The 57027-nt window shown below is 59.0% G+C and carries 56 protein-coding genes and 1 tRNA gene (2 of these 57 cut by a window edge); 14 read left to right on the plus strand and 43 right to left on the minus strand.

Annotated features, from left to right (window positions below; all coding sequences use genetic code 11):
• On the plus strand, positions 1-310 hold the final stretch of the coding sequence (locus tag NA645_RS01385; protein WP_256047156.1) for a M20/M25/M40 family metallo-hydrolase. 758 nt of this gene lie to the left of the window's left edge; the window shows 310 of its 1068 coding nt (coding positions 759-1068); its start codon lies beyond the left edge, outside the window; the stop codon is at positions 308-310.
• Positions 311-474: 164 nt separating this feature from the next.
• Here the strand turns inward: NA645_RS01385 and NA645_RS01390 are convergent, their stop codons facing one another.
• Positions 475-1095: a TetR/AcrR family transcriptional regulator gene (locus NA645_RS01390; protein WP_256047157.1), complete on the minus strand. Its 621-nt coding sequence runs from the start codon at positions 1093-1095 to the stop codon at positions 475-477.
• A 70-nt stretch (positions 1096-1165) separates the two neighbouring features.
• On the opposite strand from NA645_RS01390, the gene NA645_RS01395 reads away from it, so the two are divergent.
• Positions 1166-2299 carry an aminotransferase class V-fold PLP-dependent enzyme gene (locus tag NA645_RS01395; RefSeq protein ID WP_256047158.1) on the plus strand — a complete coding sequence of 378 codons (1134 nt, stop codon included), beginning with the start codon at positions 1166-1168 and terminating at the stop codon, positions 2297-2299.
• A gap of 223 nt (positions 2300-2522) precedes the next feature.
• Here the strand turns inward: NA645_RS01395 and NA645_RS01400 are convergent, their stop codons facing one another.
• From NA645_RS01400 to NA645_RS01465, 14 genes are all read right to left on the minus strand, one after another.
• Positions 2523-3920 carry an amino acid permease gene (locus NA645_RS01400; RefSeq protein WP_256047159.1) on the minus strand — a complete coding sequence of 466 codons (1398 nt, stop codon included), beginning with the start codon at positions 3918-3920 and terminating at the stop codon, positions 2523-2525.
• Between the two features lie 186 nt (positions 3921-4106).
• Positions 4107-4892, minus strand: a complete 786-nt coding sequence (locus NA645_RS01405; protein ID WP_256047160.1) for a TatD family hydrolase — start codon at positions 4890-4892, stop codon at positions 4107-4109.
• Positions 4893-4981: 89 nt separating this feature from the next.
• Positions 4982-5338, minus strand: coding sequence for a PilZ domain-containing protein (locus tag NA645_RS01410; protein ID WP_131650066.1), 357 nt, complete (start codon positions 5336-5338; stop codon positions 4982-4984).
• Between the two features lie 31 nt (positions 5339-5369).
• Positions 5370-6359, minus strand: a complete 990-nt coding sequence (locus NA645_RS01415; protein WP_256047161.1) for a DNA polymerase III subunit delta' — start codon at positions 6357-6359, stop codon at positions 5370-5372.
• Positions 6352-6984 (minus strand): dTMP kinase, encoded by a 633-nt coding sequence (gene tmk / locus NA645_RS01420; RefSeq protein ID WP_256047162.1) that lies wholly within the window; start codon positions 6982-6984, stop codon positions 6352-6354. Before tmk ends, NA645_RS01415 begins: the two co-directional genes overlap by 8 nt.
• Complete coding sequence (mltG, locus tag NA645_RS01425) at positions 6981-8048, minus strand: endolytic transglycosylase MltG (protein ID WP_256047163.1); 1068 nt, start codon at positions 8046-8048, stop codon at positions 6981-6983. The genes tmk and mltG overlap by 4 nt, the downstream gene beginning before the upstream one ends.
• Positions 8045-8860 carry an aminodeoxychorismate lyase gene (gene pabC, locus NA645_RS01430; protein ID WP_256047164.1) on the minus strand — a complete coding sequence of 272 codons (816 nt, stop codon included), beginning with the start codon at positions 8858-8860 and terminating at the stop codon, positions 8045-8047. The genes mltG and pabC overlap by 4 nt, the downstream gene beginning before the upstream one ends.
• Before the next feature lie 2 nt (positions 8861-8862).
• Positions 8863-10107: a beta-ketoacyl-ACP synthase II gene (fabF, locus tag NA645_RS01435; RefSeq protein WP_256047165.1), complete on the minus strand. Its 1245-nt coding sequence runs from the start codon at positions 10105-10107 to the stop codon at positions 8863-8865.
• Between the two features lie 180 nt (positions 10108-10287).
• Entirely contained in the window at positions 10288-10524 is a 237-nt protein-coding gene (acpP, locus tag NA645_RS01440; RefSeq protein WP_003283670.1) for an acyl carrier protein, read from the minus strand.
• 191 nt (positions 10525-10715) lie between these two features.
• On the minus strand, positions 10716-11459 hold the full coding sequence (fabG, locus tag NA645_RS01445) for a 3-oxoacyl-ACP reductase FabG (RefSeq protein ID WP_256047166.1): 744 nt from the start codon (positions 11457-11459) through the stop codon (positions 10716-10718).
• 14 nt (positions 11460-11473) lie between these two features.
• Positions 11474-12412, minus strand: coding sequence for an ACP S-malonyltransferase (gene fabD / locus NA645_RS01450; protein ID WP_256047167.1), 939 nt, complete (start codon positions 12410-12412; stop codon positions 11474-11476).
• A gap of 61 nt (positions 12413-12473) precedes the next feature.
• The gene (plsX, locus tag NA645_RS01455; protein WP_256047168.1) at positions 12474-13544 is read right to left on the minus strand and encodes a phosphate acyltransferase PlsX; all 1071 of its coding nucleotides are present in this window, start codon (positions 13542-13544) and stop codon (positions 12474-12476) included.
• Between the two features lie 3 nt (positions 13545-13547).
• On the minus strand, positions 13548-13730 hold the full coding sequence (rpmF, locus tag NA645_RS01460) for a 50S ribosomal protein L32 (protein ID WP_037021568.1): 183 nt from the start codon (positions 13728-13730) through the stop codon (positions 13548-13550).
• An 11-nt stretch (positions 13731-13741) separates the two neighbouring features.
• Positions 13742-14269 (minus strand): YceD family protein, encoded by a 528-nt coding sequence (locus NA645_RS01465; RefSeq protein ID WP_256047169.1) that lies wholly within the window; start codon positions 14267-14269, stop codon positions 13742-13744.
• 102 nt (positions 14270-14371) lie between these two features.
• Here NA645_RS01465 and NA645_RS01470 point away from each other — a divergent pair, with 102 nt between their 5' ends.
• Complete coding sequence (locus tag NA645_RS01470) at positions 14372-14950, plus strand: Maf family protein (RefSeq protein ID WP_256047170.1); 579 nt, start codon at positions 14372-14374, stop codon at positions 14948-14950.
• Positions 14951-14953: 3 nt separating this feature from the next.
• Here NA645_RS01470 and NA645_RS01475 read toward each other — a convergent pair whose 3' ends face one another.
• From NA645_RS01475 to rluC, 3 genes are read right to left on the minus strand one after another with little or no spacing between them, the layout of a single operon-like run.
• Positions 14954-15943: a S49 family peptidase gene (locus NA645_RS01475; protein ID WP_256047171.1), complete on the minus strand. Its 990-nt coding sequence runs from the start codon at positions 15941-15943 to the stop codon at positions 14954-14956.
• On the minus strand, positions 15933-16622 hold the full coding sequence (locus NA645_RS01480) for an HAD-IA family hydrolase (protein WP_256047172.1): 690 nt from the start codon (positions 16620-16622) through the stop codon (positions 15933-15935). The genes NA645_RS01475 and NA645_RS01480 overlap by 11 nt, the downstream gene beginning before the upstream one ends.
• Positions 16615-17568: a 23S rRNA pseudouridine(955/2504/2580) synthase RluC gene (rluC, locus tag NA645_RS01485; RefSeq protein WP_256047173.1), complete on the minus strand. Its 954-nt coding sequence runs from the start codon at positions 17566-17568 to the stop codon at positions 16615-16617. The genes NA645_RS01480 and rluC overlap by 8 nt, the downstream gene beginning before the upstream one ends.
• Positions 17569-18117: 549 nt before the next feature.
• On the opposite strand from rluC, the gene rne reads away from it, so the two are divergent.
• On the plus strand, positions 18118-21276 hold the full coding sequence (rne, locus tag NA645_RS01490) for a ribonuclease E (RefSeq protein WP_256047174.1): 3159 nt from the start codon (positions 18118-18120) through the stop codon (positions 21274-21276).
• Positions 21277-21475: 199 nt separating this feature from the next.
• Here rne and NA645_RS01495 read toward each other — a convergent pair whose 3' ends face one another.
• The 5 genes from NA645_RS01495 to NA645_RS01515 all read right to left on the minus strand — a co-directional run bounded on the left by NA645_RS01495 (position 21476) and on the right by NA645_RS01515 (position 25685).
• Positions 21476-21667: a CsbD family protein gene (locus NA645_RS01495; protein WP_256047175.1), complete on the minus strand. Its 192-nt coding sequence runs from the start codon at positions 21665-21667 to the stop codon at positions 21476-21478.
• Between the two features lie 106 nt (positions 21668-21773).
• Entirely contained in the window at positions 21774-22769 is a 996-nt protein-coding gene (locus tag NA645_RS01500; RefSeq protein WP_256047176.1) for a lysylphosphatidylglycerol synthase transmembrane domain-containing protein, read from the minus strand.
• Entirely contained in the window at positions 22766-23530 is a 765-nt protein-coding gene (locus tag NA645_RS01505; RefSeq protein WP_256047177.1) for a DUF2334 domain-containing protein, read from the minus strand. The genes NA645_RS01500 and NA645_RS01505 overlap by 4 nt, the downstream gene beginning before the upstream one ends.
• Positions 23523-24638, minus strand: a complete 1116-nt coding sequence (locus tag NA645_RS01510; RefSeq protein ID WP_256047178.1) for a glycosyltransferase family 4 protein — start codon at positions 24636-24638, stop codon at positions 23523-23525. The genes NA645_RS01505 and NA645_RS01510 overlap by 8 nt, the downstream gene beginning before the upstream one ends.
• 171 nt (positions 24639-24809) lie before the next feature.
• Positions 24810-25685: a YihY/virulence factor BrkB family protein gene (locus NA645_RS01515; RefSeq protein WP_256047179.1), complete on the minus strand. Its 876-nt coding sequence runs from the start codon at positions 25683-25685 to the stop codon at positions 24810-24812.
• A 393-nt stretch (positions 25686-26078) separates the two neighbouring features.
• Between NA645_RS01515 and NA645_RS01520 the strand changes: the two genes are divergently transcribed.
• Both NA645_RS01520 and NA645_RS01525 read left to right on the plus strand, forming a co-directional pair.
• Positions 26079-27350 (plus strand): polysaccharide biosynthesis C-terminal domain-containing protein, encoded by a 1272-nt coding sequence (locus NA645_RS01520; RefSeq protein ID WP_256047180.1) that lies wholly within the window; start codon positions 26079-26081, stop codon positions 27348-27350.
• Entirely contained in the window at positions 27347-28588 is a 1242-nt protein-coding gene (locus tag NA645_RS01525) for a polysaccharide pyruvyl transferase family protein (RefSeq protein ID WP_256047181.1), read from the plus strand. Before NA645_RS01520 ends, NA645_RS01525 begins: the two co-directional genes overlap by 4 nt.
• A 121-nt stretch (positions 28589-28709) precedes the next feature.
• Here NA645_RS01525 and NA645_RS01530 read toward each other — a convergent pair.
• The 5 genes from NA645_RS01530 to NA645_RS01550 all read right to left on the minus strand — a co-directional run bounded on the left by NA645_RS01530 (position 28710) and on the right by NA645_RS01550 (position 33228).
• Positions 28710-28785, minus strand: a tRNA-Thr gene (locus tag NA645_RS01530).
• A gap of 95 nt (positions 28786-28880) precedes the next feature.
• Complete coding sequence (locus NA645_RS01535; RefSeq protein ID WP_256047182.1) at positions 28881-29693, minus strand: DUF3618 domain-containing protein; 813 nt, start codon at positions 29691-29693, stop codon at positions 28881-28883.
• Positions 29690-30130 carry a phage holin family protein gene (locus NA645_RS01540; protein ID WP_256047183.1) on the minus strand — a complete coding sequence of 147 codons (441 nt, stop codon included), beginning with the start codon at positions 30128-30130 and terminating at the stop codon, positions 29690-29692. Before NA645_RS01540 ends, NA645_RS01535 begins: the two co-directional genes overlap by 4 nt.
• The gene (locus tag NA645_RS01545) at positions 30127-30978 is read right to left on the minus strand and encodes a hypothetical protein (RefSeq protein ID WP_256047184.1); all 852 of its coding nucleotides are present in this window, start codon (positions 30976-30978) and stop codon (positions 30127-30129) included. The genes NA645_RS01540 and NA645_RS01545 overlap by 4 nt, the downstream gene beginning before the upstream one ends.
• 444 nt (positions 30979-31422) lie before the next feature.
• Positions 31423-33228 (minus strand): glycoside hydrolase family 5 protein, encoded by a 1806-nt coding sequence (locus NA645_RS01550; protein ID WP_256047185.1) that lies wholly within the window; start codon positions 33226-33228, stop codon positions 31423-31425.
• Between the two features lie 517 nt (positions 33229-33745).
• Here NA645_RS01550 and NA645_RS01555 point away from each other — a divergent pair.
• The 3 genes from NA645_RS01555 (at position 33746) to NA645_RS01565 (ending at position 36059) form a co-directional block, all read left to right on the plus strand.
• Positions 33746-33961: a DUF2945 domain-containing protein gene (locus NA645_RS01555; RefSeq protein WP_131650545.1), complete on the plus strand. Its 216-nt coding sequence runs from the start codon at positions 33746-33748 to the stop codon at positions 33959-33961.
• A complete protein-coding gene (locus tag NA645_RS01560) occupies positions 33958-34524 on the plus strand; it encodes a DUF488 family protein (RefSeq protein ID WP_256047186.1) in 567 nt (188 codons plus the stop codon). The genes NA645_RS01555 and NA645_RS01560 overlap by 4 nt, the downstream gene beginning before the upstream one ends.
• Before the next feature lie 158 nt (positions 34525-34682).
• A complete protein-coding gene (locus NA645_RS01565) occupies positions 34683-36059 on the plus strand; it encodes a lipopolysaccharide biosynthesis protein (RefSeq protein ID WP_256047187.1) in 1377 nt (458 codons plus the stop codon).
• A gap of 82 nt (positions 36060-36141) precedes the next feature.
• Here the strand turns inward: NA645_RS01565 and NA645_RS01570 are convergent, their stop codons facing one another.
• Positions 36142-36903 (minus strand): WecB/TagA/CpsF family glycosyltransferase, encoded by a 762-nt coding sequence (locus NA645_RS01570; protein WP_256047188.1) that lies wholly within the window; start codon positions 36901-36903, stop codon positions 36142-36144.
• A 216-nt stretch (positions 36904-37119) separates the two neighbouring features.
• On the opposite strand from NA645_RS01570, the gene NA645_RS01575 reads away from it, so the two are divergent.
• Positions 37120-38163: a glycoside hydrolase family 5 protein gene (locus tag NA645_RS01575; protein ID WP_256047189.1), complete on the plus strand. Its 1044-nt coding sequence runs from the start codon at positions 37120-37122 to the stop codon at positions 38161-38163.
• Positions 38164-38215: 52 nt separating this feature from the next.
• Here NA645_RS01575 and NA645_RS01580 read toward each other — a convergent pair whose 3' ends face one another.
• The 14 genes from NA645_RS01580 to NA645_RS01645 form a co-directional block, all read right to left on the minus strand.
• A complete protein-coding gene (locus tag NA645_RS01580; RefSeq protein WP_256047190.1) occupies positions 38216-39196 on the minus strand; it encodes a phosphoribosyltransferase family protein in 981 nt (326 codons plus the stop codon).
• A 62-nt stretch (positions 39197-39258) separates the two neighbouring features.
• Positions 39259-40023 carry a glycosyltransferase gene (locus tag NA645_RS01585; protein WP_256047191.1) on the minus strand — a complete coding sequence of 255 codons (765 nt, stop codon included), beginning with the start codon at positions 40021-40023 and terminating at the stop codon, positions 39259-39261.
• Positions 39986-41413 carry a hypothetical protein gene (locus NA645_RS01590; RefSeq protein WP_256047192.1) on the minus strand — a complete coding sequence of 476 codons (1428 nt, stop codon included), beginning with the start codon at positions 41411-41413 and terminating at the stop codon, positions 39986-39988. Before NA645_RS01590 ends, NA645_RS01585 begins: the two co-directional genes overlap by 38 nt.
• A gap of 158 nt (positions 41414-41571) precedes the next feature.
• Positions 41572-42540, minus strand: a complete 969-nt coding sequence (gene fcl, locus NA645_RS01595) for a GDP-L-fucose synthase (protein ID WP_256047193.1) — start codon at positions 42538-42540, stop codon at positions 41572-41574.
• 1 nt (position 42541) lies between these two features.
• Positions 42542-43666, minus strand: a complete 1125-nt coding sequence (gene gmd / locus NA645_RS01600; protein ID WP_256047194.1) for a GDP-mannose 4,6-dehydratase — start codon at positions 43664-43666, stop codon at positions 42542-42544.
• Between the two features lie 168 nt (positions 43667-43834).
• Positions 43835-45064, minus strand: coding sequence for a glycosyltransferase family 4 protein (locus NA645_RS01605; RefSeq protein WP_256047195.1), 1230 nt, complete (start codon positions 45062-45064; stop codon positions 43835-43837).
• Positions 45061-46440 (minus strand): lipopolysaccharide biosynthesis protein, encoded by a 1380-nt coding sequence (locus NA645_RS01610; RefSeq protein WP_256047196.1) that lies wholly within the window; start codon positions 46438-46440, stop codon positions 45061-45063. The genes NA645_RS01605 and NA645_RS01610 overlap by 4 nt, the downstream gene beginning before the upstream one ends.
• A 14-nt stretch (positions 46441-46454) precedes the next feature.
• Complete coding sequence (locus NA645_RS01615; RefSeq protein WP_256047197.1) at positions 46455-47801, minus strand: UDP-glucose dehydrogenase family protein; 1347 nt, start codon at positions 47799-47801, stop codon at positions 46455-46457.
• 141 nt (positions 47802-47942) lie between these two features.
• Positions 47943-50141 carry a GumC family protein gene (locus NA645_RS01620; protein WP_256047198.1) on the minus strand — a complete coding sequence of 733 codons (2199 nt, stop codon included), beginning with the start codon at positions 50139-50141 and terminating at the stop codon, positions 47943-47945.
• On the minus strand, positions 50141-50674 hold the full coding sequence (locus NA645_RS01625; protein WP_256047199.1) for a polysaccharide biosynthesis/export family protein: 534 nt from the start codon (positions 50672-50674) through the stop codon (positions 50141-50143). Before NA645_RS01625 ends, NA645_RS01620 begins: the two co-directional genes overlap by 1 nt.
• 42 nt (positions 50675-50716) lie before the next feature.
• The gene (locus tag NA645_RS01630) at positions 50717-51874 is read right to left on the minus strand and encodes an outer membrane beta-barrel protein (RefSeq protein ID WP_256047200.1); all 1158 of its coding nucleotides are present in this window, start codon (positions 51872-51874) and stop codon (positions 50717-50719) included.
• Positions 51875-52302: 428 nt separating this feature from the next.
• The gene (locus NA645_RS01635) at positions 52303-53139 is read right to left on the minus strand and encodes a CvfB family protein (protein ID WP_256047201.1); all 837 of its coding nucleotides are present in this window, start codon (positions 53137-53139) and stop codon (positions 52303-52305) included.
• A gap of 123 nt (positions 53140-53262) precedes the next feature.
• The gene (locus tag NA645_RS01640) at positions 53263-53415 is read right to left on the minus strand and encodes a hypothetical protein (RefSeq protein WP_256047202.1); all 153 of its coding nucleotides are present in this window, start codon (positions 53413-53415) and stop codon (positions 53263-53265) included.
• Positions 53412-54569, minus strand: a complete 1158-nt coding sequence (locus tag NA645_RS01645) for a PQQ-dependent sugar dehydrogenase (RefSeq protein ID WP_256047203.1) — start codon at positions 54567-54569, stop codon at positions 53412-53414. The genes NA645_RS01640 and NA645_RS01645 overlap by 4 nt, the downstream gene beginning before the upstream one ends.
• A gap of 152 nt (positions 54570-54721) precedes the next feature.
• Here NA645_RS01645 and NA645_RS01650 point away from each other — a divergent pair, with 152 nt between their 5' ends.
• The 4 genes from NA645_RS01650 to NA645_RS01665 form a co-directional block, all read left to right on the plus strand.
• Complete coding sequence (locus NA645_RS01650) at positions 54722-54901, plus strand: hypothetical protein (protein WP_197445654.1); 180 nt, start codon at positions 54722-54724, stop codon at positions 54899-54901.
• 115 nt (positions 54902-55016) lie between these two features.
• Entirely contained in the window at positions 55017-55739 is a 723-nt protein-coding gene (locus NA645_RS01655; RefSeq protein WP_256047204.1) for an RNA pseudouridine synthase, read from the plus strand.
• Between the two features lie 160 nt (positions 55740-55899).
• A complete protein-coding gene (locus tag NA645_RS01660; RefSeq protein ID WP_256047205.1) occupies positions 55900-56661 on the plus strand; it encodes a substrate-binding periplasmic protein in 762 nt (253 codons plus the stop codon).
• Positions 56662-56739: 78 nt separating this feature from the next.
• On the plus strand, positions 56740-57027 hold the 5' portion of the coding sequence (locus tag NA645_RS01665) for a hypothetical protein (protein ID WP_256047206.1). 246 nt of this gene lie beyond the right edge of the window; only the first 288 of its 534 coding nucleotides appear in the window; it begins with the start codon at positions 56740-56742; its stop codon lies beyond the right edge, outside the window.

Here is a 57027-nt window from a genome sequence, read left to right on the forward strand (position 1 = left end):
AGCCGCCGAGTACGATACGCGCCTGGCGCTCGACCCCATCGTGCTGACCGGTGATGAGAAGGGCTACTACTCCAAGCAGGTATCGGATGGCCTGCTTAAAGCGGCTGAACGCTGCGGTTACTGTCCACAGCCTGCCTTAATGCCCGGGTTCGCGTCGGATGCCAGTGCCGTGCTCGGTTCGGGATCCTCACCCCGCGCCGCTTGCCTGGCGATTCCAACCGAGAACACGCACGGCTACGAGGTCATCTTGCAAGAGAGCATGGAAGCGTGCGCTAGAACGCTGGTCGAATATCTGGTTTCACTCGAATAGCGCGCCGCGTTTAGATTGCGGTCGTTGGGATAGAGGCTTGTTGCAAGCCTGCCATTCGGAGAGCGCACCTCAACCGGAACGACCGACTTGATATCGCGGATGGGGATGCGCTCAACGGGTTACAGCTCTGTTTGCCCGGCCGCCTTTTCACCTGACGCGGTGGGCTAATCGCGCTTGCGCTTATTACCCATACGCACACCAATATCCATCAGGAACTGGAAGAAACCTTCCTGATCTTCCAGCACATTGCTCCAGAACGGAGAGTGATAAAGCGCTACCGCACCATGCACCAGTGCCCAGGCGGCGCAATAGTGAAAATAAGGAGGCACATCTTCCAGCTTGCCTTCGGAGATGCGCCCTTTGATCAGCTGGGTCAGATGCTCGAAGTTGGAGGCGCGAATGCGATGGAGCTCCTCGACCAAATCCGGAACCTGATTACCCTTGACGACTTTCTCCTCGAGGCGGTCGAACAAGCGATAACGCTGCGGATCACCCATACGGAACTCGAAATAGGCACGCGATAGTGCTTCTTTGTCCTGGTCCAGATTGGGCGCATGTAGAAGCTCATTCAGATCCCGCTCGTAATCGAGCATAAGCCGCAGGTAAATCTCGGCCTTGGATTTGAAATGCTTGTAGATGGTGCCTTTGCCGATGCCAACCATGTCGGCGATCATCTCGACGGTAACGCTGTCCTCTCCCTGCTCCAAGAACAGCTGGAGCGCAGTATCGAGAATCTCTTGCTCGCGACGGCGGAATTCGCGGACCTTCCGGGGTTCAGTTTGCATAAGAAGCTGCCGCTCAGAGTAGAAGCAGACGATTATGCCTATCCAGTCAGAAAATGCACGGAACATTCCCATGAGCACATTGAATGACGAATTTCCTCAGATCGAAGGCTTGCGGTACCTGAACCACGCAGCGGTCGCACCCTGGCCACGCCGAGCCGCCGATGCGGTAACCGCCTTCGCCCAACAAAACATAACGCTGGGCGCGCGCGACTATCCGCAATGGCTTGCGGTCGAAACCAGCCTGCGCGGTCGTCTGGCCAGGTTGCTCAACGCTCCGTCATCGACTGATATCGCGTTGGTCAAGAACACTTCCGAGGCGCTTTCGTTCGTCGCATTCGGTCTGGACTGGAAAGCAGGTGACCAGATCGTTATCAGTGACGAAGAGTTCCCGTCTAACCGCGTGGTCTGGGAGGCATTGAGACCTCTGGGCGTCGAGGTGCTACAGGTCAACCTGAAGGGCGACGATCCTGAGGCTGACCTGTTGGCCGCCTGCGGTCCGAAGGTACGCCTGATGGCGATCAGCGCCGTGCAGTACGCCAGCGGATTGCGGCTTGACTTGCCGCGCCTTGGCGAAGGCTGCGAACAACGCGGGGTCCTGTTCTGTATCGATGCGATCCAACAGCTGGGAGCCCTACCGTTCGACGTTCAGCGATACCGCTGCGCCTTCGCTATGGCCGATGGACACAAATGGCTTCTGGGCCCCGAAGGGCTCGGCGTCTTTTACTGCCGCAGCGATCTGCGCGCCAATCTGAAACTTCATGAATACGGCTGGCACATGCTCGAACACGCTGGCGACTACGAGCGCAGCGATTGGCAGCCAGCCCGCAGCGCACGTCGCTTCGAATGCGGCAGTCCGAACCTGCTGGGGGCCATGGCGCTGGACGCCAGTCTGTCTCTGCTCGAAGAAGTCGGTATGAATGAAGTGGGCTTGGCGTTAGCAGAACGCATCGACCATTTGCAGCACGAGCTCTCAGCCATGCTTGGCGTCGAGCTGCTGAGTCCTGCCGATCCGGCAAGGCGCGCCGGCATCATGACGTTCAGAATCGATGGTTGGGGCAATCAAGCGTTGTTCGAACGCCTAAAGACGGAGCAGATCGTCTGTGCGCTTCGTGGCGGAGGGATACGGCTTTCGCCACACTTCTACACGCGCCCGGAGGTCATCGAGCAGTCGCTGGCAGTGATTCGTGGCCTGCTCGCAAAGTGAGCGCAATCAAGGTACAGGCAGCTATTCCAAATCCGTTTAAGAACGGTATCAATCGCGCCTGCAAAGTTGCCGATCAGGGCCAATACTTCAAGCACTGGCCGCGCAATCCCCCAATGCTCGGCCAGCTGAGGGAGCGAGGAACGTGACCTCATACTCCTAATGGTCTTGACCCGGCTCCTTTTGAGGCCGGGTTTTTTTTGACTAGTCAGTTGAACGGCTTTCTTCAGCCATGCCTGGCGCGGCGACTGGCAAGCCGAAGCTGAAAGCAGACCCAGATGAACAGCGCCCAGAATGGAATGGCGATAATCGACGTACGGAGCCCCGGCATCGAGAGCATGATGGCTGCGATCAGAGCCACGAACGCCAGACAAAGGTAATTGCTGAACGGGTACCAGAACGCCCTGAACGAAGGTTGGACGCCCTGCTCCGTCATCGCCTTGCGGAATTTTAGATGGGCAAGACTGATCATCGCCCAGTTGATCAGCAGCGCCGCAACCACAAGCGACATCAACAGTTCGAGCGCATTCTGAGGGAGCAAGTAGTTCACCAATACGCAGAGCATGGTCACTGCCGCCGAGAAGGCGATCGCCAGCACCGGCACCCCACGACGATTCACAGTCATTAATACTTTTGGCGCATCCCCCTGCTCGGCCAGACCATAGAGCATCCGGCTGTTGCAGTAGACACCGCTGTTGTAGACCGACAGCGCCGCTGTCAACACGACGAAATTGAGGATATGCGCAGCGGTATCGCTACCTATCAGCGAGAAAATCTGCACGAAGGGGCTACTGCTGTAAGGATCGCCAGCTGCCCCCAACGTTTCCAGCAGACTGTCCCAGGGATACAGCGCCAGTAGCACACTTAGCGCTCCGATGTAGAAAATCAAGATTCGGTAGACAACCTGGTTGATGGCCCTGGGAATGACGGTCTTCGGGTCCGATGCTTCTGCAGCGGTGATCCCGACCAGCTCGAGCCCGCCGAAGGAAAACATGATGATCGCCAGCGCCATGACCATCCCGCTGATGCCATTGGGAAAGAACCCTCCATGGCTCCACAGGTTGCTGAAGCTGGCCTGCTCACCACCCGTACCGCTCAGCAATAGGTAGAGTCCCAGCGCAATCATGCCGATGATGGCGCCGACCTTGATGATCGCGAACCAGAACTCGGTTTCACCGAAGGCCTTTACGTTTACCAAGTTGATGAGGTTGATCAGCACAAAGAATGCCGCCGCGGTGGCCCAGGTCGGCACTTCCGGCCACCAAAACTGCACGTATTTGCCGACCGCGGTTAGCTCAGCCATCCCCACCAAGACATAGAGCACCCAGTAATTCCAGCCCGAGAGAAAGCCAGCGTAGGGTGCCCAGTACTTATGCGCAAAGTGGCTGAAGGACCCGGCAACCGGCTCCTCGACGATCATCTCGCCCAGCTGCCGCATGATCAGAAAGGCGATCAATCCAGCGATGGCGTAGCCGAGAATCATCGACGGACCGGCACTGCGAAGCACGCCTGCCGAACCCAGAAAAAGCCCCGTGCCGATAGCGCCGCCAAGCGCGATGAGCTGGATGTGCCGGTTTTTTAGGCCGCGCTGAAGCGGCCCGGTATGCAGCGAATCGCTGGACATGGCGTCACCTTGTTGGTCTGTGACGAGAAACGGCGCGGCCCGTGATGAGTGGAGCTACGGAGCCAAGCGGAACCATCGTGCCCGCATGCCGACTATGGGCATGCGCACCGAAGCGGCGCGAATTGTACACGGCATCAGAGATAGAGAGATTCAAACAAGCGCATCGCTTCGACTGATAGGCGTCAGTCAGCCCCGAACTCGAGCCAAGGGAAACAACCGCTTGAAGTTGCTCGTGGTCTGCTCGGCCAGGACATCGAAATCGACGCCACGCAACTGCGCGAGAAACTCTGCAACCTCGCGAACGTACTGCGGAAGGTTCGGTTTACCACGGTAGGGAATCGGAGCCAGATAAGGCGAGTCCGTCTCAACCAGCAAGCGATCCGCGGGAACGCGGCGAGCGACGTCGCGAAGTGCATCGGCATTTCGGAAGGTGACGATCCCGGACAGCGAGATATAGAACCCAAGGTCCAGCGCGGCCTTCGCCATCTCCCAGTCCTCCGTGAAGCAGTGCAGTACACCAGCCTGCGGCAACGCCGCTTCGCCAAGCAGATCCAGTGTGTCGGCGCGGGCAGCACGGGTGTGAACGATCACCGGCTTACCGCTCGCCTTCGCCGCGTCCAGGTGAAGACGAAAGGATTGTCGCTGGAGAGCAGCGGCTTCCGGCTCGTAGTGATAATCCAGTCCGGTCTCGCCGATGGCCACGACATGAGGGTGCTCCAGTTCGTGCAGCAGCCATTCAAGCGCGGGCTCCGCACCCGGCTCGAGGTCCAGCGGATGTACACCGACCGAGCAGTCGACATCGTCGTAATGCTCTGCCAAAGCCTTTACAGTCGCCGTATTGTCGGCACTGACGCCAATGCAGAGGAAGTGGCCAACGCCACGCTCACGCGCAGCGACTAGGGCCGCATCAAGAGAGCCTTGATGCGCAGTGAGATCGAGACGATCGAGATGACAGTGGGAATCTACCAGCATTGAACACGCTACTCATCGAGCCATGACCGGCGTGCATTGTAGAAGAAAAGAAGCTGCAAGCGATCAGAGAGGGCTGCGCTGGAGCTCGCTTACATCGTATGTGTCGGTCGGTCGGACTTCATCGCGCCGGCCAGATAGGTTTCGATCTTGTTACGGGCGGTTGAATCACCCTCGTTGAATTGCACGCCGATACCGGCTGCCCGGTTGCCCTGCGCACCCTTGGGTGTAATCCACACGACCTTACCGGCGACGGGAATCTTTTCCGGCTCGTCCATCAAACTCAGCAGCATGAATACTTCGTCGCCGAGCTTGTAAGATTTGTTGGTGGGGATGAACAGCCCGCCATGCTTGATGAATGGCATGAACGCGGCATAGAGCACCGACTTGTCCTTGATCGTCAGAGACAGAATGCCGTTACGCGGACCAAGGTTTGCAGGCAGACTCATGCGGTATTCCCTAACGACTATTCCAAGGATTCTAGCTTGGCCCGGACAAGCTTGCCCACTGCACTAAGAGCGCTTCGAGAAGCAAGACACGGTTGAGGTTGGCTTTACCTAGCACTTTCTGTCGATGGGCCAATAGCCAGTCCTGCAATGCTAGCAGCTTGTTGGGTGCGGTTTTCTGCGCCAGGTACTGAATGACCTTCTGCATATCGGCGGCGCCAAGCTCTTCCTCATCGCCGGTCATCTGAAAACGCAGAATCAGGTGGGCCCATTCACAGAACCAGTCGAACAACAGGATCAGCGATAGCGGGTTCCAGGCTTCGGCCAACTGACTGGGCGATTGTTGCCGTTTGAGCAGCTTCTTCACCCCATCTACCACCTGCACACGCATCTCAAGGACGCCTACAGCGTGCAGTTTGAGCGCCGCTAGGGGCGAATCCGCCGCAAGCGTCAACAGCTCCTCGCGCTGCGCCGCCGACAGCTCCGGAAGCTTGCCTGCAAGCCAATCCAGGCTTTGCTGACGGACCGGCAAGGGGCAGCTCTGCTGTACGCAGCGACTTTTGATCGTCGGCAGCAATCGACTGGGCTGATGACTGATCAACAGCAACACGGTATTGCCTGCTGGTTCTTCGAGACTCTTGAGGAGCGCATTGGCAGCGTTGAGATTCATCGCCTCGGCCGGTTCGAGCAGCACCACCTTACGTCCGCCGAGCTGCGCGGTCTGGCTAACGAATCCGACCAGTTGGCGGACCTGATCGACACGAATCGCCTTGTCAGCTTCCTCCGGTTCCAGAATGTAATGATCGGGATGGGTTTGAGCGGCAAGCAGCATGCAGCTCTTGCACTGCCCACAGGCGCCGCTCGGCGCCGGCTGTTGACACAGCAAGAGTGCCATCAGGCGTTCGGCCAGTGCGCGCTTGCCGATGCCGGCCGGGCCGTGCAATAGGTAAGCGTGGGCATGTTGCTGGCGGCCTGCGAGCAAGCGCCACAGATCGGCCTGCCACGGAAGGATGCCGTCAGCCACGGGCACGCTCGAACAGCTCAGGCAACAGCGCGTCCAGATCCTGCTGCACTGCGGATAATGGCTGCCCCGCATCGATCACGCGATAGCGTTGCGGAGCCTGGCGGGCGCGGTCGAGATAAGCGCTACGCACGGCCTCGAAGAACTCCAGCCCTTCCTGCTCGAACCGATCGAGACGCCCACGCGCTGCGGCGCGGCTCAACCCAACCTCCACAGGCAGATCGAAGATCAGCGTCAGGTCCGGACGCATATCGCCCTGCACGAAATACTCGAGCTGCTCGATGCGCTGAACCGACTGACCACGCCCTCCGCCTTGATAGGCATAGGTGGCATCGGTGAACCGATCACATAGCACGATGGCGCCCCGCGCCAGCGCAGGTCGAATGACTTGAGCCAGATGCTGCGCTCGCGCCGCGAACATCAGCAGCAACTCCGTGTCGCTGGACATGCGCTCATCCGCAGGCGTCAAAAGGAGGTCCCGGATTCGCTCGGCCAGCGGCGTCCCGCCGGGTTCTCGGGTCAGCACGACATCGAGGCCACGCTCGCGAAGACACTGAGCGAGATAGTCACGGTTGGTGCTCTTGCCCGCACCTTCCGGCCCTTCCAGGGTAATAAAGAGTCCTGTCACTGGTTAGTCTCGGTCGGTGCCGGAGCTTGCTGCGGCGGTGGACTGGAGCGATAGTCGGCGCGGCGCTTGAGCTGATATTCACGCACCGCACGGTTGTGCTCGCTCAACGACTCGCTGAAAACATGGCTGCCGTCGCCACGCGCGACAAAATATAGACTTTTGCCGTCTACCGGATGCAACGCAGCATGAATGGCCTCGCGCCCGACCATCGCAATCGGCGTAGGCGGCAGCCCGCTGTTGGTATAGGTGTTATAAGGCGTCGGCCTACGTAGATCGTTACGGGTAATCCGACCTTTGTATCGCTCGCCCATACCGTAGATGACGGTAGGATCGGTCTGCAGCAACATACCCCGTTCCAGCCTGCGCACGAAGACACCGGCAATCTCGCCGCGCTCCGATGGCACACCGGTTTCCTTTTCGATGATCGAAGCCATGATCAATGCTTCGTACGGATCCTGATAAGGTAAACCTTCGCTGCGCTGCTGCCACTCTTGCGCCAGAACGGTTTCCAGGCGCGTAAAGGCCCGCTTAAGCAAATCGAGGTCGGTTACGCCACGGGTGAAACTGTAGGTATCGGGGAAGAAGCGCCCTTCAGGATGCAGACCGGGATGGCCGAGCCGCTCCATGACTTCGTCATCGGACAGACCTGTGATCGTTTGTTGGATCGTAGGCATCGTCTCCAGCGCCACGCGAACCTGGCGGAAGCTCCAACCCTCGACGATCGTCATGGCGTATTGAACAACCTCGCCGCGCTGCCACAGTCCGATCATGTCGCGCGCGGTCATCGCTGGTTGCAATCGATACTCCCCGCTGTGCAATGTTTGCCCAGAGAGATTCAGCCGCCAGTACAGCCTCAGCCAGAACGAGTCGCTCAGCGTTCCCTCTCGCTCCAACCTCTGGAACAAGCCACTGGGCGTATCACCGGATCGGACCTCCAGCGTGTGCGCCTCGCTGAGCTGCAACGGCTGCTCCAACGCGGCGTGGAGTTTCCAGGCAGCCAGGCCGAGCGCCAGCGCGGCGACCAGCACAGCGCCCAGAAATGCGAAAGTCAGTTTTCGAATCACGTATTACTCGACAGATCATCAACCAGGCGTTGAAGTTTACGTGTGAGCGGACCTACCGGCCAGACGCTCGCTTCCAACTGCCGCACCGGCCAGATGCTATACAGGCTGTTGCACACGAAGACTTCGTCGGCACCGAGCAGTCGCTCGAGCGAGAGATCGCAGATTTGGTAGGGCATTCCGGCCTGTCGCGCTCGATCGAGAATCTCTTCACGCATCACGCCAGCCACGCCACACCGCTCGAGCGATGGCGTCAGCAGTACGCCGGTTTCAACGATGAACAGGTTACTGAAGACAGCCTCGACGATACGTCCAGAGGTATCGCGCATCAATCCTTCGGCGAAAGCTGGGTCATGCCATTCGGCGCGCGCCAGTACCTGCTCCAGGCGATTCAGATGTTTCAGCCCAGCGAGAGCAGGCTGCTCGGCAAGACGCGTTTTACAAGGATACAGGCGCACGCCCACCGTAGAGTGTTCAGGCGCGTAGGCTGGCAGCGGCGCGCCCGTCAGCACTGTCCGGGGCCGACAGGCTAACGGCGGACCATAGCCCCGCTGACCATCGCCGCGCGTCAGAATCAGCTTGACTACACCCGTCTCCAGCACGGCGCTGAACGCCATGATCTGCGAACGCAGAGCATCTACATCAAAAGGGATAGCGAAACGCTGGCAACCGAGACCGAGGCGATTCAGATGACGATCGAGCATCTCCGGTCGCCCGTTCACTACCTTTATGGTTTCGAACAGGCCGTCACCGTATGCGAATCCGCGATCATGAACGGGCAGCCCATTGGCAGGCTGTCCGTCTACCCAGCTCAATGTCACTCGGCGAACCGGCGGAAAACCAGAGAACCGTTGGTGCCACCGAACCCAAAGGAGTTGGAAACAGCGATATCGATCGCTCTCTGCTTCGCTTCGTGAGGTACGAAATCCAGGTCGCAGCCGTCATCGGGCTCGTCGAGGTTGATGGTTGGCGGCGCAACCTGGTCGCGAAGGGCGAGCACGCTGAAAATCGCCTCGACAGCACCCGCGGCACCCAGCAAATGACCGACCATCGATTTCGTCGAGCTGACCGAAAGTCCATAAGCATGGCCGCCGAACACGGTTTTGATCGCAGCGGCTTCGGCCTTGTCGCCGGCCGGCGTGGAAGTGCCGTGAGCGTTGATGTAATCCACCTGAGCCGCATCGATCCGGGCATCCTGAATAGCGTTGCGGATGCAGCGAGCAGCACCAGCGCCATCATCCGGCGGCGAGGTCATGTGGAAGGCATCGGCGCTCATACCGAAACCGATCAGCTCGGCGTAGATCTTCGCGCCGCGTGCCTTGGCATGTTCGAGTTCTTCCAGCACCAGTGCGCCGGCGCCGTCGGACAATACGAAGCCATCACGGTCCTTGTCCCATGGTCGACTGGCTGCGGCCGGATCATCGTTGCGAGTGGACAGCGCGCGCGCTGCGGCGAATCCGCCGATGCCGAGACCGCTGGTGGCCATTTCCGAGCCGCCGGCAACCATGACATCGGCTTCGCCGTAAGCGATATTGCGTGCAGCCATGCCAATGCAATGCGAACCGGTAGTGCAAGCCGTGGCGATCGCATAATTGGGCCCCTGCAGACCCAAATGGATCGACAGGAAACCCGAAACCATATTGATGATCGAGCCAGGCACGAAAAACGGGGAAATTCGTCGCGGACCTTGTTCGAACAAGGCCTTGCAGCTGTTTTCGATATTGGTCAGGCCGCCGATTCCCGAGCCCATGGCAACGCCGATGCGCTCACGGTTGGCATCGGTAACTTCCAGTCCGGAATCACGTACAGCTTGAAAGCTGGCTGCCAAACCGTACTGGATGAACAGGTCGAGCTTGCGCGCTTCTTTTGCAGGCAGATACTGTTCGACATCGAAGTTCTTGACCGATCCACCAAAACGCGTGGAATAGGCAGAAAGGTCCATATGTTCTATTGGGCCGATGCCACTGCGGCCGGCGAGAATCCCCTGCCAGCTGCTTGGCACATCGTTACCCAGCGGTGATAGCATCCCCATCCCGGTGATTACGACGCGTCTACGCGACACAGCAATTCTCCTTACGTCTATATTTGGCTCGCTCCGCTCTTCAACGTTCGCAACGGACGGAAAACGAACCATCAGGCATCGCACAGGTGCACGACCAGCCGATTTTAACTATCTCAAACAAAAGCCGCACTGCCCCGTTCAGAGGCAGTGCGGCTTACTGGTTCGAAGCAGGATTACAACTTACTGCGCGTGGGCGTTGATGTAGTCGATAGCTTCTTGAACAGTGGTGATCTTCTCGGCTTGCTCGTCCGGGATTTCGGTCTCGAATTCCTCTTCCAGAGCCATGACCAGCTCAACGGTATCAAGGGAGTCGGCACCCAGGTCTTCGACGAAGGAAGCGCTGTTGGTGACTTCCTCTTCCTTGACGCCAAGCTGCTCGGCAACGATTTTCTTGACGCGTTCTTCGATGGTGCTCATACCTTGTTTTCACTCCTATGGAAAAATCAGGCAGCTGATCTGCGCGGTAGTGTATAGAAAGCGTTTTCCGCATTTCAAGCTGAAAGCGGGCAAGCATGAACCTGCTTTCAACCTTCTGTCTATAAGCCAACCGCAGTTTTATAACGAAACGAATCAGCCGTTATGACTGCATGCATGCGTTGGACGTCACATTAGCTCATGTACATGCCGCCATTCACCGGAACCGTGGCCCCGGTAACGTAGGCAGCACCGTCAGAAGCAAGGAAGGCGACGACCTTGGCAATCTCTTCCGCCTGCCCAAGGCGACCCAACGGGATCTGCCCCAGCAAAGCGTCACGCTGAGCCTCTGGCAGCTCACGCGTCATGTCTGTATCGATGAAACCTGGCGCCACGGCATTGACCGTGATACCACGCGAGCCAACCTCACGAGCCAGCGCGCGACTGAAACCCTCGAGCCCGGCCTTGGCCGCGGCGTAGTTTACCTGTCCGGCGTTACCCATCGCACCTACTACGGAACCAATACTGATGATCCGTCCCCAGCGCGCCTTGGTCATACCGCGCAAAACCCCCTTGGTCAGGCGATAGAGACTGCTGAGATTCGTATCGATGACATCGTGCCATTCATCGTCTTTCATTCGCAGCATCAGATTGTCACGAGTAATGCCGGCGTTGTTAACCAGGATGGCCGGCTGACCAAGATGCTGCTGGATGTGCTCCAGCGTGGCCGCTACCGACTCGTCACGGGAAACATCCAGCACCAGACCGGCACCTTCGATACCGTTCTCCTTGAGCGTCTCGGCGATGCGCTCAGCTCCGGCAGAAGAAGTCGCCGTGCCGATCACGATGGCGCCCTGACGACCAAGCTCCAACGCGATGGCCTGACCAATACCACGACTGGCGCCCGTTACCAGAGCAACCTTGCCTTGCAGATTCATAGATGTCTCCTTGTTCAGACCAGAGCGCCACGAGCGGCGGCAAAGGCCTCCGGGGTGTCCAGATTATAAGTGTTGATGCCTTTTACGCACCGCTTGTTGAGACCGGAGAGCACCTTGCCCGGGCCGCATTCGACCAACTCGGTCACGCCCTGCGCATTCAACGCAACAACGGTCTCGACCCAGCGAACGGGACTGTAGAGCTGGGCCAGTAGATCACGCTTGAGCGTATCGAGATCCGAAACGACCGCCGCGCTGACATTCTGGACCAATGGAATCTCCGGAGCCCGCCAGGCCGCCCCAGTGACGGAATCGGCAAAACGCTCTGCTGCCGGACGCATCAAGTCGCAATGCGACGGCACGCTGACCGGCAATGGCATCGCTCGCTTGGCGCCTTTGGTCTTGCAGGCGTCAATCGCACGCTCGACAGCCGCGGCGCTGCCGGCGATCACGACCTGGCCCGGCGCATTGAAATTGACCGCACTAACGACCTCGCCCTGCGCAGCTTCGCTGCAAGCCGCCAGGACATCCGCGTCTTCCAGTCCAAGTATCGCCGCCATACCACCGGTGCCGGCCGGAACAGCTTGCTGCATGAGCTGACCACGCAGCTCGACGAGTTTCACCGCATCAGAGAAGGGTAAACTACCTGCCGCGACCAACGCTGAATATTCGCCAAGGCTGTGCCCGGCGACGAATGCCGGCTTCGCGCCGCCTTCAGCCAACCACAAGCGCCACAGGGCAATCGAGGCAGTGAGAATGGCTGGCTGAGTCTTGTCGGTCTGATTCAGATGCTCTTCCGGGCCCTGCTGAGAAAGCGCCCAGAGGTCGTAACCAAGCACCGAAGAGGCCTCGGCAAAGGTATCGATGATCAGGGACTGCTGTGCGCCGTGCTCGGCGAGCATGCCGAGGGCCTGGGATCCCTGGCCTGGAAAGACGAATGCAAGTGATGCGGACATGAAAACGGCTCTCTTGTGGGTGTTCGTCAGAATGAATACGCCGCGGGGACGCACCGAATTTTCAGTTGGATGGCGAGCTGCCGGCAGCGGTCACATCACCAGTGCCGCTTATTGACCGATTGGTCACGAGCAGGTGCTCGAGCCGACTATGCAATTGCTCCGGCAGATTATGCTGAACGTCCCGAGCCGCGCGCAGGATCGCCGACCGGAATCCCTCCGCACCCGCACTACCGTGGCTCTTGACCACGATACCCTGAAGCCCGAGAAAGCTTGCACCGTTGTACTGCGCCGGCCGTAGATCGGCGCGCAACTGCCGCAACAATGGCAACACCAACGCACCCACCGCACGTGAAACCAACGAGCGGCGGAAAAGCGCTTCGACACGCAAGGCAACCATATGGGCCAATCCTTCGCTGGACTTGAGCAGGATATTTCCAACAAAGCCATCGCACACCGCCACGTCGGTTTCTCCACGAAACAGCCCGTCGCCCTCGATGAAGCCTCGATAGTTGATATCGCCAGCTTGCTGCAAAAGCCCAGCGGCCGCTTTGACCTGCTGGTTGCCCTTGATGTCTTCGGTGCCGACATTGAGTAACGAAACCCGCGGACGCTCAATACCGAGACTCTCTGCCGCAACCGACCCCATCACCGCGAACTGGTAAAGCTGCTCGGCAGAGCAATCCACATTCGCGCCAAGATCAAGCAACAAGCAGACACCCTCGATCGTAGGTATTGCGGCCATCATGGCCGGACGATCGACACCAGGCAGCGTTTTCAATACGTGACGAGCAAGCGCCATCAGGGCACCCGTATTGCCGGCGCTGACACAGGCCTGAGCATGACCGTCACGCACCAACTCCAGCGCAACACGCATGGAAGAGCGCGGCTTGGCACGCAACGCCTGTGTCGGGCGTTCATCCATGCCAACCACCTCTTCAGCGCTGACAATCGTCAGACGAGCGCGATCCACAGCCGGATGCCTAGCGATGATTTCTTCAAGAACGGGAGATTGGCCAACCAGGGCCAGGTGCAGCGAGGGGATTTCAGCCAAGCACTGGAGGCTAGCCGGAACAATGCAGTGGGGACCGAAGTCCCCACCCATTGCATCGATCGCTATGATCGGAGCAGACAAGATTTACTCGTCAGCGCCCTTGTCGATCACTTTACGACCACGGTAGAAACCTTCCGGGGAAACGTGGTGACGCAGGTGAACTTCACCGGTGCTCTTTTCCACGGACAGGGCGTTCGGCACGAGCGCGTCGTGCGAGCGACGCATGTCACGGGCGGAACGAGATTTTTTGTTCTGCTGAACAGCCATTGGATCAACTCCTAAACGTTTGGGTCACGCTTTAACTGAGCCAGTACGCTGAACGGGTTGGACCGCGATACCTCGTCCTCATTCGGCTCGGGCTCATCAGGCCCAACCGGCGGCTGGCAAACTTCTTGGTCATGGAGTGGAACAATCGGAAGAGCAAGCAGAAGCTCCTCTTCAACCAGCGCCAGCAGATCCAACGGATCTTCTCCCACTTCCAGCACGTCATAGCCCTTAGGCAGGTGCTGACTGCTCGCGCCTTCATTCACCACGGCGTAGACGCATTCGCTGTGAATAGGCAGAACAACCGGCTCCAGACAACGCTGGCAAATCATCGTGACCTCAACATCCAGCGCACTGCGAATCACCACTGTGTGCTGCTCGTCGCGCCCGAAATCTAAACTGGCGCGCACCACACCCTTGTCATCCTCGAGAGGATCGACGAGACGCTTCAGCTCCGACAATTGCAGCTCACCCTTTAAAGTGGCCGCTCGGTCAGCGAGCTTGCGCGGTTCAACGTGCGGTGGTATTGGTCCTTTCAACATAAGCGCGGCATTCTAGGGATGCACCCCTCGACTGTCAAAGGAATTCAATCCCACAATCGAGCGTAGCCGACCGGCAACCAGACACCATATAAAGGAAGAAAAATGCGCCGCTTGCTTCTCGCCTCCAGCTCGCCCTATCGACGCGAACTGCTTTCACGATTGCGGCTGACTTTCGACTGCAGCGCCCCGCAAGTAGATGAAACCGCACACCCAGGCGAGCTACCCGAACATCTGGTATGCCGATTGGCCAGTGAAAAGGCTCGAGCCTTGGCAGCCACCCACCCGGATCATTTGATCATCGGCTCCGACCAAGTCGCCGTCTTGGGACAACGAATCCTAGGCAAACCTCACACATTCGAACGAGCAAAGCAGCAACTGCGAGCCTGCAGCGGCAAAAGCGTAAGCTTTTTGACAGGACTGGCACTACTGGACAGCCGAAGCGGAGCCATCCAGGTCGACTGCACGCCGTTTACGGTGCACTTTAGAGAGCTCAACGATCAGCAGATCGAGCGCTACCTGCAAGCCGAACAGCCCTTTGACTGCGCGGGCAGCTTCAAGGCTGAAGGACTGGGGGTTAGCCTGTTCCAAGCCATGGAAGGCCTCGATGCCACGAGCCTGATCGGGCTCCCGCTGATTCGATTGGTCGACATGCTCAATAACGCTGGAATAGAGGTGCCCTAACAGCTAGCGCAGCTGCGGCCCCTGAAACCCCATCCACATGGCCAGCTGTGAACCGACGCTAGCACCCAGCTTCTTCGTGAAACGGTCCAGAGCGGAATCTTTGACGGTGAAGTCCATCAGCTCTTCCTCTCCGATCACCTCGCGCGCAACGTAGCTGGTGCTTCCAAGCCCGTCGATCAGGCCAAGCTCCAGCGCCTGCTCACCAGACCAGATAAGTCCGGAAAACAGCTCGGGATGCTCAGCAACCTGTAAACGATCTCCGCGACCCCGCTTGACGCTTTCGATGAACTGGCGATGAGTAGTTCCCAGCACACCCCGCCAGAATTCGGTTTCCTCCGGCTTTTCAGGCTGGAACGGATCAAGAAACGCCTTGTGCTCACCCGAGGTGTAGACCCGGCGCTCCACCCCAAGCTTATCCATCGTTTCGACGAATCCGAAGGTAGCCGCCGTGACTCCTATGGAGCCGACCAGGCTCGACTTGTCCGCATAGATTTCATCCGCGGCGCTAGCGATGTAGTAGGCGCCCGATGCACCCAGATCGGTAATCACCGCATAGACCTTGACGGCAGGATATTCGCCACGCAACCGGCGAATCTCGTCGTAAATGTAGCCAGACTGCACTGGGCTACCGCCCGGGCTATTGATCCGCAACACCACGCCCCTAGTGCTGGAATCTTCGAAGGCCGCTCTCAGCGCCCCAACAATATTGTCCGCACTCGCCGACTCCTCATCGGCAATCATTCCACGGACATTGATCACCGCAGTATGGCTACCGCTCGCACCTTTGCCGTCACCGACCTGCAACAACGGGGAGAACAGCAAAAGCGCGCCAAAGAGATAGATGAAAGTCAACAGCTTGAAGAATATTCCCCAGCGCCGTGCTCGCCGCTGCTCCTGCACACCAGCAAGCAAGGTCTTTTCCAGTACCTTCCAGCTGTTGCGCTCTTCCTTGTCCTTAGCCTCGGCCACGGGCGCGCCCCATTCATCCGACATATTCAACTACCTCGAGAGCCGTATCAGCGGAGCACAGCCAGTCACCGAGCTCCGAAAAGTGATTGATGGACATGCACGGCGCACAGGCCTGCAAGACCTCAAGGGTCTGCGCACCATAGGAGACAGCGACACTGTCGACCCCTGCCCGCCTGGCCATCTCAAGATCGAACAACGAGTCCCCGATCATCAAGGCCCGTTCAGGACGGACGCCGCAGTGCGCCAGAATCTCGTGAATCATCAACGGATCAGGCTTGCTCGCGGTCTCATCCGCGCAGCGGGTCACATCGAAAAAATCGCTCCAACCCTGACCTGCGAGCACCCTATCCAGCCCGCGCCGCCCTTTTCCAGTCGCAACGGCGAGCAGGTGCCCCTGCTCGCGCAACTGCTGCAATGCCAGCGCGACTCCCGGATAGAGTACCGATGGCTCAGCTTCCAGTAGAAGATAATGATCGGCATAGGCACGACGAAACGCCTCGACCGTTTTCGCATCCGTCACATGCGGATACAGCGCGGCGATCGCCTCGGGCAAACCGAGCCCGATGATGCCCTTGATGATGACTTCGTCGAGGGCGGGCAGGCTACAGTTCGCCGCCGCGACGGAAATCGACTGGACGATACGCCCGATCGAGTCCACCAGGGTTCCATCCCAGTCGAAGATCAACAGATCGTATCTATTCACCAAGCCTCTCCAGCGTTCGCGCCCAGGTATCATCGACCGGCGCTTCCAGGCTCAGTTCGCCGCCGTCCGGCAGTGGCACCGTCAAGGCATAGGCATGGAGAAACAAACGCTTGCCGCCCAGCTCACGGATGACTCTGGAGAATTCTTCATCGCCATATTTGCTGTCTCCGGCGATGCCATGACCGGCATGACGCGCGTGCACACGGATTTGATGAGTACGCCCCGTCACCGGCTTAGCCTCGACCAGCGTGGCAAAGTCACCGAAACGACGTAGCACACGGAAAAGCGTCAGCGCCTCCTTGCCCTCCTCGGTGACCTCGACCATCCGCTCACCTGAGCGCAGGGTATTTTTCAGCAGCGGTGCATTCACCTGCTTCTTGCCGGTATCCCAGCGGCCACGCACCAGTGCCATGTAGCGCTTGTCGACACCATCTCCGCGCAGCGCCTGATGCAGATGGCGCAACATGCTGCGTTTTTTGGCAATCATCAGCAGCCCAGACGTATCCCGATCCAGGCGATGCACCAATTCCAGCTCCTTTGCGTCCGGGCGCAGCTGGCGCAACGCTTCGATGACACCAAAGCTGAGACCGCTGCCACCATGCACCGCGATCCCCGCAGGCTTGTTCAGCACGATCAGCGCCTTGTCTTCGTAGACGATCGCTGCTTCCAGCCGCTCGAGCAGCCCCTGCGCCAGCGGAACCGGCTCGTCCCGCTCTGACAGCCGAAGCGGCGGCACACGAACGACGTCACCCGCCTGGAGTTTGTATTCGGGCTTGATCCGCCCCTTGTTCACACGCACCTCGCCTTTACGCAGGATGCGGTAAATCAGCGTCTTGGGCACGCCCTTGAGCTGAGTACGGAGAAAATTGTCGATGCGCTGGCCGGCAAGCTCCGGCGAGACCTCGAGCAGTTGCACGCCGGAGATCTGAGAGGGGGTATTGGTCATCCGCGGATGATAGCAATTTTCCCTTATTTGAAGCACCGAAACATTACTGTTATAGTCCAGACGCCGCCAAAAGCGGCCAAGTCGAGGGATGCCAGCGAAACCGCCATTCCCGACTCAGCACTGTTCGAGGACGTGAGGCCGTCCGACGGAGCTTCTCTCAGTAGCAGAGGCACCGAAACAAGCCTTGAAGACATGATGCGTGCCCCCGCTGGGGAATCGCGATAATCGATAACCCGCTCCCGGACTCTGTGAGCGGCACCCGATTTTCAAAGTATGAGTGTTGGGTGGAGATGCACAGCCATCGGATTGCGTAGCAAAGGCTTTCACAGACGCTTCATTTCGTCCGCTACCGATTGCTGATTCCTCCTCCCCGAACAATTGCCTCTGTTCCGACAGAAGCAGGAGACGTCGTCGCGACGCCGGCCCAACTGGCCTCACATCGCTGGACACTGGAGTGCCTTACAACCATTCCTGACTCACCTGACACCGACCGCGAGAGTCGTGTGTGCCGAACGCCGTTTCCGCTGCCCTGGAAACCGACGGTACTACATGAAAAGAATGCTGATTAACGCAACTCAACCCGAAGAGTTGCGTGTTGCACTGGTCGACGGCCAGCGCCTGTTCGATCTCGATATCGAATCTGGCGCCCGCGAGCAGAAGAAGGCCAACATCTATAAGGGTAAGATCACTCGCGTCGAGCCCAGCCTTGAAGCCGCTTTCGTTGATTTCGGCGCCGACCGCCACGGCTTCCTCCCCCTCAAGGAAATTTCCCGCGAGTACTTCAAAAAGGCTCCGGAAGGCCGCGTTAATATCAAGGACGTTCTGAGCGAAGGCCAGGAAGTCATCGTCCAGGTCGAGAAGGAAGAGCGCGGCAACAAGGGCGCTGCTCTGACCACTTTCATCAGCCTGGCTGGCCGCTATCTGGTACTGATGCCGAACAACCCGCGAGCAGGCGGCATCTCCCGCCGCATCGAGGGCGAAGAGCGTAACGAGCTTCGCGAAGCGTTGAACGGCCTCAACGTACCCGCTGACATGGGGCTGATCGTCCGCACCGCCGGCCTCGGCCGCTCCAGTGAAGAAATGCAATGGGACCTGGATTACCTTCTGCAGCTATGGAGCGCAGTCAAGGAAGCCTCCCAGGATCGCCCCGCTCCTTTCCTGATCTACCAGGAATCCAACGTCATCATCCGCGCCATCCGCGACTATCTGCGCCAGGACATTGGCGAGGTGTTGATCGACAGCGTCGAAGCGCAGAACGAAGCCCTTTCGTTCATCCAGCAAGTGATGCCGCAGTACGCCAGCAAGATCAAGCTGTACGAAGACAGCGTGCCGCTGTTCAACCGCTTCCAGATCGAAAGCCAGATCGAGACCGCCTTCCAGCGCGAAGTGAAGTTGCCGTCCGGCGGATCCATCGTCATCGACCCCACCGAAGCTCTGGTGTCCATCGACATCAACTCGGCACGCGCCACCAAGGGCGGCGATATCGAGGAAACCGCTCTACAGACCAACCTGGAAGCAGCCGAGGAGATCGCTCGTCAGCTGCGTCTGCGCGACATCGGCGGTCTTATCGTCATCGACTTCATCGACATGACCCCGGCGAAGAATCAGCGCGCCGTGGAAGAAAAGGTTCGTGAGGCCCTCGAAGCCGACCGCGCGCGCATTCAGGTCGGTCGCATCTCGCGCTTCGGCCTGCTGGAAATGTCGCGCCAGCGCCTGCGCCCATCGCTCGGCGAAACCAGCGGCATCGTCTGCCCTCGTTGCAACGGACAAGGCATCATCCGTGACGTCGAGTCACTGTCCCTGGCCATCCTGCGCCTGATAGAAGAGGAAGCACTCAAGGACCGCACCGCCGAAGTTCGCGCCCGCGTGCCCTTCCAGGTTGCCGCCTTCCTGCTTAACGAAAAGCGCAACGCCATTACCAAGATCGAACTGCGCACCCGCGCGCGGATCTTCATTCTGCCGGACGATCACTTGGAAACGCCGCACTTCGAAGTGCAGCGTTTGCGTGACGACAGCCCGGAAATCGTCGCCGGCCAGGCCAGCTACGAGATGAGCCCGACCGAGGTCGAGGAAGCTCAGCCAGTTAGTTCTACGCGTACGCTGGTTCGCCAGGAAGCCGCAGTGAAAACTGCACCACAGCGCACCGCTCCTGCACCGACGCCCGCCCCCGCGCCAGTAGCAGCTGCGCCTGCCGCGCCAGAGCCGAGCCTGTTCAAGGGGCTGGTCAAGTCCCTGGTTGGCCTCTTCGCCGGCAAGCAGGAAGCACCGACGGTCGAAGCTGAGAAGAAACCTGCCGCGAGCAGCCGCCCGCAACGCAACGATGAGCGCCGTAGCGGTCGTCAACAAAACCGCCGTCGCGACGCACGCGGTAATCGTGACGAAGAGCGCAAGCCACGCGAGGAACGTGCTCCACGCGAAGAGCGCGCCCCTCGTGAAGAACGCCCGGCCCGCGAAGAGCGTCAGCCGCGCCCGCCACGCGAAGAGCGCAAGCCACGCGAAGCCCGTGAGCCGATCGAGGCCAACGATAGTCCTTCGCAGCAGCAGCCACGCCGCGAACGCACCCCTCGTGAAGATCGTCAGCCCCGCGAAGAGCGCAAGCGCGAACTGCGCGCACCGCTCGACGAGCCAACGCAGACCGCTCCAAACGCCGGCACCAGTGAGGAAACCACCGAGCGTAAGCCGCGCCCGCCTCGCGAAGAGCGCAAGCCGCGCGCGGAGCAAAGCGTGAGCGCGGAGGAGTTGCAACAAAACGAAACGGCTGAAAACTCCCAGGACGAGCAGGATTCAACCGAGAGCGGTGATCGCCCACGGCGCCGTTCCCGTGGCCAGCGTCGTCGCAGCAACCGCCGTGATCGTCAGCGCGACGCCAATGGAAACGAGATCGACGGCGAAAGCGAGACCACCACGGCCGAAGTCAACGAAAGCAATGCTCCGGTGAAATCCGAGCAGGTTGCCATTGCCGCGACCGCAGCGGCTCTCGCTGCGAACACGGCCGACACCGATACGGCGCCAGCTGTAGCCCAGGCAGACGTCGAGGCTGCTCCGCAAGCACCGATACAAGCTGAAACGGCCAACGAGACCGTTGCCGAAACTGAAGTAGTCGAGCCAGCCGAAAGCGTCGCACCGATTGTTCAAGCTGACGCCGCTGAGGTGGTCGCTGCGCAAGCCGAGCCAGCGCCTGCCCCACAGATAGCCAGACAGCCCGAGCCGACCATCAGTGAGCCTAAGGTTATCGAAGCAGCCGCACCTGTCGCCGAGCAGCCCGCTCCGGCGCCGATCGAGCCGGTACCCGCCCCGACTATGACCGGTCGCGCGCCTAATGATCCGCGCGAGGTACGCCGTCGCCGCCTCGAGCAGGAGCGTCTGGCAAAGGAAGCCGCTGAATCCGAAGCAAAAGCTGCCGAAACTCGAGCTCCGGCTGCGACTGAAACTCAAGCCGAAGCAGACCTGGCCAGCCCGGAGATCGTGAGCGCACCAGTTGGCGATGCACCAGCCGAACAAACGGCTAACGCAGCCAGCGGCGATGAGGAAAAGACTGCTGAAGCCACTCAACAACCTGAGCAGTTCACGGCAGAGCCTGAAGTCGAACAAGTCTCCGCCGAGACCACGCAGCCCGAGGCAGAGCCGTTCAAGCCCGCCACGCAAGCGGAGCCTGAGGTGGCTGACGAAGCCGACGAGCAGGACGACGACAAAAAGCGTCAGAGCTGATAGCCACAGCTGTTGAAGCCCTGCATGCAGGGCGTCCAACTGAAAAGCCCCGGTTTCTAGCCGGGGCTTTTTATTTGAGCGGCTTCGCTGCGAGCAGGCTAGCCGCTAAGCATTCAGGCTCGCCAAAATGACGAACCCCACGCTCAGTGGGGTTTCGTCATTCAGCTATCCCGCAAGGAGCGGGGTTCTCATGGCGTCATCAGGCGCGATCAATGCCTTTCTTCAGGGTGTCTTTGGCTTCACCTTTCACCTGCTGCGCCTCTCCCCTGATTTCCTGTCCTTGACCTTCGTTCTTCATGCGCTGATTGTCAGTGGCCTCACCGATACCTTGTTTAACCTTTCCGGCTGCTTCATTGAGGTTGCCTTTCATTTTGTCTTCAGAGCTGCTCATGGCATGTTCCTCTCGCTTCGTGGGTTATGAACAATGGACCGGGCTAATCGCACGATAGTTTCGCTTTTCCGAAGAGCGGTATCGACGCGCTTCCAAGCCAAATAGGTCAACCGCTACGTGCTTTTTTTATCAACCGGTTGAACAGCGGCCGTCCGGCCAGATGAATGAATAGCGGCGCGCCAACGATCAGATAGAAGTAATAGGTCACGAAGCGCCAAACAACGATCGCGGCCGCAGCGGTTGATTTGCCTACCAAAGGCGCCAGCAAGGCAGCCGATGCTAAATCGGCACTCCCTGCACCACCCGGCAGCAAGCTCAACTGCCCGGCAGTAAGGGCCAGTAGCTGGATGATGAAGGTCCACGCCCAGGCGAGTTGGCTACCCAACCCCTGCAGGGTGAGGTAAAGCACGCTGTAGCGCAGCAGCCAGTGCAGTGTCGTCAGTACGAACACGCCAAGCAGGATCGCCCGCGGCAACCGGAAACAATCCAACAGAGCATTGCGGAAGCTCAACACCTTGCGCGCCCAGAAGCGCTTCCGTCGGGCCTTCATGCCCAGACGACCAGCCAGCCAACCATTGATCAAAAATACCTGCCGATGGAAACGCCCGAGCAACGCCAGCAGCACCATCAGGCCGAGCAGTAACGCAGCGCTGAAACCCAGCAGGCTGGCAATATAGGTATTGATCGAATGAGTTACCGCGTAAATCAACACACCCACCAGCGCGCAGCTAAAGAACAGTAGATCGGCCAATTGTTCGACGGCAAAGGTTGCGGTGCCCTTGGCAGGCGTCACGCCCTGACGAAGCAACAATGCCATCATCGTCAGCGGCCCGCCGGCCCCGCCCGGCGTGGCGCATATCGCAAATTCGGTGGCGATGACGATGCCCAGCGCACGAGGCTGCCGCAGGCGGCGTCGCCCGATCAGCAGTCGCAACCGAAACGCGTTGAGATACCAGCCGAGCACGATCATGCCAAGCATCGCCAACAACAGCCCCGGCGGGAAGCGCAACAGCCGCTCGAACAGCCCGGTGCCGCCCAACAGAAGCGGAACCAGTGCCGCGATCAGCAAGGCACCGGCCAACAGCCACCAGCGGCGGTTCATGCCAGGGCGCTCGCGACGGGCGCGTGCCGGCGCAACCACCCGATTTTGGTCATTGGCGTTCTTCCTTCCGCCAGCAGCCGAGCCAGCAAATCAAGCCAGTAACGACGCGAGAACTCATGGCGCATATCGACCGGATGCAGCCCGAGGCGCAACACCGCTGCCTGACGGTGCCGGCTGAGCATCTTTTCACTGACTAGATGCGACATGCCGCGGCGCCAGGCGCTGCGCGCGCTCCAGACCAGGCCGGGAGCGTCTATTGCGGTGTAATCGGGCAATAGATAGAAATGCCCCGGGTCGCTGGTGTAGCTCAGACCAGTTGCCGCCAAGGCCTGCCGCGCCCCGGTACCCAACAACCACGCCGGCGCGACGAAACCGTGCAAAGGCCACTGGTTTCGCTCGAACAGCTCGATGCCCCGCTGCAGGCGCCTGGCTGCCTCGTGCCGATCCAGCGAATAGAACTCACCTTCGTGCGTAAACACCCGGCGCATGAACCAATCGCGAGGCGTGCGAGGCGCCGGCGCCTCGTCCGCGTGATGGTAGCCGTGCAGTATCAGCTCATCACCGCGGGCGAGACGCCCGTCGAGCATATGCCTGAATTGATGATGGTCTTCGAGTCGGTTGCGGTGATGGAAATCCGGCACCACCAACCAGCAGATCGGAATTCCGCCCAGCGCATCGACGGCTTCGACAAAGGATTTGTAGTCAGGCCAGGTTTCCGGCGCCACGTCATGCAGCACCAGTATCAGGCTGCGCTCAGCCATGCACGGCGACCGGCAGATCGACCGTGCCCATTACCGCGTGATAGTGCGCCAACAGGCCGGCCACTACAGCGTCCCAGGCATGATGAGCTTCGACGTGCTGGCGGGCTTGGGTACCCAGCAAGCGTGGGTCATCCTCGAAGATCTCGCGCACCGCCTGCGCCATCGCCAACGCATCCAGCGGACGGCACAGGCGACCGGTATGAAACGGCACCAGCTCAGGCAATGCACCGGCTCGCGCAGCAATCACCGGAATGCCACAGGCCATGGCTTCCAGTGCGACCAGCCCGAACGTTTCCTGGTTACCGGCATGTAGCAACACATCGCAGCTGGCCATGTAACGCGCCACGTCGGCTGCCGGGCAGAAACGATCGATCACCGTAACGTTCTCCGGCACCCGGTGAGGCATGCGCGACCCAACCAGTAACAGATGATAGGGCTTGCCGAGCGACCGAGCGGTGTCCAGCAGGACATCGATGTTCTTCTCTCTGGAACCGCGTCCGGCAAAGATCAGCAGCCGCGCCTCGTCTGGCAATCCCAGCTTCTGGCGCAGTTCAGGATCGCGCCGGTCCGGGCGGAAGGTTTCCAGATCCACGCCCAAGGGCTGCACATAGACATCGCCGACGCCAAGGTCCTGCAGCTTTTCGGCCATTATCCGACTCGGCGCAAGCACACGGTCGAAGCCGCTGTACAGCCGCGAGACGTAGCCGTTCATGTTGGTGCCCAGCCACCCGCCGATGCGGTTGCTTACTAGCAGCGGCAGGTCGGAGTGATAGAACCCGATCACCGGAACGTCGAGACGTCGCCCCGCGTCCAGCGCCGCCCAGGCGGTCATGTACGGATCACCGACTTCGATCACATCGGGGCGCAGGATGCGCAACTGATTGCGCCACGGAGCGCGCCGTACCGGGAAGCGGTAGCCCTTGCCGAAAGGCAGTGCCGGTGCGGGTATCTGGTAAATGCCGCCGCTATGGCTGTGACTGTCGCCCGGCACCAAGATGCTGTGGCGGACCCCCGAATACAGTTGCAGCCGGCGGTGTTTGGCTTCGAGATAGGTACGCACCCCACCACTGGCGGGTGCGTAGAACATGGTCATGTCGGCGATATGCAAGATGGAGCGTCTCCGTAAGGTCTCGATGCAGCACCTTCGGAAGACGAGCGACAGCTAACTCGCTCAGCCGGAACCCACCGCGGCTAGCGCCGGCTGCGCCCGAAAGATTCTGCAATGAAATCAATGGACCACCAGCCTTGACAGTTGTTCGCGCGCGCTGGGTCGGCGACCTTAGCCATCGACGCGCTTGTCCCCCTCATCCTTGCCCTCGGACGACGCATGCTCAATGACAGCATTCATCTCCGCTCCAAACAGCAGCACCGCTGCGGAAATATAGAAGTAGAGCAACAGCACGATCACCGCCCCGATACTGCCGTAGGTGGCGTCGTAGTTGCCGAAGTTCTGCACGTAGATCCCGAAGCCCACCGATGCGGCAATCCAGACGATGACCGCCAGTACCGAACCCGGCGTGATGAAGCGAAACTCCTGCTCGACATCTGGCGTGACGTAATACAGCAACGCCACGACCAGCATCATCAGAAACACGATTACCGGCCATCGCAGCCACATCCACAGTGTCACCACAATGTCCTTCAGGCCCACCTGCTCGGCGAGCCACTCGATCACTTGTGGTCCGGTCACCATCAAACCTGCCATCGAGAGCAGAATCAGCGCCAGGCCGACGGTATAGACGACCGCCAACAGCATCAGCTTCCAGGTCGGCCGGCCCTCTTTGACGTCGTAGGCCTTGTTCATGGCATTCATCAGTGAGCGAACGCCGATCGACGCGGACCACAACGCAACGAGAATACCTATCGATAGCAGCCCACTTTTCTGCTCCTGCATCTGGTCGATCACCGGATTGACCAACTCCAATGCATCGGGCGGAAGCACCAGCGATACCTGCTCGCGCAGCCAGGCGAAGAAATCCTCAAGATTTAGCATGCCGAGCATGGCAATCAGGAACAACAGGAAGGGGAACAGCGAAAAGATCGCTCGATAGGCCAACGCCGAGGCATAGGTCGTCATGTCGTCGTTGCTGAACTCCTTCACGGTACGTTTCAGCAACTCGAAACTGCCGATGCCGCGCGTATCCAGCAATGCCATTGCGTTACCCCCGAGCTGATAAAAATCGAAACCATCAAAAAATGGGACGACCGGACCATACAAGAGTTCTCCTGCGGCCGCCCCGGCTGTCGCCCAGACAGAGCCTCGCGAAATCCGCCGGCGCCGACTCCATGCGTGCCGGAGCGGCTCGCGCTATTGGTCTGAGCGGAGCGTAATTGTTGCGTGTGGCCATGGTACCCAAGGAACTTTCGGCCTCGCCAACGCTCTTGATGGAGTCTCAGTTCAGTGCATCGCTGACTGCAGGCGCAACCGCGCAGCGCAACGACCGGAACATGCGGTTGATCTGTCGGCGAATCTCGGCTCGCCCCGAAAATTGCCACGCGGATACGCCAGATATGGCTTATGCCGCTCTCGCGGCCGCAGGAGCATCGAATGAAATCGGGATATGCAACGGACGCCCCACAGCCACGAATGAGCGCAGACCTTCTCAAATACGCCCGCCTGATCTTTACCAAGGGCAGCGGCGCCGCGGCTACGCTTGGCCTGAATATTCTGCTGGCGCGCCTGCTGGTGCCCGAACTCGCCGGTACGGTGTTCTTTTGCGTCGCCTTGGGCATCTTCCTGTCGCTGCTGGCGCGACTTGGGTTGGACATCGCCTGTCTGAAGAGTATTTCTTCATTGAGCGATGGCCAGCAACGCCGCTATTTCCACCGAGCGCTGGGTCTCGCCACGCTGATGAACGTTCCGGTCTTTCTGATCGGCCTGGCTGTGGTGTATTTCTCCGAAACCACCCAGGCGCATTTCGCTCACGCCACCCTGCTGTTCGCTGTCACCGCGCTCGGCCTGTCGTTGCTGAGCATTTCCAGCGAGACGCTGAAAGCCAAACATAGAACCAGCGAGGGACTGTTCTGGCAGACCGCGTTTCAACCAACCCTGACGTTGCTATTGGTCGCGATATCCGGCAATGACCTGACCACCGTGGCCACCTGTTTTGCAATCAGCTACGGCTTGGCCATTCTCGGCTCGATATGGCGTGCCCATTCCAGCCTCCCCGCTTCCGGCTCCAAACACGCGCTCAGCTGGCGGGAAATGCTCACCTTATGCGTACCGCTGATGCTCATCGCTGTGATGAACAGCATCATCGAGCTGTCCGACACCTTGATGCTCGGCGTACTGCGCTCGGCCAGCGAGGTCAGCATCTATTACATAGCCGCCAAGATCGCCGCGCTCTCGACGACCTTGCTGTTCATCATCAACGGCACCATCGCGCCCGACATCTCGAAACGCTGGGCCCGGAACGACCGTGCGGGCGCCTTCACCATTGTGCGTAGGTATTCGCGCTTCATGCTTGCGCTGGCTCTGGTGATCCTGCTCGCCATCGGTCTGCTGCGCGAATACATCCTGGCCGTGTTCGGCGCAGAATATCGGGAACAGGGCGTCTATCCGTTGCTGGTACTGGCTGCGGGTTATTTCTTCGTGCTGGCCGCGGGACCGCTTGGCATCTTCATGACCATGACAGGCAACCATCGCCGCTATCTGCACAACAATATCGCCGCCTGTGTGATCAACGTGGCGCTCAACCTCATTCTGATTCCGCGCTACGGCGTTAATGGCGCCTGTTTCGCCACCGCCGTGGCGCTGACACTGAAAAACGCCCTGCTCTACGTCCAGTTCAAACAAATCGAAAGGAGTCCGACGCCATGACTGACCGGGTAAACGTAATTGCTTACGGAGCCTATGACCGGCACAACTATGGCGACCTGCTCTTTGCAATCGTCCTCAAACGTTATCTGGAAGCGGACGGCCGCTTTTCCGTACTGGTCGCGGCGACCAAGAAATCTGATCTTTCGAGCTATGGCGCGCTACCTACCATTCCGCTGAAGAAAGCACTGGAAATAACCCGTGACCAGCCTAAAACCATGCTCATCGTCGCCGGCGGCGAATGCCTGACCGCACAATGGGAGAGCATCATCGGCTACCTCGCGCCTCAGGCGATCTACTACCCGATCAAGGCGAGCCCCTACCTCATCGGGCACAAGGCATTCATTCGCCTGAGCCGACTGTTTACCTCGATTCCGTCGGATATCCCGCTGGTATTGGGCGAGCGCGACCTGCCCGGTTACAAGGTGATGTACAACAGCGTGGGCGGTAACGAGATCAGCCGGAAGAAACCCGTGATTCACCAAGCCATTCGCCGAAATCTCAAGGACTGCACCTATGTTTCGGTGCGTGACCGCGAAACCTCGGCCGAACTGGACAAGCTTGGTGTCGAGCACAACTTGGTGCCCGACAGCGCCATCCTCATTTCCGATATCTTCCCGCAGCAGATCGACACGACCGAGCCCGGCCATATCGTCTTCCATATTTCCGACCACCACGCCAAGCGGCGCATCGAGGCGATCGCTCAGCAGCTGACCGAACTCAACGTCACCACCGGGCTGAAAATTGCCCTACTTACCATCGGCAAGGCCCCGGGGCACTCCGACGACGGCCCGCTCGACAAGCTTCATAGCCTGCTGGGGGATGAACGTGCTTACCGCGTCGACAGCGGCAACATCGAAGACATCATCCGCTGCATCGCCACCAGCAAGCTCTACTGCGGCACCAGCCTGCACGGCGCCATCACCGCCCTGGCCTATGCCGTTCCGCAGATAGCGCTTCTTCCGCAGCGCGTCGTCAAGCTGTCGAGCTTCCTCGAAACCTGGGTGCCGAAGCAGTCTTGCGGATTTGCAGAGGTTCCCCAGATCAGCCAGATCGGTTCCAACCTGATCAATGCCTTCGGCGACACCCAGCGAGCCGAGCTACGGGCCGTTGTCGAGGCGATGAAAAGCCGAGTACGCGCCAATCTCGATCATATGATCAAGCTTTACGAGCAGGCCCCTGCTCGGGGCGAGGAGGAAGCGAAGGGGCAACCCAAATCAGAAGCCCTTGCCGCGAACTAGCGTCACGAATGCACATTAAGTGTCAGCGCCTTTGCAAAAGGCGCATGTTTACTTCGAGCGAGAAGTATTCTCGGCAGAAATGAAAAAGGGTTAGCCGAGGCTAACCCTTTGTCTTTTTCATTGGTGCCGGTGAGAGGAGTCGAACCCCCGACCTTCGCATTACGAATGCGCTGCTCTACCTACTGAGCTACACCGGCAATAAGCGGCGCATTGTCATATTTCGCCGGTGCAGCCTCAAGACCTTACCGGCGAAACTGCTACTTGAGCAGACGCGAAACGACGCTGCGTGACGTCACAATCCAGCTGAGTTCGAGCCGGTTGTGCTTGCCGAGCTCGAATTCGACCGAGTAGCTTCGCCATGTTCGGCGCTTTGCTGCTTGACCTGAGCCGCGACCTCTTCACCTTTGGCCGATATTTTCTGATACCCCTCTTCAGCCTTGTGGCGAAGATTGTCGGTCATACGGTCACTGGCCTCACCCAGCATCTCGTCCTCGCGACGCGTCGGCGGCACCGAAGCGGCCAGCAGCGCACCCAACGCGATACCGATTGCGCCAAGTGCCAGAGGCTGCTCTTGGAGAAGTTGATTGAAGCCGCCACGCGCCCGGTCAGCGCCGCCGCGCAGCCTTTCGGAAGCGTGGCGCCCAGAGTCGCTGGCTCGCGTACGGGCATTGCCGAGCGACTCGGAAACGTTGTGGCTCATTTGGCTGGCCTTGTCCTTGAGACTGGCGCTCTGTTGCTTGATCCCAGCGGTCTTGGCCGAAAGCTTTTCACCCATCGAGGGGCCGGTTGATGTACCGCCATAGCTGCTGGTAGTGACGTTCGAATGTGGCTGACGATTCTGCCCTGCCATCATCCAGAGCAACCCTATGGATGTCAGTACCGTTGGCACCGGGTTGGCCTTGACCGTATTGCTCAGGTTTGAAAAGAACTCTCCGCCACCGCCTTTCACGTAACCCAAAGCGGTATCGATGAGCTCGCCCGGAGACAGCTTGCTTTCCAGCGCGTGAACAATATTGCCTATCTCGGCTCGCGTCTGGTCAATTTCCCGCTCCAGCTCGGCGGGATCCTTCTGTGCTTCGGCATCTATCTGATTACGTGTGCTCATGATGTGTGCCCCTTGACGGCTTCTTTATCCTTGTTGACCGAGTGAATGGTGCGCTCAGGCTTGAATGAGGAAGCCTCGAATTTCTTCTTGCCGGCAGACACCATCACCAGACCGATCACGACGACGACACCGCCGACGATCAGCGCAGCGAGCCATTGCTCCATAACCGTGCTCAAGCCATAAACCGCCGACATCAGCAGGACGATGAAGCCGCCAAGCAGCACTGCACCACCGGTGGCGACGCTAGCAGCACCGGCCTTGGTGGCACGGATGGACTCGCTCAGTTCGGCTTTCGCCAGCGCCAGTTCTTTGGTTACCAGCGATGGAACTTCGTGAGTCAGCTGTCGCAGCAGCCCTCCTACGGAGGTGTCGTTCTCGCTGCGCATGCCTGGCTCCGGTGTCACCGTGGTCGTGGTTGTCTTACGTGCTTCGCTCATGGGAAAAGCCCTCCGTCAGTACCTTTGCCGTCGCGGTTGGTTGTGGAGCCCAGACCAGCGCCCGATGTCGAACCCAGGCCGCTACCGGTTCCCGTGCTGGTCCCGGTGCTGCTGGTACCTAGACCGGACCCGACGCCTGCGCCAGTGGCGCCACTACCCACACCGGCGCCCGTTCCGCTCGTAGACGTAGTGGGACGCGAACTGGTAGCTGAGGAAACCCCGGCATTACTAATGCTGCCAATCGTTCCAGACTCACCGGTGTTCAGACGTTCGTTCAGCTCATTCTGATCGGGGAAACGGTCACCCCGGCTGCCCGAGGACGAAAACGAACTAGAGCTATCCTGATGGCCATAGTCGTCATGGGAAGTTCGCTTGCTGGAGGCACGGGCGAAGCGAGTCAGCCCGAAACCGAGCGCGACGCTGCCTGCAATGAACAAACCGGGGTTGTCCCGTGCCAGTCGGTTCACGTCCTGAAAAAGCTGATCAACGCTCTTGCCGCGTAGGTCATCCGAGAGTTTGACCATGCTTTGAGCCATGGTGGAAACATAAGTGGACAAGCCCAGACGATCCTGCCCTTCCAGTTCCTGAGCAGCGGCCTTTGCGCTTTGAGCGACAGCTTCTAGCTCATCGGCAGCGGTTTCGCGATAGCCTTCGAGCTGGCTCTTGCCTTGAGTTTTCACCTCGTCGGCAGCGTGCCGAGCCTTGGCTTTCGCGTCCTCAGCCGCATGCCCCATCGTCGAGCCAGTGGTGGACTGGCTGGAGGTAGAGGTTGAAGTGCTGGAAGCGGAATTGGGGCCGGTCTTGGGCTGGCCACCGTAACCAGTGATTTCTTCGTCGGGTGTCGTCATTTTGATTCACCTTTTATATGGCTTGGCCGGAAGACCACGGTCCGTAGAAACACAGCAATTGCAGAACCGCGAACTGTGTAATTTCGGTGCGCACATATATGGTGACCGGGGCTGTATTTTCGAGTTCCCTTATTTCGGCAAGCCCCCGACTGGGAAAGTTAGTTGCGTAAACTTCTTTTTTGCTTAACTTTTCCAAACCGGGTTAATGGCAACTTGCCCGCAATTCTTTGCAATGCCGCCAAACTAATGGGTTTAAGCGTAACGGCGTAGCTAACAAGCGAAACGGTTGTTCGATAGTTAAAACAGCTCCGATAAATCGAAGTCGCGCCTCACCCTTCCCACCGAGCGAAACCGCATCCGACGAGCAGCACTCTTGTTTGTAGCCGCCTTTTTCAACGCATAAAAAAACGGGCCCGTAGGCCCGTTTTCTTTTTTGGTCGCGGTTTACAGCGGACCGATGGTAGAACAAGTCTTCTTGGCAGCGGCATGCTTCTGCAGCGGTGCCAACTGAGGGCGGTGCTTACCACTGGTTACGTCCAGCGCCATGATGTTCTCACCCCAGCGAGGACCGGCTGCCCAGTAGGTGCTCGGGATGCAGTTCTCGGCCAGGTAAGCCAACAGGTTGTCGGTAGCGACCACGGCAGAGGGAGAGAAGTCCGGAATGCCATGCTCACCAAGGTAACCACGCAGCTTGTTCTTCTTCAGCCACTCGACCCAAGGCTTGACCCGCTCGACACCCAGCATCGGAGCGAAGGTCTCGTTACGATTGCGGTAGGTGCCCGAGTAGTCGTAGTCCAGGTACTGGTGCGCCTCATAGACCAGGTTGTTCTTCGGATCACGCATCCAAGGATCGTTGATCAGCTGGGTGTTGTACTTCTGCCAGTGGAAGGCGCTGGAGTAACGGTCACCTGCGACCATGATCCAGTTGGTCGGGTCGATCTTGCGGATTGCCTGGCCAGCTGCCTGAGCAGTTTGCGGCCACATGTTGTTGCCAGTGTTGTACGGCTCGTTCATCAGACCGTAGCCATACAGTGCTGGGTGCTTGGACACCTGCAGGGCGATCTTGCGCCAGGTTTCGGCGAACTGAGCGCGCGGTACTTCCGGTGAGTTGATCACCTTGCCGTAGTAACGGTAGTAGTTGTGCATATCAAGGATGACCTTGATGCCGTACTTATGCGCGTGGTCCAAGGACTTCATGATCCGCCCCATTTCCGCTGCGTCCAGCTCGGTGCCCAGCTTGGGCTGCACGCGCTCCCAGAGGAAGCCAAGGCGCACGAGCTTGAAGCCGAGCGCGCTATGACGCTTGTAATACGACTCGTCGGCGAAGGTGTAACCCTTGTTGTAGATGCCTGGAACGTTCGATGGATCGAACACGCCCGAACCGAAGTTCACGCCAACCAGATCGATGCCCTTGCCGTCGGAAACGATCGGAGTCGTAGGCGCCGGAGTCGGTGCTGGAGTCGGCGCAGGCGTTGGAGCCGGCGTCGAAGTCGAAGGCGTGGTCGCGCCAGTGCCGGACACCACGCTGATGGTCTTCGGATAGCCCACAGCGCTAGCCGACAGTGCAGAGCCCTTCAGCATTACCGACAGGTGAGCGCCAACGTCGTAGACCGCAGCGACCTGACGCACTTGACCATCGGCCAGTTTCACCGAGGCACCGACAACGAACGCAGACTTGTTAGCGGCGTTATCAGGGATCGAGAAGCCAGCCGACTTGCGGTAGATGCCATTTTCCCAATCTGAGTTGGTAAAGCTATTCATGCTGGCCGTGTAGCTGCTGCTAGGTGCAGTCGGAGCCGGAGTCGGTGCGGGCGCAGTCGGCGCTGGCGCTGGCGCTGGCTTCGCAGTATTCGAGCTGACTACGGTGCTGACAGTGCGCGGCGCACCAACTTTAGCGCCATCGAGCAGGCCGCCGTCGACGTAGATGCTGATGTTCTTACCAACCACGTAGACGCGGGTGATCTTGCGCACCTGGCCGTCAGCGAACTTGATCTGTACGCCCGGCTTGAATGCGGCGATCGCAGCGGACGATGCCGGGACCGAAAGGCCTGCGGACTTGCGCCAGACACCATTGAGGAAATCGGTGCTGTTGAACTTGTTGATCGAGGAGGTGAAGGCAGTCGCCGACGATGCAGTTATCGAAATATCAGCAGCTGCGTGACCGCTCATGGCGAAAGTGCCAAATACTGCAGCGAGAGCGATGGAGCGGACAAGTGCCTTAGGGGCACCAGTAAAAACATTGATAGACATTCAGTCTCTCCGAAACTTAATACTTCGAAAGGCCGGAGCCTTTAAAAAAGTGCGGGAGTTAATTAAGTCGTACAGGCGCTTACTGGCAGATATCTCACTACGCGCAACCGGACGAACCGCTTGGCAAAGGACGCCGGATTACCTAGTGGGTGAACCCGGCAATCCGTTGCGTGGCGGCTTTATAATAGGTTTTAAAAAGAACTCAAAATTTTTTTGACGGCATTAGATCGCCAAATCTCCGCCATCTTTTTGGCCAGCCATTAATGCGCTATTAGAATGTGGCTCTTTGATATTGCGCTTAATAGCACCCCAGCCGCTTTAAATCGTTTATTTACTCATCAGGCCGGCGTCATTTTTTTGAATTTCGCCCTCGGCAGATTCGCTTTCGGCTATAGGGCGAGCCGACGAACGGTCACAGCAAGACCCTCCAATTTCCGGTCGGCTGATAGGAGAGGAAGGGGGATTTCCGCCCCGGTAATTCCCGAAACGAACCCCCACGACAGCAATCGGAGCCACCATGACGCAGCACACGTTCAAAGTCGGTGATCACGTCCGCTGGAATTCAGAAGCCGGTCATGTCACTGGCCATATCACCAAGGTGCATACGCGCGATACCGACTACAAAGGACACACGCGCAGAGCCAGTCCCGACGAACCCCAATACGAGATCAAAAGCGACAAGACCGACCACGTCGCAATGCACAAGGGAAGCGCGCTGAGTAAAATCGGATGACCCTGCCCCAACAGATCTGGACGATTGGCCATTCCACGCACACGCCCGAGGCGCTCATCGCGCTGCTACGCCACTACCGTATCGAGGCGATCGCCGATGTTCGCCGCTTCCCCGGGTCGAGACGCCTGCCTCAGTTCATGTCGGCGAATCTGGAAGCCTCGCTCGCCCAGCACGGCATCGGCTATGAGTGGATAGAGGAGCTCGGCGGCCGCCGCCGAGCCTCTCCAGGGCCGAGCACGAGTGCGTGGCGCAACACCTCGTTCCGCGGCTACGCCGAGCATCTGAATAGCGAGGAGTTCGCCAGCGGATTGCAACGGCTCCTGCGCCTGGCCGCCCGCCAGCCAACCGCCATGATGTGCGCGGAGGTTCTCTGGTGGCGATGCCATCGCTCCATGGTGTCGGACGTGCTGAAGCTGCGCGGCATCGAGGTATGGCATATCCAGGACGAACAGCGGCTGACGCTTCATCCTTACACCTCGCCAGCAAGACTGGAAGACGGTGAGCTGACCTATGACGAGGGTGTTGGAGAGCCGCTCAAGGCAACCGGACCAAGCAAAACCTGAGCGCAGCTGGCATAGCTACATGAGTGGCAATGCCCCACGACAATAAAACAGGTTCGGTAGAGCTGGAGCCTCGAGAAACTTTTCTGTCTTCATAGCTTCATATAGCTGGATCGCTCGCAACCGCTTATTCAGGCTCCCTGTAATAGAGCCCGCCGCCATTGCGCAACATCCTCACAAGACCGCGACGGAGCCCGCTTGCTCAAACGGCACGCTCAGGGAGAACTGCCTTGCCAACTCTAAGCCTGTCAGAAAAACTCGCTGCAGCCAGCCAGCGGTTTGCCGGCGGGTCTTCGGCGAAGATATTCAAAGGCATGGCGACCCTCGCCGTCGGCAATGGGCTGGCGAGAATTGCGGGCTTGGCAGCCATCCCGATCCTTACTCGGATCTACACCCCCGAGCACTTCGGCATTCTTTCGGTTTTTACCGCCCTGCTGCTGATCCTGACGCCCTTGATGACGCTGCGTTACGAGCTTGCCGTCCCGCTGCCTCGCCGAGACAGCACCGCCATGATCCTGATGGCGCTATCCGCCCTCCTCATTGTCCTGATGACCATGGCCTTGAGCGTGATGCTCGCGCTGGTCGGCCCCGCTCTGCTGACCGTGGCCTCGGTGGAGGCGCTGATACCGTACCGTTGGATTTTGGTCTTCGCCCTGTTCAGTGCAGGTATATATGAAGTGCTGCTGATCTGGGCGGTTCGCCGACGCGCCTATCCGACCATAGCCCGGACTCAGCTGCAGCAGAGCGTCATCGGATCGATTGCCAAGATTGCGTTAGGAGTGGTGGGTCTGAAGCCGCTCGGGCTTCTTGCGGGCCAGGTCTTGGGCGCCGGCGCGGGAACGATGACACTGGTACGGACGTTTCGCGCGGACGTGAAACGCTACTGGCGCCACGTTACGCTGAGGCGAGGCTGGTACATGTTGCAGCGCTACAGGAGCTTTCCCGCCTACCGCCTGCCATCGCAGTTGCTGCAAATCTTCTCAAGCCAGGCTCCCTTGCTGCTGACCGCATCCGTCTATGACGCCCGAACCACCGGGCAACTGGGTTTGGCAATGATGACGCTGGCGCTGCCCATGAACCTGCTGGGACATTCCACGAGTAAGGCTTATTACGCCGAGATCGCCTCGATGGGGCGCAAACGCCCGGCCGAAATTCGCACGGTCACCTATTCGGTCATCAAAAGGCTGCTTGCACTCGCGGTCGCTCCCACGCTATTGCTGCTGGTCTTCGGTCCGGCGCTGTTCGCCCTTGCGTTCGGAGCTCAGTGGGAGCTGGCGGGTGAGCTGGCATCGATCCTGGCGATTTATCTTCTGTTCCAGTTCATACACGCGCCAGCGTCTCATCTGCTATCGATATTCGAAGGCCAGCGCCTGCTCCTGATGCTGAACGTGCAGCGCGCAATCCTGACGGTCGCCTGTTTCGTCAGCGCGCACTTACTGGACTTACCAATCACCTCGGTGCTGCTGCTTTATGCAATAACGCTTTCGGGCCACTACCTGTTCAGCTTGCTGATGACGCTACGGGTCATTCCCCGCTAGCGAGTCATTGAAAAGGGCAACTGCAGGCAGTTTCAACGGGCTGCTGGACGCGCCGATAACGCGTCCGTCCTTTCTTCTGAGTTCAGGGTTCGCGCTTGAGTGCGTTGAAGCCGCCGACGCGCCGAGATCCAGCGAAGGCATTACGCGACAGGTAATAGAAAAATAGCGGGATACCCACGGCGTAACGCTTGAACAGGCGGCGCGGCTCCATGAGCATGCGGAACGCCCACTCCAATCCGAATCGACGAAAAAACATCGGCGCACGCGGGAAGCGCTGCGCCGTGAAATCAAGAATCGCACCGCCACAGATCAGCAATGCAGGAGTGTCCATCGCCTTCTGAAGATGCAGAGCCACATGCTCCTGCTTCGGCATGCCCATCGCCAGAACAATGATCGGATAGCGACCCGGTACATGGTGCTGTCGATAGAACGCCAGGTAATCCTCGGAACGCTTGAATCCATCTATCGCATGAAATATGCGGTTCCCAAACAGCTTGCGGGCGCCATCGCTCAACCACGGCTCTCGCGTGCCCATCGCAAACAGCTCGTAACGATCCTCGGAGTCACCTACCAGATCGTCGATCAACTCTGGAATGAAGTCAGAACCATTGAGATTGGCCTTCGGTTCCAAACCGTTGAGCATGCAGGCGATCTTGATGCCGATGCCATCGCGCAGCAGGTAATTGACCTGGAGAAAGCTATCCCGAACCGAAGGATGACGTTGCGCAATGTTGTAGCCGTGCTGATTGAGAAAACCAAGAATCGTTGGCGACTCACGCTTCCTCAGCTCGGAAATGAAATGCCCGGTCTCCACTTCATCCAGTAGTTTCAGCTTCCCTATCAAAGGATCCGTCCTTTTGGTGAGGGGATTTTTCATAAATAGCTTCTCTGTCTGTAATTCGATTGAAAACTCGTTGGATACCCGCCGTGACAAATCATGGATCGCACACCGCGGTGAGGAAGATTCGCTTAGAAAAAACTGAACATTGCCCGCCCACGCCGGACAAACGAAGCAGCCGCCCCTGCGGCACCTTCTCAAAGAGCAAGAAGAGGTAATCAGATGATAAGGACACGCAGCGCTTCGAAACGGTCAAAAGGAATACTCCTCGGACTCGCACTTGTGCTCGGGAGTGCCGCAAGCGAGGCAGAAAATATCGATTTGATCGGGCTTAACATTGGCGGAGCCGCATTCTCCGGGAATGTCATTCCTGGAAAATATAAAACAAATTATTTCTTCCCCGCCCCCGGCTACTTCGCCCAGTGGCAGGAGAAGGGAATTAAGACCATTCGCTTCCCAATCATGTGGGAGCGCCTGCAACGAGAATTGTATGCAGAGCTCGACGAAGATTACGCACAGTTGATCGAGCAAACCTTTCAACAAGCCGCTGAACATGACATACGGGTGATCCTCGATATCCATAACTATGCCCGCTATCAGAAACAGATCATAGGAACCGAAGCCGTACCGATATCGGCATATGAAGACTTGTTGGAACGCATCGCCAAGCGCTGGAAAGATCAGGAAGGGCTTTATGCCTACGACATCATGAACGAGCCACACGGCGCCGACGAATATTGGCCGGCAGCAGCCCAGGCCGGTATCGACGCCATCAGAAAACATGACGAGAAGCGCCCCTTGTTCATCGAAGGCAACTTCTGGTCGAGCAGTTTTCTTTGGCCCAAGTTCAATGATCCGCTGCTGCAACTGAAAGACCCCTCCGACAAGTTGATATTTTCCGCCCACTTGTATCTGGACAAACACAGCAGCGGACAATACAAGGAACCGCTGGAAGACGACTTCGACACCATGCTCGGCGTCAAACGGGTCAAACCTTTCATCGATTGGCTGATCAAGCATGACAGGCAAGGCCATATCGGTGAGTTTGGTATTCCGGCAGATGAACCGCGCTTGCTGGAAGCGATGGATAACCTGCTGGCTTATTTGCAGGAACACTGCATTCCGATGACGTATTGGGCGGCAGGTTCGGCGTGGGGCAAATACAAACTGTCCATTGAGCCGAAGGACGGCCAGGACCGCCCACAGTGGGACATACTCAGCAAATATGTCGGTCAGGGTGATTGCAATCGCATCGGACCAAACTGAACGACACTTCACTTGTATCGGCCGCCCAAGGGCGTGGCCGATACACAGCTTTTCAGCTCTTCGAAGAAGGTGCTACCGGCACTCCTCTGCCGAGTATCGATTTGGCCTTGCCGATCAGTTTCGCCTTCAGGCTATAGCTTTTACGCAGCGTATTGGCCTTGAGGTTGTAGACCTGACCCGGCACATACATCTCGTTGGTTTCGATGCAGTACACCGGCTTGCCGCTGAGTTTCATGATCTCGACAGCTTGCTTGACCTCGCTCTCGACAAACAACCGGGTCAGCGGTTGTTTGGCATACACCTCAGCCTTGAACTTGTGATGAATATTCAGCCGACGACGCTCTTCAGCGGTGGGAAGGTCGAGCATGTGCAGGGCTCCGTACTGCACACCATTGCGCTGTAACCATTCTTCCGTTTCGGCGCGATACTTTTCCAGGCGGCTGGTCACCAGATGCGCGACCTTGACCGAAGGAATGAACAGGGGCCGTGTGCAACTGAGGAAATCCCGATAGTTCGGCCCGTCATCGTTTTCCTCGATCGTCGGGTCGACACAAAGCACACCGTCGATATCCAGACAGGCCTGGGTCAGAAACGGGTGGTGCATGATGTTCCATTCGAATACGCGGGGCTGCTCGACGAGCTCGAGATACATATCCACATGGTGGCGGTTATGCCGCTCGGCAAACACCGCCATCGTCACGACGTTGCCATTGTAGATAGCCCGTATCTGCTCCTCGGCGGCCCGCATCGATTTAGCCGAGGAAATACTATCGTCGACGAGCAGTATGTTTTTCGCATCCCTGGGTTTAACCAGTTCGGCATGCTTGTAAGTACGAGTGTTGCCTTTCTTCAAGTCATCATTGCGCAGGAACGAATAGAGATCCGTCAGCGGCAGGTTCTGCTTCAGCGCGATGATGCTGGCGACCAGCATCCCGCTTCGCGGGATACCAACCACCAGGTCGATATCATTTGGAATCTTGCTGGCACATTCGTTGCTGAGCCGTGATAGATCATTCAGGCTTCGGTAATTCATCGAGCACTCCTGTGTCCTGTTCTTTTAACGGTCCATTTCCAGATGGCAAACCTGTCGATGTTTCAACGTCCTAACGACGCACGTAATTGCTTTGTATGGGTGTGCACATAATGCAGTACATAGAGGGCCAGGGCGTTGGGCTTGGAAAAGTTCAGAAAACGCGTTCTGATATCCATATCCTCTCGAATCGCCTCGAAGCGTCGTTTGTGCGAAACACCGGAAGTGTCAAAGATGCACAATGGGAATGACAACTGCATTACTTCGCTTTGAAGATCCAACCCTTTCAGGAATTCAAGCAATAGACAGTAGTCTGCCGACAACTTGTAATCGAGCCTGAACTCGAACGTGCGCAGCCGCTCGTTTTCGAAATACATGGTCTGATGGCTCGCGGGCAAGCCCAGCGGAGCACGTTCGATAGGACGAGCACCGGTGAGTTTCAAATCACCGTTAGCTTCTTTGCGATAGAAATCACCGTAGATGAACTTCGGCTGAATGACCGCCTTAGATAGCTCTTCACTTATTCGCTCAAGGACTTTCGAGTCGGCAAGCGAGTCTCCGCTATTCAGAAACAAGGTATAGCCGGGCGTCTCGACTGCACGAACCCGCCCTTTGTTCATCGCGTCGTAAATACCCTTGTCCGGCTCGATAGTGACTTCAGCCTGACTGTCATCCAGACTTTTCAGCCACTCACCACTGCCATCCTTGGATGCGCCATCAATGACTATCCAGCGAAAGTTCCGATAAGTCTGAGCGGCCAGGCTTTGATAAGTCTCCTTCAGGCCGTCAAAATTATTCCAGTTTATAGTTACGATACTGAAACTGACCATAATTCACCTGTTCGAGATTTGCCGTAAGAGTCGAATTTTCTGTTTGCAGCTTGGCGTAATAAAGGAAGAACGCTGCAGCCATGCCGTAAATATCGCCAGAAAACGTCAACGCGTTGGAAAGCGCGAAGTTAAGCATACTGACGACGAATGACAGTTGCAGCGCAGCCAGGAGAGCGCCTTTATCCGAGCACTGCCGCATGATCCAGATGAAGCCGCCATAGAACACCAGAGCGGCGATAGGCGCCAAGAATCCGAATCGGTAATACACACCGAATATTCCGACGTCGGCAAGATAGAAGTGCGAATTGTAGATTCGCGAGAATCCACCGTCCCATTGCAGAGACAACGCGCCCATACCGAAGTAGTTGTTGGCACTAATGGCGTCCAGAATGATCGATACGGTTCTTTCCCGTACGCCCGGCCCAGAAGTGGCGTCGAAAAGCAACGCATCGAATCGAGCGTACTGCGCGTGATAGAACTCCGGTGCCAGCAGATAAGAAACAACGAGAATCGCCACACCAAGCACGCTCATCTTCATCAACGAGTCAATGCGCTTGCGGAAGATCCACATACCCGCCAAGGCCCAAACCACCATGGTCTGCCGCGTCTGCAGAACCAGCCACAGATAGGCTACGAAATAGAGCAAAATCAGCAACCTGCCGACCGTCACGCGGTCCCGCATGCTGTACATCAACATGAATGCGGAGATGGTGACGAAGGGCGAACCGATACGGAAGCGATTCGGCCTCAACAGATCCTCATATTGCGTCCAGTCGTCGACCGTGAAGGAAACGCCTTTGTTCTGGGGAATGATCCCCAGGTAATAGGCAAAGCCCAAGGTCGCGCAGAACAGCGCTACATAGAGGAAGTACTTCCCAAGCTCTTCTTGGGTCGGAGACGCCATGATCAGCAGGAACAGCGTCGGGAAGAACACCAGGTACTGCAGGAAACGGCGCTCTTCCAGCAATCCGTACATCAGCGGCTGGCCGAAATTCAGGTTTGCAAGCACTGCCGATATCAACGGCAGCATGACGCCCATGAAAATGATCCACAGGCTGGTTTTGGACTGATAGACCCACTTCCATGCGACGAACAGGCAGGCGGTCGCTGCCACGACTAGCAGCAGGAACAGCTCCTGAAAGTATGGAATTCCGGCCCGCTTATCATCCGTCAGGAAGAAGCAGGTGGAGTTCAGCAACAGAAGCATGAACAGTAGATTCTTGTACGCCAGAACTTTCCTTAACAAGCGCTTTCCCCAATTTTCCAGATGTGACGTGGCGAACACAGAACCGAACCGGCTTGGCTTGACGACCTTGGAGGACGGTTCACCACGGCGAGGAATCAGGTGCCATGGATGGACAACGACAGCGGCAAAAAAGTCCGCTGCCATGGCCAAAAGGCACCGAGCTCGTCATCCAGGCGCTACCGGCCTCTGCTTTTCAGTCGCCAAAAAAGTGCGCGTCTGCTCTGTTCCGCCTCTTCCCTGCCTTGTCCTTACGTTGCTGCGCAGCGCACACAGTTCTGCTGTGCTGCCGCGCTGTCGATCAATCAGTGCCGAGCCTGGTGCTGGTTCTCGACGAACCAGCGATAGGCATCGCGTAAGCCGTTTTCCAGACTGATGCTGGCCTGCCAGCCCAGCGCCTTGAGGCGGGATACGTCCATCAGCTTGCGCGGTGTCCCATCCGGCTTGGAGCTGTCGAAAACCAGCCGGCCCTGGTATTCGGTAACCCGGGCAATGGTTTCGGCCAATTCGCGAATGCTGCAGTCGACGCCGGTACCCACGTTGATGTGCGACAGCATCGGCTGGGTGTGCGCCTGGTAGGTCGCGTCATCCAACTCCATCACGTGCACGCTGGCGGCGGCCATGTCGTCCACGTGAAGGAATTCGCGTTGCGGCTTGCCGCTGCCCCAGATCACGACTTCGTCATCACCACGCTGGGTCGCTTCATGGAAGCGCTTGAGCAACGCCGGCACCACATGACTGTTCTCTGGATGGAAGTTGTCGTTCGGGCCATAGAGGTTGGTCGGCATGACGCTGCGATAGTCACGACCGTACTGACGGTTATAGCTTTCGCAGAGTTTGATGCCGGCGATCTTGGCGACCGCGTACGGCTCGTTGGTCGGCTCGAGCACGCCGGTGACCAGCGCCTCTTCCTTCATTGGCTGCGCGGCGAACTTCGGATAGATGCACGACGAGCCGAGGAACAGCAGCTTGTTGACGTCGTTGCAGTGCGCCGCATGGATGATGTTCGCCTCGACCATGAGGTTCTGGTAGATGAATTCGGCCGGATAGGTGTTGTTGGCATGGATGCCGCCCACCTTTGCCGAAGCCATGTACACCTGATCGATCTTGTTCTCGGCGAAGAATGCGTTTACGGCGGCCTGATCGACCAGATCCAGCTCTTCGCGTCCACGCGTGATGAGGTTGTCGTACCCCAGCGCCTGCAGGCGACGGACGATGGCGGAGCCCACCATACCGCGATGTCCCGCAACGAAAATACGTGCGTCACGATTCATATCAGTTCTCCACGGACACTGGAATGTCGAAGCCGTGCTCTTTGAGCAGGGCATGGCGCTGGGCGATTTTCAGATCTTCACGGACCATCTCGGCGCACATTTCCTGCACGCTGATTTCCGGCGTCCAGCCGAGCTTTTCCTTGGCGCGGGTCGGGTCGCCGAGCAGCGTTTCCACTTCAGCCGGACGGAAGAAGCGCGGATCGACACGGACGATGACGTCGCCGACCTTGAGCGCCGGTGCCTTGTTCCCTTCGATGCTGGCGACGATGGCGCGCTCGTCCACGCCGCTTCCTTCGAAGCGCAGCTCGACGCCCAGTTCGGCCGCCGACCATTTGATGAATTCGCGTACCGAGTACTGCACGCCGGTGGCGATGACGAAGTCTTCGGCCTGTTCCTGCTGCAGCATCATCCACTGCATGCGCACATAGTCCTTGGCATGGCCCCAGTCACGCAGCGCGTCGAGGTTGCCCATATGCAGACACTTCTCTAGTCCCTGTGCAATGTTGGCCAGGCCACGGGTGATCTTGCGCGTCACGAAGGTCTCGCCGCGGCGAGGTGATTCGTGGTTGAACAGAATGCCGTTGCAGGCATACATGCCATAGGCTTCGCGATAGTTGACCGTGATCCAGTAGGCGTACAGCTTGGCCACCGCGTAGGGCGAACGCGGGTAGAACGGCGTGGTTTCCTTCTGCGGGATTTCCTGTACCAGACCGTAGAGCTCAGAGGTGGAGGCCTGGTAGAAACGCGTTTTCTTTTCCAGCCCCAGCAGGCGAATGGCTTCGAGGATGCGCAGGGTGCCCATGCCATCAACATCGGCCGTGTATTCAGGCGACTCGAAGCTGACCGCGACGTGCGACTGCGCACCCAGGTTGTAGACCTCGTCGGGCTGCACTTCCTGGATGATGCGGGTCAGGTTGGACGAATCGGTCAGATCGCCGTAATGCAGAACGAAGTTCTGATGCTCGACATGCGGATCCTGGCAGATGTGGTCGACCCGCTGAGTGTTGTACTGCGAGGCACGGCGTATGAGGCCATGCACTTCGTAACCCTTTTCCAGCAGGAGCTCGGCGAGGTAGGAACCGTCCTGGCCAGTAATCCCGGTGATCAGCGCGCGTTTCTTTTCCATTTCAATGTACCTGTAGGTTCCAGATGACAAGGGAGTTGATGCGATACCGAATGGACGGCGCATCGGCGCCCAGGCGCCCTGCTCCGCCAGACGGCTGGTTCGATTGATTGTTGGCAGCCAAGGTTAACGAGGCGTTACCGAGCGGCCGGGTGCGGACAGACGGGCCGCTCATGCGAGCATTTCCTCGTACAGCGCTCGGTATTGCCTGGCGATGACGGGACTGTCGAACGTACTGGTGATCTTTTCCCGCGCATTCAGCACGAGTTGCGAGTAGTCCGCCTCGCCCGTGACCCACTCCACCCCGTCGGCAAGGCCCTGCGCCTCGAAGGGTGCTGCTTTATAGCCGTCGTGCTTATGGGTCACGATGTCCTTCGGGCCGGTGGCGTCGAAGCACACCACGGGGGTGCCGCAACCCATGGCTTCGGCCAGGGTCTTGCCGAACGCTTCCATCAGGCTCGGCGCGATGAACACATCGGCGGCCGAATAAAGCAGGCGCAGCGAGATGCTGTCGTGCAGATAGCCGAACGAGGTGTAGTCGAAGCCCAATCCGTCGGCGATGGACTGGTCCAGCTTGCCGAAGAAGCACAGGTGATACTTGGCCGGATCGAGGTGCTTGAGCATCTCGAGGTATTTGCCGAAGCCTTTATAGGTGTCCTTGGCGCTGGTGCTACCGGTGAGGATGATCCTCTTCTCGGTATTCAACCCGAGCAGTTGCCGAGCCAGCTGCTTGTCCAGCGGGAAGAACTCGCTGGCGTCGACGTTGTTGTGAATGGTGCGCACGTCGAATTCGCGGAATAGTGAACTCTTTCGGGCCTGTTCGGAGACCCAGTCGCTGATGCCGATCATCTTCATCGATTTGGGCAGGTATTTGCGCTTGCGGTTGAGTACGAAGCGCGACAAGTCTCGGTCGGAGCGGCTGCCGAGTTGATCGCAACTGCCGCAGCCGGTGGTGAATTTCTCGCAGCCCATGGCGTAATGGCAGCCGCCGGTCATCGGCCACATGTCACGCATGGTCCAGACCACCGGTTTGCGCAGCTGAGCCAGGTGCTTCATGTCGACGAAACCGCCATTGACCCAGTGCAAATGCACGACGTCAGCCTCACGGCATTCATCGCTCTTGGTGAAATCGGCACCCATCACCCCAGCGCTGAACATGCCCGACTGGCGCCCACGATAGAAACTGGCGAACGCCTGATCAGCCTGGCTTCTGGCGATGCTGATGATCTTGTCTTTCTTGCTGCGACTGACGGATACCACCGAGGTGTCGCCATGGGTGACCTGGCTATTGGTGTAGACAAGGGAATCGACCCCCAGCGAGCGCAGCCCCTGGTGCAACCAGTACGCACCGCGGGCAGCGCCTCCGGTCAACTCGCCAGCGACCAAATGCAATACCTTCATTGATCTAGGCTCTCTTTAAGATGCTGGGCCGCATACCACCGGCGCGCGGCAATCAGCACGATCGCTATCAGCGACGAATAGATGACGATGCAGGCGACGGCAAAGGCCTGCACAGTTGCCAGTGCACTACCGACCAGCAGTGCTCCGCCAAACAACGAAAGCACGCGCAAGCTGGTGCTGAATATCTCGAACAGAAGGAAGCGGCCTTGCAGCGACAGCGCCGGGACCGCGACCACGCATGGGCGCGAGACGAAGATCACGTACTCGGCCAGGGCCAGCCAGCGGGCATACTCGCCGGCCACATGCCATTGCTCGCCGAACACAAACGCGAACATCCAGGGCCCGAGCACCACCACCAGCGAGAACGGCACCAACCCGACCAACGCCAGCGCGCTGGTCGCCTTCAGCAACATGGCCGCGACCGGTTCCCGGTCGTGAATGGCGCGACTGATGCGCGGGTAATAAACATCGGCCACCGATTTGCCGATCATATTGGTCGGCATGGTCAGCGCCTGCTTGCACAGAGCAAAAAACCCCGCCGCCGCCGGACCGAAATACGCCGCGAGCACCAGCGTGGGCAGATGCTGCGAGACGGCGTTGATCAACATCACCGGGGCGCGAAACTTAGGAAAGTCGCTGTGCTGGCGTGCCAGCTCGATCATGCCGGGCCGCTCCTGCCCCGCTTCGTCGACATGGTTATCTTCATGAGGCTTGGCCCGCAGCATCGCCAAGCCCAGCATTGCGGCGTGCAACGCCTGCTGCAGCGCAGTGGTGCACACCAGAACCAACGCCGAGGATTGCACCAGGCCGGCAATGGTTCGCATTGAGTTGAACAGCAGCGAATGCCCGACCGCCACACTCGCTGTGATACGGAAGCGCTGGGTGCGAAACAGCCACTGCTGGCAGATTTCCAGTGCCGCGCCACAGAACATCACGAACGGGATGAGCATCAGATACGGCTGGACGATCTGGATATCCAGTGTCGCTGCCAGTCGGTCGCCGAAGAAATACAGATTCAGGGCAACCGCCAGCGCCAGCGTCAGCGCGATCGTCAACGCCAGCCGCACCAGACCTCGGGCATCACCATCACGCTTGGGCAGCACGATGGCGATGGGATAGGTCAGCGCCGCGACCGGAATCAACATCATGGTCACGCTGAGAAAGGTGCCCAGCACGCCATAAGCTTCCGGTCCGTAGATACGCGTGATCACCGGCATGAACGCCAGCGTGATCGCCTGCGCACCGGCGGTGCCGGTCACCACGGTGAGGATGTTGCGCAGCAGCTTGCTACGCCGGCCTCCACGCAGCAGCGCGGCCAGCCGCTCCCTGATTGGGGCGGAGCCGCTGCGCATGTTGGGCTGATCGATGGCGCTCACTCGCTAGCCCTCGTTCAGGCCTGAACCGGCTGACGGCCGACGCCGTAGTAGCTGAAGCCTTCGCGCTTGACCTGCTCGCGGTCGTACTGGTTACGCCCATCGATGATCAGCGGAGTGTTCAACAAGCGCTTTAGCGCACGGAAATCCGGACGACGGAAGGGCTTCCACTCGGTCACCAGGCACAGGGCATCGGCATCGATGGCGGCCTCGTACTGACCTTCGACGATTTGCAGACGACCTTCGGTGAACCAGCTTTCCGGGAACTCGCGGCGCGCTGTTTCGCGGGCGACCGGATCGAAGGCGCGGACCTTGGCGCCGGCATTGATCAGGCTGTTGATCAGCACCACGCTTGGCGCTTCGCGCATGTCATCAGTGCCAGGCTTGAACGCCAGGCCCCAGACGGCGAAGGTCCGGCCGCTGAGATCACCGTTGAAATGGGTAGAAATCTTGTTGAACAGCGAGTGCTTCTGCTGATCGTTACGGGCCTCGACCGCCTGCAGCAGCTTGGGCTCGAAATCGTTCTGGTGCGCGATGTTGATCAGCGCCTTTACGTCTTTCGGGAAGCAAGAGCCGCCGTAGCCGCAACCGGCATAAATGAAATGGTAGCCGATGCGCTCGTCCGAGCCGATGCCCAGGCGCACATTCTCGACGTCCACATCGAGGCGCTCGCAGAGGCTGGCGATCTCGTTCATGAAGGAGATCTTGGTCGCCAGCATCGCGTTGGCTGCGTACTTAGTCATCTCCGCATCGCGGATCCCCATGAACATGGTGCGTGGACGGTTGCGAATGAAGGGCGCGTAGAGTGCGCTCATGACCTCGCGGGCGTGGTCGTTGTCGGCGCCGATCACGATCCGGTCGGGGTGCATGAAGTCATCGACCGCCGCACCTTCCTTGAGAAATTCCGGGTTCGATACCACTGAGAACTCGATGTCGACGCCGCGCGCTTCGAGGCGCTCGGCCACCGCTGTACGCACCAAGTCCGCCGTCCCGACCGGCACGGTGGATTTGTTCACGACGATCGCCGGGCCGCTCAGGGTATCGCCGATCTGCCGAGCGACTTCCAGCACATAGCGCAAGTCCGCCGAACCGTCTTCGCCGGGCGGAGTGCCGACGGCGATGAAGAAGACTTCAGACTGCTCGGCCGCCTCACTCAGCGACGTGGTGAAGTGCAGACGTCCGGACGTGTGGTTCTCGACGACGATGTCTTCGAGGCCTGGCTCGTAGATCGGCAGAATGCCCTGCTTGAGGTTCTCTATCTTGGTCTTGTCGACGTCGACGCAGTAAACCGTGTTGCCCATTTCAGCGATACAGGCACCGGTAACCAGCCCAACGTAGCCGCTTCCAACGACGGTGATGTTCATAGCAGGATCCTCGATTAGACATTGAAACAGGCATGCCTCGGCGCGACCCTTTCGGTGGCCGGTGGCGCAAAACTGGGCAGATTCAAACGGGTCAGGTTCCTCGCTGGCCGAACCTGACCCGTGACGGATGAACGAGCCGGCTTAGACCGTTTGCTCGCTGTAGCCGTAGTGATCGTAATAGCCACGGAACTGACCGTTCTTCTTGGCTTTCTCGATATCGACGGCGTTGAGCACTACACCCGTCAGCGGCGCGTTGCTGTTCTGCAGCTGGCTTACACCTTTCTGCACATGCGGAATCAGTGTGGAGTCGGACTTGACGACATAGATCACCGCGTCGGCGAGGGTCGACAACACGGCGGCATCGCTGACCGCCTGGCTTGGTGGCGAGTCGATGATGATGCGGTCGTAGCGGCCCTTGACCACTTCGAGGAGTTTCGCGAAGCGTGGCGAGGACAGCAGCTCCAGTGGGTTGGAAGGCACTGCACCGGCGGCGATCATGTCGACGTTACCGACCGTGTGGATGCACTCCTCGAGCTTGGCGTTGCCGCCGATGAGATTGACCAGCCCCGGCGTACCCGGCTTGAAGTCGAACGCTTTGTCGAGGGTCGCGCGGCGCAGGTCGGCGTCGATCAGCAGCACACGATGCAGCTGGCCCATGGCGAACGCGAGGTTGGCCGAGACCGCGCTCTTGCCTTCGTCCGGCGCCGTGGAGGTGATCACCAGCACCTGACGCGGCTGATTGGCTTCGCTCAGCAACAGGTTGGTACGGATGGTCCGCACGGCTTCGCAGAAACGCTTGTCGCCGCTGCGCTCGAACAGATGGCTGACTTCCTTGCGCAGCTTGCGCGGCACCATCGGCACGATGCCCATGACCGGCAGTCCGAGCTTGTTTTCGACTTCTTCGGAGCTCTTGAAGGTGTTGTCGAGGATTTCGCGGATGATGGCCTGGGCGATGCCGAGTACCAGCGCCAGGAACAACGCCACCACGAGAATCAGCTTCTTGTTCGGTGCGCTGGGTTCGGTCGGCGGGATGGCTGAATCGACCACGCGGGCGTTAGTGGTGCTCAGGTCCGAAGTCGCAGTGGTTTCCTGCAGGCGGGTCATGAAGGTGTCGTACAGCGCGCGGTCGCTTTCGACCTGACGCTGAAGGTCACGCACCTTGAATTCCTTGCGGGAAATGTCCTGGATGCGGCCCTTGTTCTCGTCGAACGAAGCACGCAGGGAGTTTTCATTGGCCAACGCCAACTGATAGTTGCGCTCGATGCTCGCCACTACCTGCTCGACCTGCTGACGTAGACTGGCTGTAGCCGCGTTGAGATCGGAGCGTGCGGAAGCCATCGACGGATGACGATCGCCATAACGGCGGGACAGGTCTTCGACACGCGACCGGGCATGCGCCTGATCCGCTTTGAACTGCTGAATCAGGGGGTGGCCCAGCACGGCCGGCACACTGGCGAGACGCTCCCAGCCCTGGCTGCGCATGGATTCGACCTGGCGATACTGGCTCTCGGCTTCGGCACGTTGACGGCGTGCGTCGATCATGCGGTCACCGGTCAGCGACAGCTCGTTGGCGCTGATGGTGCCGACACCATCCAGGTCCACGAGACCTTCGGCGTCCAGGTAGGCCTGGAGACGGTCTTCGGAGTCCTGCAGATTTTCACGCAGGGAGACCAGGCGCTCGTTCATCCAGCTGGCGGCGGTCATCGACATGTCGACTTTGGCTTCCAGCTGCGCTTCGATATAGGCCTGCGCCAGTTGGTTGGTCGCTTCGGCGGCGGTCATGCGGTCGGCCATCGCGATGGACAGATAGACCAGCTGGCTCTTGCCTTCGACCCATACCGAGGTCCGCTCCATCAAGGATTGAGTGGCGTAGTCGAGGATCTGCGCTTCGGTAGGCGCCTCTTCCTCTTCCCCAGTCAGGGCTGCGGCGATACCGCTAAAGTCGATCAGCGGCCCGGACTGCTGGCGCAGATCGAACTCAGGGTGCTCGGTCAGATTCAGATCGCGCACCACACGCTCGGCAACGCCGCGGCTCTGCATCAGGCTGAGCTGAGTTTGCAGGTATTCGCTGAGCTCGACGGGTGTATCCGCGGCAGGCTGGAACGACAATACCGGTGTGCCCTTCGTCTCGATGAGCACCGACGCGACGGCTTTGTAGATTGGCGTCATCCGCGACAGCAATAGAATTGTCAGCAGCACGACGCCCGCGACCAGCAGGGCGATGCCCCACTTGCGTGACCAGATCGCGTGCCAGATTTTCTTGAGGTCTATGAAATCGCTATCGGCTGCCGGCCCGACGGGGCGCTGCCATGGTCGATCCGGGCGAACTGGGCTGTTCATCAGAAGAATCCTTCATCGATGTTGATCGTGTCGCCGGGGCGAACCAGTGTATTCATAGTGGCTTTTTCTTCGGCGCGGCTGCCTTCGGAGCCCCGCACGATGGTCATGCGCCTGGTCGATGCGCGCTCGGTCAGCCCACCAGCCAAGGCGATGGCCCGATCCAGGGTCAGTCCGGGCTGGAACGGATAGCCTCCGGGAAGTTTCACTTCGCCGGCGATGTAGAACTCGCGATAGTTAGCAACCGATACCGACACGCGCGGGTCAATCAGGTAGCCATCCTTCAGCTTCTCGACCAGCAGGTTGCGCACCTCGCCCGGCGTCTTGCCGTTGGCATCGACTTCACCAATGAAGGGAAAGGTGAAGGTTCCGGCGTCCGTCAGACGAATCTCTTCGAAGGTGAGGTCCGGCTCGCCGTGTACGTTGATACGAATGATGTCCCCTGATCCCAACTGGTACTGCGCGGCGCTGGCCGTTGCACTGAACGCCAGCAGCACAAGCACGGAAAGGCATTTGAAGATGTTCGGGATGCGCATGATTGGCTCCTCCTTAGGCACTGGTTAAAGTCCTACCCGGCCTCAAAGGCTCAGGTCGAAACTCAGCAGGTAAACGTTTCGGTCGTAGCTTTCGATATCCACGTTGGAATCGTTTTCCGTCCGGAGGTATGAAAGGGTCACGTCGATCCAGCGATCCGGCGACCAAGTCACGCCGGCGCCGTAGCCGGTGCGCTCATCGTCCCGATTGATGCCTTCATACTCGCGGTCCGAGAAGCGATAGAGCAGTTCGGTCGATACGCGCGATGTCCACTCGTGATCCCAGGAGGCGATGGTCGTCCAGTCGTTGATGGTGCTGGCGCCGTCGTCGCCCTCATCGAAGGCGCGACGGGAATTGATCGTGAACGCCGAATACGTGCGCGGCTTGTAGGTGACGCCGACTTCCCACATGGGGCTGGTGAAGTCTTCACGTTGATCGCTGTCGAAGTCCTTGCGCTCGGCACCGAGCTTGACCGAGCCGGATGTTTTCGGGCCGCCTTCCCAGGTCGCACCGCCGAGCAGCGCCACGTTGGTGCTATCGCGCAGCGCACTGGAGAGTTTGTAGTCGTGGTCGGTGTGACGAACCTCGACCAGCGAGCGCGTGTTGGCGCCCAGGCGATGGAACCAGATGGAGTTGAACATCAGGCTATCGCGTTCTTCGGAGGCGTTGAGGTTGTCGCTGTTGTGGTAGCGACGCTGTTCGTAGTTGGTACCGAACTCCAGCTGATTGCGCGCGCTCTGGGCACCGAAGCGGTACGCCGCGCGAGCAATGGCTCGGCTGTATTTGTCGTTTTCGGTATCGACCTCGGTATCCGCCGTTTCCTCTACACGATGGTAGGCAAGCCCCCAACTCAAGCGATGGCGAGAAGTGAATTCCAGGACACTTCTGAGCTGCAGATGATGGTCGGTATTGCTGGCTTCGGAGTCCGAATGAAAGATGTCGCTATTGAACGAGTACTCAAGCTCGTACTCGCTATTGCGGTTCCCGGTGCCGAGCAGGAAGGTCGGATTGATTCCCGTGACCCAGGACGCCTGCTCGTTATCCGACAGGCCGCGATAGTTGTCATCGTAGCTCTCGCGCACGACTAGCGTGGGCGTGAACTCGAAGCCACCAATGCGAATATCCTGCGGATCGTTCTCTGCCCAGCTATTGGTAGCGACAAGGCACAGTAGCGATACACCTGGAAGCGTGATGTTCCTCATATGGAATCCCTTCTCGGAGATAAATTGTTGTTCATGCCTTCACTCTGGCCGCGACGCCCATTCTTGTGAGGAGGCATAGACACGCAACAGACCGCAAATATCCCGGACAGTTGCAGAATCTCTGAGCGACGTAGATCAAAGCGGCAAAAACGCACGTGCTCCGCCCTTCAAGACAGGCTAGTGCCACGAGATACAGCCCCATAGGGAAGTACAGACGCACCGGCATTGCTACAGACATAGCCGTGAGTGCCTCGATCAGCGTTCGAACGGCAGGCTCGTAACATTCGGCAACGACTATTTAGACGAGCCACATCACTGCGCCGCCGCACCACGCAAACAGTTGGCGCACTAAAGCCCACCGCTTGCGTGTGTGTCGTAGAGATCGAGAAAGAAAGTCGGCGCCTGGCTGCTACGCCCGCGCCAACGGATCAGGTGCGCTCGATGCGATCCGGATGGATGACGATGCGGCCCTGCTTGTAGAGGCCGCCGATGGCCTTCTTGAAATTGCCTTTGCTGACGCCGAACAGCCGAGCGATCTCGTCGGCTGCGGTTTTGTCACTGACCGGCAGGCTGCCCTGGTTCTCCTGCAGTTTCTGCAGAATCAGCGCCTGCAGGGCGTCAGCGGCTTCGCTGCCCACCGGCTGGAGGCTCAGGCTGATCTTGCCGTCGGCGCGCATTTCCTTGATGAAGCCCTTTTCGTGCATACCGCTGCGCAGGAACTTGAACGCCTCGTTCTTGTGGATCAGCCCCCAATGCTTGCTGTTGATGATTGCCTTGTGCCCAAGATCGGTGGCCTCCACGACCAGTAAGTCAACGGCTTCGCCGACCTTGTAGCGCGGTGGCGTCTTGTCCAGGTAGCGATCCAGCCGCGCCGTAGCGGTGATGCGACGAGTGTGCTTGTCGAGGTAGACGTGAACGACACAGTAGTCGCCCTCGTTCAGTTGGCGTTTTTCCTCGGAATGTGGCAGCAGCAGATCCTTGGACAGCCCCCAGTCGAGAAACAGCCCAACGCGGTTGATCTCCTTGACCTTGAGGCTGGCGAATTCGCCCACCTGCACCTTCGGCTTCTCCGTGGTCGCAATGAGCTTGTCTTCGCTGTCGAGGTAAACGAAGACGTTCAGCCAGTCATCGACCTCAGTCGGCACATTCTTCGGGACGTAGCGATTGGGCAGCAGGATCTCGCCATCCGGCCCGCCGTCCAGGTAAAGGCCGAAACCGGTGTGCTTGACGATTTGCATGCTGTTGAAGCGCCCGATTGCGGCCATGTGAAAAATCCTGTGGGTCGAAGGCGGCGATTCTAGCAGGCCGGTCGGACGCCAGCGCCCGCCCGGTCAGCTGAATCACCCTGAAACAAGGGCGAGGCTGGACATACGTCCGCCCCGAGTAACTCATTGCGGCAATGCATAGGCGATGATCGAATCGCCCGCTTTGGTTCCGAGCGAGCCATGACCGCCGGCCGGCGACCGCCACTTGCGCAATTCCTTGCCGGTGGTGGCGTCGTAGGCGCGCAGGTGCAGGCATTCTCGATGAGATGCTCTCAACGTCCGCCTTCGCTCGCATCGAGACCAACGCGCAGGAGCTTGCCGCTGGCCGAGTCGGTCAGCAGATAAAGATAGCCGTCGGGTCCCAGGCGAACGTCGCGAACTCGCGCGCCGAGATCCTTCAGCAAGCGCTCGTCATGGGTCACCTTGTCACCATCGAGCTGCAGGCGAATCAGCGACTGATCCACCAGCGCGCCGATGAACAGGTTGTGCTGCCATGCGGGGAAGCGTTCCGCGTCGTAGAAGGCCATGCCGCTGATGCCGGGCGAACGTTCCCAGACGTAGTGCGGGGGCTCGGTACCGTCCACGGTTTTACCCTTGGCTTCGGGGATCGGCTGGCCGCTGTAGTTGATGCCATGAGTCGCCAGTGGCCAGCCGTAATTGAGCCCCGGTTGCGGAATATTGATTTCATCACCGCCTCGCGGGCCGTGTTCATGCGTCCAGAGCGCGCCGCTCCAAGGGTTGAGCGCGGCCCCCTGTTGATTGCGATGACCGTAGGACCAGATTTCTGGCCGGGCGCCTTCGGTATCCACCATCGGATTGTCGTCCGGAACCTTGCCGTCCGGGTGAATCCGCACCAGCTTGCCCTGCAGCTTGTCCAGATCCTGAGCGGTAGGCCGCTGGTTGTTTTCCCCCAGCGCTATGAATAAGTGGCCGCTGCCATCGAAGACCAGTCGCGAACCGAAATGGATGCCGTTCGAGAGCTTTGGCTGCTGGCGAAAAATGACCGTGAAATCTTCCAGCCCGCTCAGGTCATCGGCCAGCCGGCCACGACCCACGGTGGTGCCGGCCTTGCCCTCGCCTTCTTCGGCATAGCTGAGGTAGACCAACCGATCCTGCGCGAAGCTGGGCGATAGCTGCACGTCCAGCAATCCGCCCTGCGCCTGCGCATAGACGTCGGGCACGCCGTCGAGCGGCTCGGAAAGCTGCCCGTTGCCGTCAACCACACGCAACCTGCCGGGACGCTCTGTGACCAGCATGCCGGCAGCGTCCGGCAGGAAGGCAACGGCCCAGGGGTACTCCAGACCGGTGGCAATCTCTTCGACGGAGACACGACCCTGCTCGCTGTCGAAATATTCAACCTCGGCGACCGCGAGGGTCGAACAGGAGAGTGTGGTGCAACAGATGATGGCGCGAATGGCATGGCGCGGCATGAAGAATCCTCCGGAGCGAAACGGGCAATATCTAATGAAGACCATAGACGAAGCGATTTGCTCATCTGATGACCGTTCAAGGAAAAATCGAACAAAAATTAGCCATATCTGTATAATGGCCGGTTCGACTGATCCACAGGAATCCGATGACGATGGCCGCCAAGACCACATCCGCGAAACGCAAACCCGAACCCGCCAGCGAAACCAGCCAGTCCCTGGCCGAGCAGATGGCCGCCTTTCTGAAGGCCGGTGGTGAAGTTCAGAAGATCCCAAACGGCGTCAGTGGCCAGACTCAAGGCCCATCCCGGCAGATCACCATCAGTAAGAAATAGATAGCCAGAAAAATAGCCAAGTAGTAAACCCGCAACACTTGACCGCGAGCTTCAGCTGTCACGCAGTACTGCAGTGGCTCGCCGGGTTTCCCCTCCCGCGACATCCGAGATACCCATGACCGACCCGATACGCCTGTCCAAACGCCTCGCCGAGCAACTCGGCTGTTCCCGGCGCGAGGCTGAGCTGTATATCGAGGGTGGCTGGGTCAGCGTCGACGGGCAAATCATCGAAGCCCCCTATTTCAAGGTCGACGGCCAACGAATCGAACTCCTGCCTGGCGCCATCGCATCCGAGCTGCCGCCCGTCACGCTGCTGCTACACAAACCGGCCGGCCAAGCCACCGCAGCAGATCCGGCGGGCGCGATGGAACAGCTAGCCAAGGCAAGCCACTGGACGAGCGATGACGCTCGTCTCGCACCGCGTGATCGGCACTTAGCTCGTCAGACCGCACTGCTACCGCTGGAGCCGGATGCCAGTGGGCTAGTCGTGTTCAGCCAGCAGCGCGAGGTGATCCGCAAACTCGCCGACCCTCGCGACAAGCTCGAACAGGAATACATCGTGGAAGTCGCCGGCGAACCCGAGGAAGGTGGCCTGGCATTGCTGGCCAAAGGCATCGGGCACCGCGGCCGGATCCTACCCAAAGCCAAGGCCAGCTGGCAGAACGAAACCCGTCTGCGCATCGTGCTCAAGGCACCGCAAGCGGGCGATCTGCGACAGCTTTGCGAGGCCATCGGCCTGCAGATGCTCAACTGCAAGCGCATACGCGTCGGTCGCCTGTCGATGGCCAAGCTGCCGGTCGGCGAGTGGCGTTTTCTCGGCGAGCACGAACGCTTCTAGAACGAAAACAGCCTCTCGGCAAAAAAACGAACCAGCCTGGTTGCTCGCTCCCTGCCGCCTGTCGACTATGCTTGTTCATCATCGAACAGGCAAAAGCCATCCGCGGGCAGCATCACCGAGTCCTGGACCGGCCGCTTCGCCATCATTCTGAAGGTGCGCCATGCAACGACTCGTTGTGGTGCTCGTGCTCGCTCTCCTGCCTTCGATCGGCACCACGCAGCAGCGGATCGAGGTGTGGAACTATCACTTTTCGCCCCCATTCATACTCGGCGATGGGCAGGGCCTTTCGCACGCGTTCGTCGAACTACTCAATCGCGACCCGGCCAACCGTGGCCGCTTCCGTTTCGAGCTAGTGGAGCTACCGCGCAAGCGTGTGGACATTCGCCTCGCCCGAAACCGCCCCGGCATCCTGCTCTGGGCAACGCCGAGCTTTTTCACTGCCGCGCAGACAGCAAACGCCAGATGGTCGGAACCGTTACTCATCGATCAACAGGTATTCGTCTCACTACCCGATGCGCCGGTTGAATATGAAGGGCCGGAATCCTTGCACGGCCTGGTTCTGGGTGGTGTGCTCGGCCACCGGTATCAGGGACTCGAGGAAGATATCGCCAAGGGTGCGATAGAACGCCAGAATGTACACAACGATCTGCAGAACCTCGAGAAGCTGCTCTCCGGGCGCATCAATACTTTATTGATCGCTCGCTCCACCCTGCTCCATTACCGCAAGGAACATAACCCGGGCGAGCTATACATATCGTCAACGCCCTTGTACCAGTTCGCGCGGCACATGCTGATAAGCGACACGCTGGACGAAGCGGTGAAAGACTATCTTGATCAATTACTCAGCACCCTTCCAGCTAACCCCGAGTGGCAGGTCCTTCTGTTTCACTATGGCCTCAAGCCCATCGCCAGCGAGCCATGAGTCGGTCTGAACAGAAACGAAACTCGCAGGTCAGAACTCGCGCTGACACACATAAACAATCCAGAGAACAAGGCAGCGATGAAGAACTCATTACTACTCGGACTGCTCATCGTCCTGGGCGGCTGCGCCTCTCAACCCTGTGACCAACCGGGCAGCTCCTGTCGTGCAGAGCGACTGCTCTATCAGAACGATCTTCTGCAAGCCAAGATTCTCATCTCCATCGGCGACGAAGACGGCTATGAACTGGCCGACGCCCTGCTCGAACGCAGTGCTCATCTCGACGAGCACGGCGAAATCGAGTTCTATCAGGCACTGCTGCTGATACGCCAGGGACCGCAACAGGCCGGCGTGCTGAACCTGCTCGAA

The sequence above is a fragment of the Stutzerimonas stutzeri genome, assembly GCF_024448955.1.
GTDB classification, from domain to species: Bacteria; Pseudomonadota; Gammaproteobacteria; order Pseudomonadales; family Pseudomonadaceae; genus Stutzerimonas; species Stutzerimonas stutzeri_AQ.

Excerpts from the sequence above, each read along its gene's own strand:
- NA645_RS01390 (WP_256047157.1), bottom strand. The coding sequence starts at position 1,095 with ATGCAAACTGAACCCCGGAAGGTCCGCGAATTCCGCCGTCGCGAGCAA.
- NA645_RS01395 (WP_256047158.1), top strand. The coding sequence starts at position 1,166 with ATGAGCACATTGAATGACGAATTTCCTCAGATCGAAGGCTTGCGGTAC.
- NA645_RS01400 (WP_256047159.1), bottom strand. The coding sequence starts at position 3,920 with ATGTCCAGCGATTCGCTGCATACCGGGCCGCTTCAGCGCGGCCTAAAA.
- NA645_RS01405 (WP_256047160.1), bottom strand. The coding sequence starts at position 4,892 with ATGCTGGTAGATTCCCACTGTCATCTCGATCGTCTCGATCTCACTGCG.
- NA645_RS01410 (WP_131650066.1), bottom strand. The coding sequence starts at position 5,338 with ATGAGTCTGCCTGCAAACCTTGGTCCGCGTAACGGCATTCTGTCTCTG.
- acpP (WP_003283670.1), bottom strand. The coding sequence starts at position 10,524 with ATGAGCACCATCGAAGAACGCGTCAAGAAAATCGTTGCCGAGCAGCTT.
- fabG (WP_256047166.1), bottom strand. The coding sequence starts at position 11,459 with ATGAATCTGCAAGGCAAGGTTGCTCTGGTAACGGGCGCCAGTCGTGGT.
- fabD (WP_256047167.1), bottom strand. The coding sequence starts at position 12,412 with ATGTCCGCATCACTTGCATTCGTCTTTCCAGGCCAGGGATCCCAGGCC.
- rpmF (WP_037021568.1), bottom strand. The coding sequence starts at position 13,730 with ATGGCTGTTCAGCAGAACAAAAAATCTCGTTCCGCCCGTGACATGCGT.
- NA645_RS01465 (WP_256047169.1), bottom strand. The coding sequence starts at position 14,269 with ATGTTGAAAGGACCAATACCACCGCACGTTGAACCGCGCAAGCTCGCT.
- NA645_RS01470 (WP_256047170.1), top strand. The coding sequence starts at position 14,372 with ATGCGCCGCTTGCTTCTCGCCTCCAGCTCGCCCTATCGACGCGAACTG.
- NA645_RS01475 (WP_256047171.1), bottom strand. The coding sequence starts at position 15,943 with ATGTCGGATGAATGGGGCGCGCCCGTGGCCGAGGCTAAGGACAAGGAA.
- rluC (WP_256047173.1), bottom strand. The coding sequence starts at position 17,568 with ATGACCAATACCCCCTCTCAGATCTCCGGCGTGCAACTGCTCGAGGTC.
- rne (WP_256047174.1), top strand. The coding sequence starts at position 18,118 with ATGAAAAGAATGCTGATTAACGCAACTCAACCCGAAGAGTTGCGTGTT.
- NA645_RS01495 (WP_256047175.1), bottom strand. The coding sequence starts at position 21,667 with ATGAGCAGCTCTGAAGACAAAATGAAAGGCAACCTCAATGAAGCAGCC.
- NA645_RS01500 (WP_256047176.1), bottom strand. The coding sequence starts at position 22,769 with ATGAACCGCCGCTGGTGGCTGTTGGCCGGTGCCTTGCTGATCGCGGCA.
- NA645_RS01505 (WP_256047177.1), bottom strand. The coding sequence starts at position 23,530 with ATGGCTGAGCGCAGCCTGATACTGGTGCTGCATGACGTGGCGCCGGAA.
- NA645_RS01515 (WP_256047179.1), bottom strand. The coding sequence starts at position 25,685 with ATGGCATTGCTGGATACGCGCGGCATCGGCAGTTTCGAGTTGCTGAAA.
- NA645_RS01520 (WP_256047180.1), top strand. The coding sequence starts at position 26,079 with ATGAAATCGGGATATGCAACGGACGCCCCACAGCCACGAATGAGCGCA.
- NA645_RS01525 (WP_256047181.1), top strand. The coding sequence starts at position 27,347 with ATGACTGACCGGGTAAACGTAATTGCTTACGGAGCCTATGACCGGCAC.
- NA645_RS01535 (WP_256047182.1), bottom strand. The coding sequence starts at position 29,693 with ATGAGCACACGTAATCAGATAGATGCCGAAGCACAGAAGGATCCCGCC.
- NA645_RS01540 (WP_256047183.1), bottom strand. The coding sequence starts at position 30,130 with ATGAGCGAAGCACGTAAGACAACCACGACCACGGTGACACCGGAGCCA.
- NA645_RS01545 (WP_256047184.1), bottom strand. The coding sequence starts at position 30,978 with ATGACGACACCCGACGAAGAAATCACTGGTTACGGTGGCCAGCCCAAG.
- NA645_RS01550 (WP_256047185.1), bottom strand. The coding sequence starts at position 33,228 with ATGTCTATCAATGTTTTTACTGGTGCCCCTAAGGCACTTGTCCGCTCC.
- NA645_RS01555 (WP_131650545.1), top strand. The coding sequence starts at position 33,746 with ATGACGCAGCACACGTTCAAAGTCGGTGATCACGTCCGCTGGAATTCA.
- NA645_RS01560 (WP_256047186.1), top strand. The coding sequence starts at position 33,958 with ATGACCCTGCCCCAACAGATCTGGACGATTGGCCATTCCACGCACACG.
- NA645_RS01575 (WP_256047189.1), top strand. The coding sequence starts at position 37,120 with ATGATAAGGACACGCAGCGCTTCGAAACGGTCAAAAGGAATACTCCTC.
- NA645_RS01580 (WP_256047190.1), bottom strand. The coding sequence starts at position 39,196 with ATGAATTACCGAAGCCTGAATGATCTATCACGGCTCAGCAACGAATGT.
- NA645_RS01585 (WP_256047191.1), bottom strand. The coding sequence starts at position 40,023 with ATGGTCAGTTTCAGTATCGTAACTATAAACTGGAATAATTTTGACGGC.
- NA645_RS01590 (WP_256047192.1), bottom strand. The coding sequence starts at position 41,413 with ATGGCAGCGGACTTTTTTGCCGCTGTCGTTGTCCATCCATGGCACCTG.
- fcl (WP_256047193.1), bottom strand. The coding sequence starts at position 42,540 with ATGAATCGTGACGCACGTATTTTCGTTGCGGGACATCGCGGTATGGTG.
- gmd (WP_256047194.1), bottom strand. The coding sequence starts at position 43,666 with ATGGAAAAGAAACGCGCGCTGATCACCGGGATTACTGGCCAGGACGGT.
- NA645_RS01605 (WP_256047195.1), bottom strand. The coding sequence starts at position 45,064 with ATGAAGGTATTGCATTTGGTCGCTGGCGAGTTGACCGGAGGCGCTGCC.
- NA645_RS01615 (WP_256047197.1), bottom strand. The coding sequence starts at position 47,801 with ATGAACATCACCGTCGTTGGAAGCGGCTACGTTGGGCTGGTTACCGGT.
- NA645_RS01620 (WP_256047198.1), bottom strand. The coding sequence starts at position 50,141 with ATGAACAGCCCAGTTCGCCCGGATCGACCATGGCAGCGCCCCGTCGGG.
- NA645_RS01625 (WP_256047199.1), bottom strand. The coding sequence starts at position 50,674 with ATGCGCATCCCGAACATCTTCAAATGCCTTTCCGTGCTTGTGCTGCTG.
- NA645_RS01630 (WP_256047200.1), bottom strand. The coding sequence starts at position 51,874 with ATGAGGAACATCACGCTTCCAGGTGTATCGCTACTGTGCCTTGTCGCT.
- NA645_RS01635 (WP_256047201.1), bottom strand. The coding sequence starts at position 53,139 with ATGGCCGCAATCGGGCGCTTCAACAGCATGCAAATCGTCAAGCACACC.
- NA645_RS01645 (WP_256047203.1), bottom strand. The coding sequence starts at position 54,569 with ATGCCGCGCCATGCCATTCGCGCCATCATCTGTTGCACCACACTCTCC.
- NA645_RS01650 (WP_197445654.1), top strand. The coding sequence starts at position 54,722 with ATGGCCGCCAAGACCACATCCGCGAAACGCAAACCCGAACCCGCCAGC.
- NA645_RS01655 (WP_256047204.1), top strand. The coding sequence starts at position 55,017 with ATGACCGACCCGATACGCCTGTCCAAACGCCTCGCCGAGCAACTCGGC.
- NA645_RS01660 (WP_256047205.1), top strand. The coding sequence starts at position 55,900 with ATGCAACGACTCGTTGTGGTGCTCGTGCTCGCTCTCCTGCCTTCGATC.